The sequence below is a fragment of the Burkholderia sp. BCC0097 genome, from assembly GCF_902832985.1.
In the GTDB taxonomy this organism is placed as follows: Bacteria; Pseudomonadota; Gammaproteobacteria; order Burkholderiales; family Burkholderiaceae; genus Burkholderia; species Burkholderia orbicola.
On sequence record NZ_CADFDM010000011.1, the window covers coordinates 1 to 57,671 of the forward strand.

At 65.3% G+C, this 57,671-nt stretch carries 47 protein-coding genes and 3 tRNA genes (1 of these 50 running past the window's edge); 28 read left to right on the forward strand and 22 right to left on the reverse strand.

Translation table 11 applies throughout. The features are described from left to right. Positions 1-159: 159 nt before the first annotated feature. The 4 genes from HWX07_RS30360 to HWX07_RS30375 form a co-directional block, all read right to left on the reverse strand. Positions 160-1,719, reverse strand: a complete 1,560-nt coding sequence (locus tag HWX07_RS30360) for a DHA2 family efflux MFS transporter permease subunit (RefSeq protein ID WP_175878805.1) — start codon at positions 1,717-1,719, stop codon at positions 160-162. 28 nt (positions 1,720-1,747) lie between these two features. Next, positions 1,748-2,962, reverse strand: a complete 1,215-nt coding sequence (locus HWX07_RS30365) for an HlyD family secretion protein (RefSeq protein WP_175878806.1) — start codon at positions 2,960-2,962, stop codon at positions 1,748-1,750. A gap of 52 nt (positions 2,963-3,014) precedes the next feature. Then, positions 3,015-4,511 carry an efflux transporter outer membrane subunit gene (locus HWX07_RS30370; protein WP_069621372.1) on the reverse strand — a complete coding sequence of 499 codons (1,497 nt, stop codon included), beginning with the start codon at positions 4,509-4,511 and terminating at the stop codon, positions 3,015-3,017. A gap of 87 nt (positions 4,512-4,598) precedes the next feature. Next, positions 4,599-5,090, reverse strand: coding sequence for a MarR family transcriptional regulator (locus tag HWX07_RS30375; RefSeq protein WP_175806743.1), 492 nt, complete (start codon positions 5,088-5,090; stop codon positions 4,599-4,601). A gap of 331 nt (positions 5,091-5,421) precedes the next feature. Here HWX07_RS30375 and typA point away from each other — a divergent pair, with 331 nt between their 5' ends. The 6 genes from typA (at position 5,422) to HWX07_RS30405 (ending at position 15,114) form a co-directional block, all read left to right on the forward strand. After that, complete coding sequence (typA, locus tag HWX07_RS30380; protein WP_006476159.1) at positions 5,422-7,248, forward strand: translational GTPase TypA; 1,827 nt, start codon at positions 5,422-5,424, stop codon at positions 7,246-7,248. 316 nt (positions 7,249-7,564) lie between these two features. Continuing rightward, positions 7,565-10,429 carry a 2-oxoglutarate dehydrogenase E1 component gene (locus tag HWX07_RS30385; protein WP_077217801.1) on the forward strand — a complete coding sequence of 955 codons (2,865 nt, stop codon included), beginning with the start codon at positions 7,565-7,567 and terminating at the stop codon, positions 10,427-10,429. A 135-nt stretch (positions 10,430-10,564) separates the two neighbouring features. Then, positions 10,565-11,845 (forward strand): 2-oxoglutarate dehydrogenase complex dihydrolipoyllysine-residue succinyltransferase, encoded by a 1,281-nt coding sequence (gene odhB / locus HWX07_RS30390; protein ID WP_011545266.1) that lies wholly within the window; start codon positions 10,565-10,567, stop codon positions 11,843-11,845. Between the two features lie 81 nt (positions 11,846-11,926). Continuing rightward, positions 11,927-13,357 carry a dihydrolipoyl dehydrogenase gene (gene lpdA, locus HWX07_RS30395; protein WP_006476156.1) on the forward strand — a complete coding sequence of 477 codons (1,431 nt, stop codon included), beginning with the start codon at positions 11,927-11,929 and terminating at the stop codon, positions 13,355-13,357. A 100-nt stretch (positions 13,358-13,457) separates the two neighbouring features. Further along, positions 13,458-14,555 carry a cell division protein ZapE gene (zapE, locus tag HWX07_RS30400; RefSeq protein WP_006476155.1) on the forward strand — a complete coding sequence of 366 codons (1,098 nt, stop codon included), beginning with the start codon at positions 13,458-13,460 and terminating at the stop codon, positions 14,553-14,555. Between the two features lie 115 nt (positions 14,556-14,670). Next, positions 14,671-15,114, forward strand: a complete 444-nt coding sequence (locus tag HWX07_RS30405; protein ID WP_157062171.1) for a transposase — start codon at positions 14,671-14,673, stop codon at positions 15,112-15,114. 99 nt (positions 15,115-15,213) lie between these two features. Here the strand turns inward: HWX07_RS30405 and HWX07_RS30410 are convergent, their stop codons facing one another. From HWX07_RS30410 to HWX07_RS30425, 4 genes are all read right to left on the reverse strand, one after another. Beyond that, on the reverse strand, positions 15,214-15,675 hold the full coding sequence (locus HWX07_RS30410; RefSeq protein WP_011545269.1) for a DUF2147 domain-containing protein: 462 nt from the start codon (positions 15,673-15,675) through the stop codon (positions 15,214-15,216). 174 nt (positions 15,676-15,849) lie between these two features. Next, on the reverse strand, positions 15,850-17,535 hold the full coding sequence (locus HWX07_RS30415) for a ShlB/FhaC/HecB family hemolysin secretion/activation protein (protein WP_175878807.1): 1,686 nt from the start codon (positions 17,533-17,535) through the stop codon (positions 15,850-15,852). A gap of 144 nt (positions 17,536-17,679) precedes the next feature. Continuing rightward, positions 17,680-19,104: a collagen-like triple helix repeat-containing protein gene (locus HWX07_RS30420; protein ID WP_175878808.1), complete on the reverse strand. Its 1,425-nt coding sequence runs from the start codon at positions 19,102-19,104 to the stop codon at positions 17,680-17,682. 40 nt (positions 19,105-19,144) lie between these two features. Continuing rightward, positions 19,145-20,758 carry a collagen-like triple helix repeat-containing protein gene (locus HWX07_RS30425; RefSeq protein WP_175878809.1) on the reverse strand — a complete coding sequence of 538 codons (1,614 nt, stop codon included), beginning with the start codon at positions 20,756-20,758 and terminating at the stop codon, positions 19,145-19,147. A gap of 677 nt (positions 20,759-21,435) precedes the next feature. Between HWX07_RS30425 and HWX07_RS30430 the strand changes: the two genes are divergently transcribed. The 14 genes from HWX07_RS30430 to HWX07_RS30495 all read left to right on the forward strand — a co-directional run bounded on the left by HWX07_RS30430 (position 21,436) and on the right by HWX07_RS30495 (position 35,068). Continuing rightward, positions 21,436-21,606, forward strand: a complete 171-nt coding sequence (locus HWX07_RS30430; RefSeq protein ID WP_175878810.1) for a Flp family type IVb pilin — start codon at positions 21,436-21,438, stop codon at positions 21,604-21,606. A gap of 82 nt (positions 21,607-21,688) precedes the next feature. Continuing rightward, positions 21,689-22,189, forward strand: coding sequence for a prepilin peptidase (locus tag HWX07_RS30435; protein ID WP_175878811.1), 501 nt, complete (start codon positions 21,689-21,691; stop codon positions 22,187-22,189). Beyond that, a complete protein-coding gene (locus HWX07_RS30440) occupies positions 22,186-22,656 on the forward strand; it encodes a TadE/TadG family type IV pilus assembly protein (protein WP_175878812.1) in 471 nt (156 codons plus the stop codon). The genes HWX07_RS30435 and HWX07_RS30440 overlap by 4 nt, the downstream gene beginning before the upstream one ends. Positions 22,657-22,750: 94 nt before the next feature. Continuing rightward, positions 22,751-23,653 (forward strand): Flp pilus assembly protein CpaB, encoded by a 903-nt coding sequence (gene cpaB / locus HWX07_RS30445; protein ID WP_175878813.1) that lies wholly within the window; start codon positions 22,751-22,753, stop codon positions 23,651-23,653. 109 nt (positions 23,654-23,762) lie between these two features. Further along, complete coding sequence (locus HWX07_RS30450; protein WP_244130059.1) at positions 23,763-25,055, forward strand: type II and III secretion system protein family protein; 1,293 nt, start codon at positions 23,763-23,765, stop codon at positions 25,053-25,055. Between the two features lie 45 nt (positions 25,056-25,100). Further along, positions 25,101-26,381: a fimbrial protein gene (locus HWX07_RS30455; protein ID WP_175878815.1), complete on the forward strand. Its 1,281-nt coding sequence runs from the start codon at positions 25,101-25,103 to the stop codon at positions 26,379-26,381. A 3-nt stretch (positions 26,382-26,384) separates the two neighbouring features. Then, positions 26,385-27,746: a CpaF family protein gene (locus HWX07_RS30460; protein ID WP_175878816.1), complete on the forward strand. Its 1,362-nt coding sequence runs from the start codon at positions 26,385-26,387 to the stop codon at positions 27,744-27,746. Continuing rightward, positions 27,739-28,734 (forward strand): type II secretion system F family protein, encoded by a 996-nt coding sequence (locus HWX07_RS30465; RefSeq protein ID WP_175878817.1) that lies wholly within the window; start codon positions 27,739-27,741, stop codon positions 28,732-28,734. Before HWX07_RS30460 ends, HWX07_RS30465 begins: the two co-directional genes overlap by 8 nt. A gap of 4 nt (positions 28,735-28,738) precedes the next feature. After that, positions 28,739-29,749, forward strand: coding sequence for a type II secretion system F family protein (locus tag HWX07_RS30470; protein ID WP_175878818.1), 1,011 nt, complete (start codon positions 28,739-28,741; stop codon positions 29,747-29,749). Positions 29,750-29,767: 18 nt separating this feature from the next. Then, a complete protein-coding gene (locus HWX07_RS30475; RefSeq protein ID WP_175878819.1) occupies positions 29,768-30,655 on the forward strand; it encodes a pilus assembly protein in 888 nt (295 codons plus the stop codon). 24 nt (positions 30,656-30,679) lie between these two features. After that, entirely contained in the window at positions 30,680-31,009 is a 330-nt protein-coding gene (locus tag HWX07_RS30480) for a DUF3613 domain-containing protein (RefSeq protein WP_175878820.1), read from the forward strand. Positions 31,010-31,020: 11 nt separating this feature from the next. Next, positions 31,021-32,895 carry a TadG family pilus assembly protein gene (locus HWX07_RS30485; protein WP_279612797.1) on the forward strand — a complete coding sequence of 625 codons (1,875 nt, stop codon included), beginning with the start codon at positions 31,021-31,023 and terminating at the stop codon, positions 32,893-32,895. 16 nt (positions 32,896-32,911) lie between these two features. Beyond that, complete coding sequence (locus HWX07_RS30490; RefSeq protein ID WP_175878822.1) at positions 32,912-34,303, forward strand: sigma-54 dependent transcriptional regulator; 1,392 nt, start codon at positions 32,912-32,914, stop codon at positions 34,301-34,303. Between the two features lie 54 nt (positions 34,304-34,357). Further along, positions 34,358-35,068, forward strand: coding sequence for a DUF2968 domain-containing protein (locus HWX07_RS30495; protein ID WP_011545285.1), 711 nt, complete (start codon positions 34,358-34,360; stop codon positions 35,066-35,068). An 81-nt stretch (positions 35,069-35,149) separates the two neighbouring features. On the opposite strand, the gene hfq is transcribed toward HWX07_RS30495, so the two are convergent. Further along, positions 35,150-35,719: an RNA chaperone Hfq gene (gene hfq / locus HWX07_RS30500; RefSeq protein ID WP_006495323.1), complete on the reverse strand. Its 570-nt coding sequence runs from the start codon at positions 35,717-35,719 to the stop codon at positions 35,150-35,152. Between the two features lie 295 nt (positions 35,720-36,014). Here hfq and HWX07_RS30505 point away from each other — a divergent pair, with 295 nt between their 5' ends. Next, positions 36,015-36,296, forward strand: a complete 282-nt coding sequence (locus HWX07_RS30505; protein WP_124701968.1) for a hypothetical protein — start codon at positions 36,015-36,017, stop codon at positions 36,294-36,296. Positions 36,297-36,323: 27 nt separating this feature from the next. Here HWX07_RS30505 and HWX07_RS30510 read toward each other — a convergent pair whose 3' ends face one another. The 4 genes from HWX07_RS30510 to HWX07_RS30525 all read right to left on the reverse strand — a co-directional run bounded on the left by HWX07_RS30510 (position 36,324) and on the right by HWX07_RS30525 (position 41,440). Continuing rightward, entirely contained in the window at positions 36,324-37,241 is a 918-nt protein-coding gene (locus tag HWX07_RS30510; protein WP_175878823.1) for a DUF1571 domain-containing protein, read from the reverse strand. A 29-nt stretch (positions 37,242-37,270) separates the two neighbouring features. Then, on the reverse strand, positions 37,271-39,025 hold the full coding sequence (locus HWX07_RS30515; RefSeq protein ID WP_175878824.1) for an AMP-binding protein: 1,755 nt from the start codon (positions 39,023-39,025) through the stop codon (positions 37,271-37,273). A 157-nt stretch (positions 39,026-39,182) separates the two neighbouring features. Next, positions 39,183-40,004, reverse strand: coding sequence for a TetR/AcrR family transcriptional regulator (locus HWX07_RS30520; RefSeq protein WP_006476131.1), 822 nt, complete (start codon positions 40,002-40,004; stop codon positions 39,183-39,185). 215 nt (positions 40,005-40,219) lie between these two features. Further along, complete coding sequence (locus HWX07_RS30525) at positions 40,220-41,440, reverse strand: MFS transporter (protein WP_175878825.1); 1,221 nt, start codon at positions 41,438-41,440, stop codon at positions 40,220-40,222. 280 nt (positions 41,441-41,720) lie between these two features. Here HWX07_RS30525 and HWX07_RS30530 point away from each other — a divergent pair, with 280 nt between their 5' ends. The 3 genes from HWX07_RS30530 to HWX07_RS30540 all read left to right on the forward strand — a co-directional run bounded on the left by HWX07_RS30530 (position 41,721) and on the right by HWX07_RS30540 (position 44,767). Further along, a complete protein-coding gene (locus HWX07_RS30530) occupies positions 41,721-42,263 on the forward strand; it encodes a GNAT family N-acetyltransferase (protein ID WP_034174154.1) in 543 nt (180 codons plus the stop codon). A gap of 123 nt (positions 42,264-42,386) precedes the next feature. After that, a complete protein-coding gene (locus tag HWX07_RS30535; protein ID WP_027810354.1) occupies positions 42,387-43,013 on the forward strand; it encodes a ParB-like protein in 627 nt (208 codons plus the stop codon). Positions 43,014-43,036: 23 nt separating this feature from the next. Continuing rightward, positions 43,037-44,767 (forward strand): SulP family inorganic anion transporter, encoded by a 1,731-nt coding sequence (locus tag HWX07_RS30540; RefSeq protein WP_175878826.1) that lies wholly within the window; start codon positions 43,037-43,039, stop codon positions 44,765-44,767. A gap of 17 nt (positions 44,768-44,784) precedes the next feature. Here the strand turns inward: HWX07_RS30540 and HWX07_RS30545 are convergent, their stop codons facing one another. The 9 genes from HWX07_RS30545 to HWX07_RS30585 all read right to left on the reverse strand — a co-directional run bounded on the left by HWX07_RS30545 (position 44,785) and on the right by HWX07_RS30585 (position 52,858). Continuing rightward, positions 44,785-45,720 carry a carbohydrate kinase gene (locus tag HWX07_RS30545; RefSeq protein WP_175878827.1) on the reverse strand — a complete coding sequence of 312 codons (936 nt, stop codon included), beginning with the start codon at positions 45,718-45,720 and terminating at the stop codon, positions 44,785-44,787. Positions 45,721-45,853: 133 nt separating this feature from the next. Further along, entirely contained in the window at positions 45,854-46,798 is a 945-nt protein-coding gene (locus HWX07_RS30550) for an ABC transporter substrate-binding protein (protein WP_175878828.1), read from the reverse strand. Positions 46,799-46,884: 86 nt separating this feature from the next. Beyond that, positions 46,885-47,922, reverse strand: coding sequence for a ribose ABC transporter permease (locus HWX07_RS30555; RefSeq protein ID WP_053526137.1), 1,038 nt, complete (start codon positions 47,920-47,922; stop codon positions 46,885-46,887). Positions 47,923-47,965: 43 nt separating this feature from the next. Continuing rightward, positions 47,966-49,519, reverse strand: coding sequence for a sugar ABC transporter ATP-binding protein (locus HWX07_RS30560; RefSeq protein ID WP_053526136.1), 1,554 nt, complete (start codon positions 49,517-49,519; stop codon positions 47,966-47,968). After that, on the reverse strand, positions 49,506-50,753 hold the full coding sequence (locus tag HWX07_RS30565) for an ROK family protein (RefSeq protein WP_175878829.1): 1,248 nt from the start codon (positions 50,751-50,753) through the stop codon (positions 49,506-49,508). The genes HWX07_RS30560 and HWX07_RS30565 overlap by 14 nt, the downstream gene beginning before the upstream one ends. Before the next feature lie 293 nt (positions 50,754-51,046). Next, positions 51,047-51,133 (reverse strand) — tRNA-Leu (locus HWX07_RS30570). 263 nt (positions 51,134-51,396) lie between these two features. Beyond that, positions 51,397-51,483: transfer RNA gene (locus tag HWX07_RS30575), tRNA-Leu, on the reverse strand. 111 nt (positions 51,484-51,594) lie between these two features. Then, the gene (locus HWX07_RS30580) at positions 51,595-52,584 is read right to left on the reverse strand and encodes an aliphatic sulfonate ABC transporter substrate-binding protein (protein WP_175878830.1); all 990 of its coding nucleotides are present in this window, start codon (positions 52,582-52,584) and stop codon (positions 51,595-51,597) included. Between the two features lie 187 nt (positions 52,585-52,771). Beyond that, positions 52,772-52,858, reverse strand: a tRNA-Leu gene (locus tag HWX07_RS30585). Positions 52,859-53,107: 249 nt separating this feature from the next. On the opposite strand from HWX07_RS30585, the gene rnr reads away from it, so the two are divergent. The 4 genes from rnr to rpiA form a co-directional block, all read left to right on the forward strand. Beyond that, positions 53,108-55,591, forward strand: a complete 2,484-nt coding sequence (gene rnr / locus HWX07_RS30590) for a ribonuclease R (protein ID WP_175878831.1) — start codon at positions 53,108-53,110, stop codon at positions 55,589-55,591. A gap of 148 nt (positions 55,592-55,739) precedes the next feature. Beyond that, on the forward strand, positions 55,740-56,483 hold the full coding sequence (rlmB, locus tag HWX07_RS30595) for a 23S rRNA (guanosine(2251)-2'-O)-methyltransferase RlmB (RefSeq protein ID WP_023474772.1): 744 nt from the start codon (positions 55,740-55,742) through the stop codon (positions 56,481-56,483). Positions 56,484-56,616: 133 nt separating this feature from the next. Next, positions 56,617-57,489, forward strand: coding sequence for an N-acetylmuramoyl-L-alanine amidase (locus HWX07_RS30600; RefSeq protein ID WP_175878832.1), 873 nt, complete (start codon positions 56,617-56,619; stop codon positions 57,487-57,489). A gap of 91 nt (positions 57,490-57,580) precedes the next feature. After that, positions 57,581-57,671 carry the 5' end (the start) of a ribose-5-phosphate isomerase RpiA gene (gene rpiA / locus HWX07_RS30605; RefSeq protein WP_175878833.1) on the forward strand. The gene runs 605 nt beyond the window's last position, so only the first 91 of its 696 coding nucleotides appear in the window; its start codon is at positions 57,581-57,583; its stop codon lies beyond the right edge, outside the window.

A 57,671-nucleotide genomic window follows, 5' to 3' on the forward strand; every position in this document is an offset into this window, starting at 1 on the left:
TAATCCCGCTGCGTCCGCTTGATCCCTTGCTCCACTTGCCACCTCTTCGTCTCGGCGAAAAAGTGTCAACCTATTTCAGGATGGGTCAGCAGAATGAAAAAAGCCCGGTCGATTTTCGACCGGGCTTTTTGTTTGGCGTGTCGCGTTGAACGTGCCCGCTCAGTGCGCTGCCGAGGCCGCCGCACCGGCATCGCCGCCGCCCGCGCGTTCGGGCTTGGTGATCCAGATCAGTGCGATCAGCAGCACGAAGATCACCGCCGAGATGTAGAACAGATCGTTCACGCCGAGTTGCGCGGCCTGTTGCGTGGCCATGTTGTTGATGAGCCCGTGTGCCTGACTCTGCGACAGCCCGAGGTTGCCCATCTGCGTGACGGCCTGGTTGAACGTCGGGTTGTACGGGTTCGCCTGCTCGACCAGTTGCGCGTGATGGAAGTTGTTGCGGTGGTCCCACGCGGTCTGGAAGATCGACGTGCCGATGCCGCCGCACATGATCCGCACGAAGTTCGACAGGCCGGACGCCGCGGGAATGCGGTGGCCGGGCAGGCCGGACAGCGTGATCGACACGAGCGGGATGAAGAAGCCCGCCATCGCGATGCCTTGCACGAGCGTCGGCAGTGTCAGCGACCATTCGTCGACCCCCGTCGTGTAGCGCGAACGCATCCAGAAGCACAGCGCAAACGTCAGGAATGACGCCGTCGAGATGAAGCGCGGATCGGTGCGCGGCAGATACTTCCCGGTGAGTGGCGACAGCAGGATGGCGAACAGCCCGACCGGCGCCATCACGAGGCCGGCGTCGGTCGCGGTGTAGCCGATCTGCGTCTGCAGCCACAGCGGCAACAGCACGAGGTTGCCGAAGTACAGGCCGTACCCGATCGACAGCGCGACCGTGCCACCGGTGAAGTTCCGGATGCGGAACAGCGACAGGTCGACAACCGGGTGCTCGGCGGTCAGCTCCCAGATCACGAAGAACGCGAACGCAATGATGGCGGTCAGCGCGAGCACGACGATGGTCGTCGACGCGAACCAGTCGAGATCCTTGCCCTTGTCGAGCATGATCTGCAGCGAGCCGACCCAGACCACCAGCAGCGCGAGGCCCACGCCGTCGATCGGCGCGCGGCGCACGGCCGACTCCCGATTGCGGTAGATCATCCACGTCGCGGCGGCAGCGGCGATGCCGACCGGGATGTTGACGTAGAAGATCCACGGCCACGAGTAGTTGTCCGAGATCCACCCGCCGAGAATCGGGCCCGCGACCGGCGCGATCAGCGTCGTCATCGCCCATAGCGCGAGCGCCATCGGTGCTTTCGCGCGCGGATAGCTCGACAGCAGGAGCGCTTGCGACAGCGGAATCATCGGGCCGGCAACCGCGCCCTGCAGCACGCGCGAGCCGAGCAGGAACGGCAGGTTCGGCGACAACCCGCACATCCACGACGAGATGACGAACAGGATGATCGACGCGAGGAACAGGCGCACCTGCCCGAAACGGTCGGTCAGCCAGCCGGTCAGCGGCACCGAGATGGCGTTCGCGACCGCGAACGACGTGATGACCCACGTGCCCTGGTCGGACGACACGCCGAGGTCGCCCGAGATGGTCGGGATCGCGACGTTCGCGATGGACGTGTCGAGCACGTTCATGAACACCGCGAGCGACACCGCGATCGTCCCGAGTACGAGTTGCCCGCCCTGCAAGGGCGGGTAGGAGGCAGGAGCCTGTGCCATGTCGGTTGTCTTTCCGGAGTCGGAACGGTTACATCATTTTCGCGGCGGTGTTTTGCTTCGCCGCGACCGGCGTCGACGCATTGCCGCCCGCGTTCTCGGCGATGATGCGCGCGATTTCGGCGTCGGCTTCGTCGCCGTATTTCGCGAACACGTTGGTCTCGTAGACGGTGTTCGGCGCGTTGACGAGCTGGTCGCCGCGTTCGTCCTTGATGTCCACGTCGACCTGCATCGACAGGCCGATACGCAGCGGATGCTTGTCGAGATCCTTCGGATCGAGCTCGATCCGCACCGGCAGGCGCTGCACGACCTTGATCCAGTTGCCGGTCGCGTTCTGCGCCGGCAGCAGCGAGAACGCCGAGCCCGTGCCGGCCGAGAAACCGACGACCTTGCCGTGGTACGTGACCGACGAACCGTAGATGTCGGCCGTCATCTCGACCGGCTGGCCGATGCGCATGTGCTTCAGCTGAACTTCCTTGAAGTTCGCGTCGACCCACACGGCATTGAGCGGTACCACCGACATCAGCGGGTTGCCGGGCGACACGCGCTGGCCGACCTGCACCGAGCGCTTCGCGACGTAGCCGGTGACCGGCGCCGGCAGCACGTTACGTGCATTCGCGAGGTACGCGTCGCGCACCTTCGCGGCGGCGGCCATCACGTTCGGGTGCGATGCGATCGTCGTGTTCGCGGTCAATGCGCGATTCGATGCGAGCTGTTGCTGCGCGGCGTCGACCGATGCCTGCGCGGCTTTCACCGCGTCGCGGGCGTGCGAGATTTCTTCTTGCGACACGGCGCCCGTCTGCGCGACGGCCAGGCGGCGACGCAGATCGTCCTGCGCCTTCGACAGGTCGGACTGGCGCAGTGCGACTTGCGCGCGATACTGATCGTCGTTGACGAACAGGCCGCGCACCTGGCGCACGGTTTGCGCGAGGTTCGCTTCCGCCTGCTGCAGCGCGACCTGCGAATCGGCCGGATCGAGCACGACGAGCGGATCGCCGGCCTTGACCGTTTGCGTGTCGTCCGCCTTCACGGCGATCACGGTGCCGGTGACCTGCGGCGTGATCTGCACGACGTTGCCGTTCACGTACGCATCGTCGGTGTCTTCATGGAAGCGGGCGACGAGGAAGTAGTACAGGCCGTATGCGATGGCCGCGATCACGATGACCGCGACGAGCAGCGTCATCATTCGTTTGCGCTTGCCGTTGTTCTGCGGCTGCGCGCTGGCGGCGTTTTGTTGGTCGCTCATGGCGATTTTCTCCGTCCGTTATTTCGAGTGTCTGCGTAGTGGTGGCGCCGGCTCAGTTGGCGGCCTGTTTGGTCGGCGTGGCGGCATCGGGCGCGGCGAGCGGCGTGCCGGTCGCGTCGAACCCACCGCCGAGCGCCTTGATCAGCGCGAGCTGCATGTCGCGGCGACGCATCTTCAGATTGGTCACCGTCTGCTCCGATGCGAGGCGGTTGCTGTCCGCCGTCAGCACCTGCAGTTGCGGCGACAGGCCGGCCTTGTAGCGGATGACCGCGAGATCGTACGCGCGCGTCGACGCGTCGAGCGCACGTTGGGCGTCGCCCATCTGCCGATCGATCGCGCGGATCGACGCGACCTGCGTCGCGACGTCGTTCAGCGCGCTGATCAGCGTCTGGTTGTAGTTCGCGACGGACAGGTCGAAGTCGGCGTAGCGGCCCTTGAGCTGGGCACGCAGCGCGCCGGCATCGAAGATCGGCAGGTGGATTGCCGGGCCGAACTGCGCCTGGCGGCTCGCGAAGTTCAGGAATTTGCCCCAGCCGAACGCATCGAAGCCGAAGCCGGCCGCGAGGTTCACGTCGGGGTAGAACTCGGCCTTCGCTTCCTTCACGTCGTGCATCGCGGCTTCGACCTGCCAGCGCGCGGCAACGATGTCGGGGCGGCGCGACACGAGGTCGGCCGGCAGGTTGCCGGGCAGCGTGACGTCGCCGCTCGGGTTCATCACGGGCGCCGCGATCTGCAGTCCGCGATCCGGGCCCTTGCCGAGCAGCGCGGCGAGCTGGTAGCGCACCGTCGTGATCTGGCCGTCTAGATCCGACAGCGAAGCCTGGGTCGTCGCGATGTTGCCGCGGGCCGTCTGGCGCTCGACGTTGGTGTCGAGGCCGGCCGATACGCGGCCGTCGGTGATCTTGCCGACCGTCTCGCGGTTGGTGATCTCGCGTTGCGCGATGTCGCGCAACGCGTAGAGCTGCGCGAGCGAGTTGTAGGTGCGCGCGACCGACGACGCGAGCGTGATGCGCGCCTGTTGCATGTCGGCTTCGGCGGCTTTTTCCTGCGATACGGCCGTGTGCAGGCGTTCGCGGTTCTTGCCCCACAGGTCCAGTTCCCACGAGGCGCTCGCGAGCGCGTTGTTCTCGCTGTACCACTGGCCGCCGTACGGGGGCGGGAACAGTGCGTTCGACGAATACAGCTCGCGTGTCCACGAATAGCTGGCTTCGGCCTTCGGCATCAGGTTCGAGCGGGACGATTCGATGTACGACGAGGCTTTCGCGATGCGCGCCTGGGCCTGAGCGATCGACGGGTTGCCCTGCAGCGCTTCGTCGATCAGCTTCGGCAGTTGCGGATCGCCGAACTGGCTGGCCCAGTCGAGCGCCGGCCATTGGCCGCCCTGGGCCGGCAGGCTCTGGGCGGATTCGAATTGCGATGCGGGGGCGATCTGCTTGTCGCTCTTGATGCCGATGTAATTCGCGCAGCCCGCCAGCGCCAGCGCGGCAACCGCGGCGGCGACGGCGGCACGGCACGACCCGGCGCGCACGGATAACGGGGAGGTTTTCATCGCGCTAACCCCTGACTCGGAATGAATGATGGACACTGCAAGGATTTCCTTACATTAATCTGTCAAAAGTAATTGTTATGGCAACTATTACGTGATGCTACCGCCCGCTGTCTCGCAATAGTTGCTGAGAATGCGGCGCAGCATGCTCTTCAGGAACCCGACTTCTTCCGGCGTAAACCCGTCCAGCACCTGGTCGAGCACGCTGCGGAAAATAGGCGGCAGCCGTTCGGCCAGCGCGCGGCCTTCGTCGGTGAGCTCGAGCCGCACGACGCGCCGGTCCTCGACGCTGCGCACGCGCGACAGCAGGCCGCGTTTCTCGACCCGGTCGAGCAGGCGCGTGACGGCGCTTGCGTCGATGCCGTATTCGCGTGCGAGTTCGGCGGCCGTCGAGCACTTGCCGACCGCGATCATGAACAGCATGCTCGCCTGCGTGCCCGTGATGCCGAGCTCTTCCTGCGTGCGCTGCGTGACGAGATTGGTCATCACCGACTTCACGCGCGACATCAGATAACCGACGCTGTCGTTCATCTGATACGTAGACAGCGGCGAAACGGGCGGTGGGGTAGGAGAATCCGACATAAAACCCTGAAGCTGCAATAGTTGACTAGGCAGCAGTATAGGCACAATTGCTTGCCGCGGCAAATGTTAATCGAACGGCGAAACGCGCGCTCCGTCCGGCGAGAATCCCTTGTCCCGATAAGGTTTTTTTGCGCGCCGGTCGTGGAGCAGAAGAGGCTCGGCCGGTTCGGGAGAGGAGCGCGAGGCGGCCCGTTTTGTTGCGTTGCAACGCGTAGGCCAGCTCTCGCCACTCGCACGTGCTATAATTTGTGGCTTACCAAGCTGCAACGGCGCGCGCCCGTGAAAACACGAGCGCGCGCGTTTGCGCGTTCAAACGGATTTCCAGGTTTCTATGACCCGCGCCCTTCGCAATATCGCCATCATCGCCCACGTCGACCACGGCAAGACCACGCTCGTCGACCAACTGCTCCGCCAGTCCGGCACCTTCCGCGACAACCAGCAGATTGCGGAGCGGGTGATGGATTCGAACGACATCGAAAAAGAGCGCGGGATCACGATTCTCGCGAAGAACTGCGCGGTCGAATACGAAGGCACGCACGTCAACATCGTGGACACCCCGGGGCACGCGGACTTCGGCGGCGAAGTCGAGCGCGTGCTGTCGATGGTCGACTCGGTGCTGCTGCTCGTCGACGCGGTCGAAGGCCCGATGCCGCAGACGCGCTTCGTCACGAAGAAGGCGCTCGCGCTCGGCCTGAAGCCGATCGTCGTCGTCAACAAGATCGACCGCCCGGGCGCGCGGATCGACTGGGTGATCAACCAGACCTTCGATCTGTTCGACAAGCTCGGCGCGACCGAAGAGCAGCTCGACTTCCCGATCGTCTATGCGTCGGGCCTGAATGGCTACGCGTCGCTCGACCCGGCCGCACGCGAAGGCGACATGCGCCCGCTGTTCGAGGCGATCCTCGAGCACGTGCCGGTTCGCCCGGCCGATCCGGAAGCGCCGCTGCAGCTCCAGATCACGTCGCTCGACTATTCGACGTACGTCGGCCGGATCGGCGTCGGCCGCATCACGCGCGGCCGAATCAAGCCGGGCCAGCCGGTCGTGATGCGCTTCGGCCCGGAAGGCGACGTGCTGAACCGCAAGATCAACCAGGTGCTGTCGTTCAAGGGTCTGGAGCGCGTGCAGGTCGAATCGGCCGAAGCGGGCGACATCGTGCTGATCAACGGTATTGAAGACGTCGGCATCGGCGCGACGATCTGCGCGGTCGATACGCCGGAAGCGCTGCCGATGATCACCGTCGACGAACCGACGCTGACGATGAACTTCCTCGTCAACTCGTCGCCGCTCGCCGGCCGCGAAGGCAAGTTCGTGACGAGCCGCCAGATCCGCGACCGTCTGATGAAGGAACTGAACCACAACGTCGCGCTGCGCGTGAAGGATACCGGCGACGAAACTGTGTTCGAAGTGTCGGGCCGCGGCGAACTGCACCTGACGATTCTCGTCGAGAACATGCGCCGCGAAGGCTACGAGCTGGCCGTGTCGCGTCCGCGCGTGGTGATGCAGGAAATCGACGGCGTGCGTCACGAGCCGTACGAGCTGCTGACGGTCGACGTCGAGGACGAACACCAGGGCGGCGTGATGGAAGAGCTCGGCCGCCGCAAGGGCGAAATGCTCGACATGGCGTCGGACGGCCGCGGCCGCACGCGCCTGGAATACAAGATCTCGGCACGTGGCCTGATCGGCTTCCAGAGCGAATTCCTGACGCTCACGCGCGGCACGGGCCTGATGAGCCACATCTTCGACTCGTACGCGCCGGTCAAGGACGGCTCGGTCTTCGAGCGCCGCAACGGCGTGCTGATTTCGCAGGACGACGGCGCGGCGGTTGCCTACGCACTGTGGAAGCTGCAGGATCGCGGCCGCATGTTCGTGAAGCCGGGCGACGCGCTGTATGAGGGCATGATCATCGGCATCCACAGCCGCGACAACGACCTCGTCGTGAACCCGATCAAGGGCAAGCAGCTGACCAACGTGCGCGCGTCGGGTACCGACGAAGCCGTGCGTCTCGTGCCGCCGGTCCAGATGTCGCTGGAATACGCAGTGGAATTCATCGACGACGACGAACTCGTCGAAGTGACGCCGCAGTCGATCCGTCTGCGCAAGCGCTTCCTGAAGGAGCACGAGCGTCGCCGTGCGAGCCGCGAAGGCGCGGTCGACTAAGCATCGACCGTTCCCGAGCACGACGAAAAGGCTGCCTTCGGGCAGCCTTTTTTGCATCTGCGTGTCGTGCAACCGGATTGCCTGCAAAACACTGTTCCCGCGGGTCGCCGCAATCCGGCAAAACCCCGCCGCGCGGTGCTTTCAGGCACATTTCGCCGTGAACTCCGGTATCGGTTCTGTGATATGCTGCGCGCACGCAAGTTTTAGGTCCTTCCAAGCAAGACTTGATTCGCAATCCGCTAAACGGTCAGGCCGTGTCGCGGAAGGTTGAGTAACCCGCTATTTCTCGAGAAGCTCGAAGAAAGGTGAGCGTAAAATGTCAGATGTAATGAAGCAGTTTCAGCTGAACTCCTATCTGTTCGGCGGCAATGCTTCGTACGTTGAAGAACTGTACGATGCATACCTCAACAATCCGGCATCGGTGCCGGAGAACTGGCGCGAGTATTTCGACGCGTTGCAGAACGTGCCTGCAACCGACGGCTCGAATGCCAATGACGTCGCTCACTTCCCGATCGTCGAATCGTTCGCCGAGCGTGCGAAGGCCAATGCCTTCATCCCCCGCGAAAGCACCAGCAACCTCGCGACCGCACGCAAGCAGGTGCACGTCCAGTCGCTGATCAGCGCCTACCGCTTCCTCGGCTCGCAATGGGCCAACCTCGATCCGCTGAAGCGTCGCGAACGTCCCGCCATTCCTGAACTCGAACCGGCTTTCTACGACTTCTCCGAAGGCGACCTCGACCAGACGTACAGCGCAAGCAACCTGTACTTCGGTTTCGACCAGGCTTCGCTGCGTGACATCGTCAAGGGTCTGCGCGACACGTACTGCGGCACGATCGGCGCCGAGTACATGTACATCAGCGATCCGGAACAGAAGCGCTGGTGGCAGGAGCGCCTGGAATCGACCCGCGCGACGCCGGCTTTCTCGGTCGAGAAGAAGAAGCACATCCTGAACCGCCTGACGGCCGCCGAAGGCCTCGAGCGCTACCTGCACACCAAGTACGTCGGCCAGAAGCGCTTCTCGCTCGAAGGCGGCGAAAGCTTCATCGCGGCGATGGACGAAGTCGTCCAGCACGCGGGCAAGAGCGGCGTGCAGGAAATCATCATCGGCATGGCTCACCGCGGCCGTCTGAACGTGCTGGTCAACACGCTGGGCAAGATGCCGGCCGACCTGTTCGCCGAATTCGAAGGCAAGCACGTCGACGACCTGCCGGCCGGCGACGTGAAATACCACAAGGGCTTCTCGTCGGACGTGTCGACGGAAGGCGGCCCGGTCCACCTGTCGCTCGCGTTCAACCCGTCGCACCTCGAAATCGTGAACCCGGTGGTCGAAGGTTCCGCGAAGGCGCGGATGGACCGTCGCGGCGACGAAGACGGCCTGCAAGTGCTGCCGGTGCAGATCCACGGCGACGCGGCCTTCGCCGGCCAGGGCGTCGTGATGGAAACGCTGAACCTCGCGCAGACGCGCGGTTACGGCACGCACGGCACGCTGCACATCGTCATCAACAACCAGATCGGCTTCACGACGTCCGACCCGCGCGACGCGCGCTCGACGCTGTACTGTACCGACGTCGTCAAGATGATCGAGGCGCCGGTGCTGCACGTGAACGGCGACGATCCGGAAGCCGTCGTGCTCGCGATCCAGATCGCGATCGACTACCGGATGCAGTTCCACAAGGATGTCGTGATCGACATCGTCTGCTTCCGCAAGCTGGGTCACAACGAGCAGGACACGCCGGCGGTCACGCAGCCGCTGATGTACAAGAAGATCGCGCAGCACCCGGGCACCCGTGCGCTGTACGCCGAGAAGCTCGTGCAGCAGGGCGTGATCACCGCGGAAGACGCCGACAACTACGTGAAGGCGTACCGCAAGGCGATGGACGACGGCCACCACACCGTCGATCCGGTCCTGTCCAACTACAAGAGCAAGTACGCGGTCGACTGGGTGCCGTTTCTGAACCGCAAGTGGACGGACGCAGCCGATACGGCCGTGCCGCTCGCCGAACTGAAGCGCCTGGGCGAACGCATCACGACGGTCCCGGAAAACTTCAAGGTTCACCCGCTCGTCGAGCGCGTGATCAACGACCGCCGCAACATGGCGCGCGGCGATCAGCCGCTCGACTGGGGCATGGGCGAACACCTCGCATTCGCGTCGCTCGTCGCATCGGGCTACTCGGTGCGCCTGACGGGTCAGGACTCGGGCCGCGGCACGTTCACGCACCGTCACGCGGTGCTGCACGACCAGAACCGCGAGCGCTGGAACGACGGCACGTACGTGCCGCTGCAGAACATCGCCGACGGTCAGGCGAAGTTCACGGTGATCGACTCGGTGCTGTCGGAAGAAGCGGTGCTGGGCTTCGAATACGGTTATTCGACCGCCGAGCCGAACACGCTCGTGTTGTGGGAAGCGCAGTTCGGCGACTTCGTCAACGGCGCGCAGGTCGTGATCGACCAGTTCATCTCGTCGGGCGAAGTGAAGTGGGGCCGCGTGTCGGGTCTCACGATGCTGCTGCCGCACGGCTACGAAGGGCAAGGTCCGGAGCACTCGTCCACGCGTATCGAGCGTTTCCTGCAACTGTGTGCCGACCACAACATGCAGGTCGTCCAGCCGACGACGCCGGCGCAGATCTTCCACCTGCTGCGTCGCCAGATGATCCGCCTGTTCCGCAAGCCGCTGATCGTCGCCACGCCGAAGTCGCTGCTGCGCCACAAGGAAGCGGTGTCGGACCTGTCGGAACTCGCGAAGGGTTCGTTCCAGCCGGTGCTGGGCGAAACCGACGGCGGCATCGACGCGAAGAAGGTCAAGCGCGTGCTGGTGTGCTCGGGCCGCGTGTACTACGACCTCGTCGCGCACCGCCGTGAAGCGAAGGCGAACGACGTCGCGATCATCCGTATCGAGCAGCTGTATCCGTTCGCGCACAAGCAGTTCGAAGCCGAAATCAAGAAGTACGAGAACGCGACTGAAGTGGTCTGGGTGCAGGACGAGCCGCAGAACCAGGGCCCCTGGTTCTACGTCGAGCACCACCTGAAGGAAGGCATGAAGGAAGGGCAGAAGCTGGCATACAGCGGCCGTCCGGCTTCGGCCTCGCCGGCGGTTGGCTACTACGCGAAGCACTACGAGCAGCAGAAGGCCCTGATCGAAGGGGCATTCGGCCGCCTGAAGAGCGCATCGATCGCGAAATAACCGACGTCAAGCGAAACGGGAAGGCGCGCGGCGCTTTCCCGTCCCTTTCGGCCCCCGCGCGCGTCGCGCGCCGCACCGGCCGAAGGAATCGCACGAACCTCGTCATACCCCAGATTAAGCATCCAGGAAAATCACATGGCTATCGTAGAAGTCAAAGTCCCCCAGCTGTCGGAGTCGGTGTCGGAAGCCACCATGCTGCAGTGGAAGAAGAAGCCGGGCGAAGCAGTCGCGCAGGACGAAATCCTGATCGAACTCGAGACCGACAAGGTCGTCCTCGAAGTGCCGGCGCCGGCAGCGGGCGTGCTCGCGCAAGTGCTGCAGAACGACGGTGACACGGTCGTGGCCGACCAGATCATCGCGACGATCGATACCGAAGCGAAGGCAGGTGCTGCAGAAGCCGCGGCAGGCGCCGCCGAAGTCAAGCCGGCAGCCGCGCCTGCAGCAGCCGCCGCACCGGCCGCTCAGCCGGCAGCCGCAACGGCATCGAGCTCGGCCGCCGCATCGCCGGCCGCAGCGAAGCTGCTGGCCGAGAAGGGCCTGTCGACGGGCGACGTCGCAGGTTCGGGCCGCGACGGCCGCGTCACGAAGGGCGACGCGCTGGCCGCAGGCAGCGCACCGAAGGCTGCTCCGGCCGCCGCACCCGCGAAGACCGCCGCCGCGAAGCCGGCGCTGCCGGAAGTGAAGGTGCCGGCGTCGGCAGCGACCTGGCTGAACGACCGTCCGGAACAGCGCGTGCCGATGTCGCGCCTGCGTGCGCGTATCGCCGAGCGTCTGCTCGAATCGCAGCAGACCAACGCGATCCTGACGACGTTCAACGAAGTGAACATGGCTCCGGTCATGGAGCTGCGCAACAAGTACAAGGACAAGTTCGAGAAGGAACACGGCGTGAAGCTCGGCTTCATGTCGTTCTTCGTGAAGGCGGCCGTCCATGCGCTGAAGAAGTTCCCGCTCGTGAACGCGTCGATCGACGGTAACGACATCGTCTACCACGGCTACTTCGACATCGGTATCGCGGTCGGTTCGCCGCGCGGCCTGGTCGTGCCGATCCTGCGCAACGCGGATCAACTGAGCCTCGCCGAGATCGAGAAGAAGATCGCCGAATTCGGCCAGAAGGCGAAGGACGGCAAGCTGTCGATCGAGGAAATGACGGGTGGTACGTTCTCGATCTCGAACGGCGGCGTGTTCGGCTCGATGCTGTCGACCCCGATCATCAACCCGCCGCAGTCGGCCATCCTCGGCGTGCACGCGACGAAGGAGCGCCCGGTCGTCGAAAACGGCCAGATCGTGATCCGCCCGATCAACTACCTCGCGCTGTCGTACGACCACCGCATCATCGACGGCCGCGAAGCCGTGCTCTCGCTCGTCGCGATGAAGGATGCGCTGGAAGATCCGGCACGCCTGCTGCTCGACCTGTAAGCCGAGTCTCACCGCATCGACCCGTTCCGCAGGTTCGCGCCCACGTGCGAACCTGCGGGCGTACAAGTAGAAAGGATTGTCATGTCCAAGGAATTTGACGTCGTCGTGATCGGCGCCGGCCCCGGCGGCTACATCGCCGCGATTCGCGCCGCGCAGCTCGGCAAGACCGTTGCCTGTATCGAGAAGTGGAAGAACCCGGCCGGCGCGCTGAAGCTCGGCGGCACCTGCCTGAACGTCGGTTGCATCCCGTCGAAGGCGCTGCTCGCATCGTCGGAAGAGTTCGAGAACACGTCGCACCACCTGGCCGACCACGGCATCACGGTCGACGGCGTGAAGATCGACGTCGCGAAGATGCTCGGCCGCAAGGATGCGATCGTCGAGAAGATGACGAGCGGGATCGAGTTTCTGTTCAAGAAGAACAAGATCACCTGGCTGAAGGGCCATGGCAAGTTCACCGGCAAGACCGACGCCGGCGTGCAGATCGAGGTGAGCGGCGAGGGTGAAGCCGAAGTCGTCACCGCGAAGAACGTGATCATCGCGACGGGCTCGAAGGCGCGTCACCTGCCGAACATCCCGGTCGACAACAAGATCGTGTCGGACAACGAAGGCGCGCTGACATTCGACTCGGTGCCGAAGAAGCTCGCCGTGATCGGCGCGGGCGTGATCGGCCTCGAGCTCGGCTCGGTGTGGCGCCGCCTCGGTGCCGACGTGACGGTGCTCGAAGCGCTGCCGGCGTTCCTCGGCGCAGCCGACGAAGCGCTCGCGAAGGAAGCGGCCAAGCTGTTCAAGAAGCAGGGCCTCGACATCCATCTCGGCGTGAAGATCGGCGACGTGAAGACGACCGCCGACGGCGTGTCGATCGCTTACACGGACAAGGACGGCAACGCGCAGACGCTCGACGCCGACCGCCTGATCGTGTCGGTCGGCCGCGTGCCGAACACCGACAACCTCGGCCTCGAGGCGATCGGCCTGAAGGCGAACGAGCGCGGCTTCATCGACGTGGACGACCATTGCCGCACGGCGGTGCCGAACGTGTACGCGATCGGCGACGTGGTGCGCGGCCCGATGCTCGCGCACAAGGCGGAAGACGAAGGCGTGCTGGTCGCGGAAGTGATCGACGGCCAGAAGCCGCACATCGACTACAACTGCATTCCGTGGGTGATCTACACGTACCCGGAAATCGCATGGGTCGGCAAGACGGAGCAGCAGCTGAAGGCGGAAGGCCGCGAGATCAAGACGGGCAAGTTCCCGTTCTCGATCAACGGCCGCGCGCTCGGCATGAACGCGCCGGACGGTTTCGTGAAGATGATCGCGGATGCGAAGACCGACGAGCTGCTCGGCGTGCACGTGATCGCCGCGAACGCGTCGGACCTGATCGCGGAAGCCGTGGTGGCGATGGAGTTCAAGGCGGCGTCGGAAGACATCGCCCGCATCTGCCATCCGCACCCGTCGATGTCGGAAGTGATGCGCGAAGCGGCGCTCGCGGTCGACAAGCGCTCGCTGAACAGCTGAGCGCGGTATAGCGCCGGCCGGCCATCGGCTGGCGCAACCGTCTCATGACGAAGGCGGGCGGGTTTTTCCCGCTCGCCTTTGTTTTTTCCGGTTTGCCCCGATGAACGTCACCGAATACTACACGCGCGAACTGACCACGCGCGGCTATCAGTCCGATCCCGCCCAGCGCGCGGCCGTCGATCGCTTGCAGCGCTGCTTCGACGAATGGGTCGACTACAAGGCGCGCCGCTCGAACGCGTTCAAGAAGCTCATCAATCATCCGGATCTTCCGCGCGGCGTCTACATGTGGGGTGGCGTCGGTCGCGGCAAGAGCTTCCTGATGGACAGCTTCTACGCGGTGGTGCCCGTGCAGCGCAAGACGCGCCTGCATTTCCACGAATTCATGCGCGAAGTGCACCGCGAGCTCGAGGAGCTGAAAGGGCAGGCCGATCCGCTCGACGAACTCGCGCGACGCATCGCGAAGCGTTACCGGCTGATCTGCTTCGACGAGTTTCACGTGTCGGACATCGCCGACGCGATGATTCTGTACCGTCTGCTCGACCGCCTGTTCAACAACGGCGTGCAGTTCGTGATGACGTCCAATTACGATCCCGACGACCTGTACCCGGACGGCCTGCATCGCGACCGCATGCTGCCGGCGATCGCGCTGATCAAGGACAAGCTCGACGTGCTCAACGTCGACGCAGGGGTCGATTATCGCCAGCGCACGCTCGCGCAGGTGAAGATGTATCACACGCCGCTCGGCGCGGATGCCGATCGCGAACTGCGCCATGCATTCGGCAAGCTCGCGGCCGTGCCCGACGAAAGCCCGATCCTGCATATCGAGAAGCGCGAACTGAAGGCGCTGCGCAAGGCGGACGGCGTCGTGTGGTTCGATTTCGCGACGCTGTGCGGCGGCCCGCGTTCGCAGAACGACTACCTCGAACTGGCGAGCCGCTTCCATGCGATCGTGCTGTCCGAGGTGCCGCAGATGTCGCCGCGGATGGCATCCGAAGCGCGCCGCTTCACGTGGCTCATCGACGTGCTGTACGACCACAAGGTCAAGCTGCTGATGTCCGCGGCGGTGCCGGCCGAGGAACTGTACGTCGAAGGCCCGATGGCCAACGAATTCGCGCGTACGGTCTCGCGCATCGTCGAGATGCAGTCGAAGGAGTATCTCGAAACGCCGCGCCGCATCGTCGATACGTCGTTGACCTGAGTTGATGTGAGCTCGGGTAATTGGCGAGATTTAAACGTCAATTTCGGTTAAATTCAGTCGATCTACGGGTATTTTCGGATTTGTCTTATATTCATCGTTGAGGTGAGCCGATATTGTGGTGTCATGGTTATTAAGGCTGGAGATGTCCATGACACCGTATCGCGATTTGACCGACCACGAATGGCGCTGCGTCGCGCCGCTTCTGCCCGAAATGCAGCCGCGCACCGAGTTGCGCGGCCGGCCGTTAGCCAATACGCGGGCCGTGCTGAACGGGGTGCTCTGGGTGATCTACAGCGGCGCAACCTGGTCGGCCATGCCGCGCCGTTACCCGTCGTATCAAACATGCCATCGCCGCTTCAAGGTGTGGCACGAAACGGGCACGCTGATGAATGTGATGCGTGAGCTTTATGGCGACGCCGGCATGAATCTGTGCAATGAACTGTCCGCGCGGATGCGCAAGCACACGCAATCGAAGGCGGCAGAGGCGCGTAGCAACGCGGCACCCGCGTATCGTGCTCCGGGCAGCTATGCATCGGGTGCGATGAAGCACGCGGCGTGATTCCATCGGTTTTCGTTGTGCGCGCACCAAAAGAAATCGGCCTGACGACGTTGTCGCAGGCCGATTTTTATTGAGCCGCGCGTTTTGGCGCGTGCTGCGTTATTGCTGGCGAACCCAGGTCTGCGAGCGACCGAGCAGCGACACGCCGATGTAGCCGCGCACCACGAGCTTCTGGCCGCCGTCTTCAAGCGTCATCTTGCACTTGTAGACCTTGCCGTTCTCCGGGTCGAGAATGTTGCCGCCGTCCCAGTGGTCGCCGTCCTTCTTCATCGCCTTGATGATCGTCATGCCCTTGATGAGCTGATCCTTGCGCTCGTCCGTGCACGCGGTGCAGCGGCGATCGGGCGTATCGTTCGCGCCGAGGCCCTTGACGACCTTGCCCGTCAGCGCGCCGTCGCCGTCCTCGGCGATCTGCACGAGTGCCTTCGGTTGATGGGTGTTGTCGTCGATCGTTTGCCACATGCCGATGGGGCTGTCGGCTTGCGCGAAGGTAGGCGCTGCGCACGCGAGCAGGGCGCCGGCAATGGCGATTGCACGCAACGGGCGGGTCAGTTGAATCATTGTCATCCTCCTTGTTTTGCATGTCTGTTCGATTCGCCCGCACGCCCGTCTGCATGGGGCGGGCATGTTGCGAGCTTCGCCAGAATACGTGAAACCACGCGCCACGTTTGATAGAGGGGACTCTAATCGAAACAGCCCGCGTGATGCGGGCTGTTTCGAGGCTTTGGTGACCGATCAGTTGAGCTGATAGGAGAACGCGGCGTTGATGCGCGGGCTGCGTGACGCGCTTTCGACCGGTGCATCGCCCACCGGTTTGGCGACGTTCAGGTCGAGACTGTAGTAGCGGCTGTCCGTGAGCCGCACGCCGATGCCGACCGACGACATGCGGTTCGGTGACGGCGTGCCTGAGTGCAGATACACGCGCGCCATGTCGTATGCGATGTATGGCGTGATCGATTTCAGATACGTCCAGCCCGGCGTGAAGCCGCGGTTAACTTCCAGAGACATCCCCCAGCCCGAGTCGCCCGATGTTTCGCCCGGCTGGTAGCCGAGCGCGTAACGGGTCGAGCCGAACGAGATCTGTTCGGACGTCGGCAGCGAGTCGGGACTGTATTGCCCGGTCAGCGAAACCGACGTGCCGATCCGGAACGGCCATTCGTTCGTCTGCGTGAAAGTCGCGCCGGTGCGAACGAAGGTCAGCGAGATCGGGCTGTCCACCGAGGTTGTCGTCGTACCGACGGTAATGTCCTGCGCTTTCGACGCACCGAGGATATTGAAACCCTTGGCGACGTTGACGCTCAGCTTCTGTACCTGTTTCGGCTGGACGCTCGTGTAGTCGAGCTGCATCTGGAGCACGCGAACCTGCGAGCGCGTATCGAGGCTCGCACCGTTGATCTGGTTCTGGTAGCGATCCTCGTTGTGCGACGCATAACCTGACACGGTGCCGAGCAGGCTGCGCTGATTGTTCAACAGTATCGGATAGGAGGCCGAAAGACCGAGTTTTTCGTTCTTGACCGTCCGCTCGACGTACGACGGCAACCCCGGGTTGTCGGTCGGCTTGCCGCGATACGTGCTGGCATCGAGTCGCGTGATCAGGCCGCTGCTGCCGACGGGCAGGGCGCCGCTGAACGCGAAGTAGGTTTGCTTGTCGCGTCCCGGCGGTGCGAGCGCCGAGATGCTCAGTTGCTCGCCGAATCGCGTCAGGCCGTTTTCGGTCGCGGTGATGAGACCCTGGACGCCCGGGTGATTGAAGTCGATCCCCGTGCTGACGTTGAACGGCTTGCGATCGACCGCGAGCTCGAGCGTCGTCGCGCCGTCGGTGGTTTGCGGCGGCGGGACATTCGCCTTCACCGTGAGGCCGGGCAGCAGGCCGAACGTGTTCACGTAGCGCTCGAACGTCGCCCGGCGCAGCGGCCGGTCGGCCGTGATGTGCGCGGCAATCGCGCGAATTTTCGGTTCCATCGCGCCGGGTTTGCCGGTGACCTTGACGTCCGACACATAGCCTTCGACCACCGTGATGCGCACGACGCCGTCCTCGAACGTCTGCGCGGGAACGAACGCGAACGACAGCGCGTAGCCACGCTCCTGGTACAGCTTCGTCACGCCGTTGGCGGTTTCGATCAGCTCGCCGATCGTGATGTCCTTGCCGACGAGCGGCGTGAAACGGCGCGTGATTTCCTCGAACGGTACCGACTTCACACCTTCTACCTGGAACGTCTTCGGTGTCAGGTGCCGCGACAGCAGCTCTTGCAATTGCGGCGCCTGCGGCGCGACCTGAACGGTGACGTTCGGGCCCGTCTTCGGTGCGTTGATCTGGGGAAGGGAGTCGAGCGGGTTACCGCCGACGCGCGTTTGTGCCTGTGCCGTGCCTGCCGCCGCGATGGCGAGCATCATCATCCATCTGTCGAGTCTGGATTTCATTGTTCTTCCTCGTAGGCCTTGCTTTTCGTCTTCTTTGTAATGCCGGCGCGCGACACCTGGATGTCGCGCGCCGCGTGCCGCCATGCCGGTTGTGTTTGTACGGCCGCGCCATTCGCTCCGGCTGCGATGACGCGACCGTCCTCCTTACTTGCCAACGCTACCCAGCGTACCCAGCAACCCCGTGACCGGTGCCAGCAGGCCCGTCGAACCGCTGCCCGACGATGCGGTACCCGACACGCTGCCGACCAGCGACGTGACCGGCGCGAGCGGGCTCGAACCCCCGGACCCCGCTGCACTGCCAACAGCTCCGGTGACAGTATTCAGCAAACCGGTGACGGGCGCGAGAGGGTTTGCACTGCCTGCGCCACCTGTTGCGCCGCCGAGCGTGCCCGTGACCGTCGACACGAGATTCGTGACGGGTGCCAGCGGGCCGCTGCTGCCGCCTGCCGCGCCACCCAGTGCGCCGGTCACCGTGGAGACGAGGCCGGTTACCGGCGCGAGCGGGCCGCTGCCTGAGCCGCCCGTTGCGCCGCCGAGGGCGCCCGTGAGCGAGCCGAGCGGTGTCGAGCCGAGACCCGACAGCAGGCCGCCGAGCGGGTTCGTCGAACCGGAACCCGACGACGAGCCGTTCTGGACGGTTGCCGTCGAGCCGCCGACGAGGCTCGTGATCAGGCCGGGGATCGGCGCCGCGCCATTCGGGCCGTTCGGGTTGACGAGCCCGCCCGCGTTGGTCACGGTGTTGCCGACCGCGGTCACGAGCTGGCCGACGTCACCGACGAGCGGCTGGCTCGACGTGCCGCCGACCTGCTTGCCGGCCGAGCTGATGGCGCCGCCGATCTGGCCGAGCAGGCCCGAGACGGGTTGGCCGAGGCCGGTCGTCGTGCCGACCTGCTGCGTGACCTGGCCGGCGGTGATCACGAGCGGCGTGATCGCCGAGCTGATCGGCTGCGTGACCTGCTGCACGGCGCCCGACGACAGCGTCGAGCCGATCGTCGTGCCGGCGGCCGTCAGGCCGTTGGCGACCGTGTCGAGCACGGTGCCGACCGGCGTCGTGACCGGCGCGAGCGGTGCCAGCGGGCCCGTGCCCAGCGCCTTGACCGTCGAGCTCAGGCCGGACACCGTGTTGCTGGTTGCGCCGACGACGTTGCCGAGACCGGCAACCGTGGTGCCGACCGGGTCCTTCGTCGAGCCGATCTGTCCCAGCCCGTTGCTCACCGCATCGGCTGCCGCACCGACGATCGTGCCGGTGCTGGACAGCGTGCTGCCGACGCCCTTCGTCACGCCGTCGCCGAGGCCCGGCAGGCTGATGTTGCCGACCGTGCTGCCGAGGTCGGTGGCCGTCTGGCCGACCGTGCTGATGACACCCTTGGTGCCGGTCGACGAGCCGCTGGTACCGCTCGTGCCGGACGTGCCGCTCGTGCTCGGGTTGTTGTTGTCGTTGCTGCTGGTCGGCGGCGAGCTGACGCCGCCACCGCCGCAGGCGGCCAGCAGGCACGCCGCGGCGAAGGCGGTGAGGGGCGCGCGCCACTGGCGCAGGGCGACCGTCGGGATGGAACGTTGCTGGGACATGATGGACTCCTCGCTGTCTTTTCGATGAATGGATGTCGGATTACTTGCCGTGCGTGCCGCCGAGCAGGCCGCCGATCAGCGACGTGACGGGCGCAAGCGGATTGGACGACGCGCCCGAGTTCGTGACGGCACCCGTGCCGCCGCTCAGTGCCGGTACGCCGACCGTGCTCGTCACCGTGGAGACGGCGTTCGTCACCGGGGCGAGCGGGCTGCTGCCGCCTGCGCCACCCGTTGCGCCGCCGAGGGCGCCCGTGACTGCGCCGAGGAGACCCGTGACCGGGGCGAGCGGGCCGCCGCTGGTACCGCCCGTTGCGCCGCCGAGCGCACCGGTGACCGTCGAGACGAGACCCGTGACCGGAGCGAGCGGGCTGCTGCCGCCGCCTGCTACGCCGCCGAGCGCGCCGGTGACCGTCGAGACGAGGCCCGTGACCGGAGCGAGCGGGCCGCTGCCGCCGCCTGCTACGCCGCCGAGCGCGCCGGTGACCGTGGAGACGAGACCGGTGACCGGGGCGAGCGGGCCACTGCCGCCACCCGTCGCGCCACCGAGTGCACCGGTAACCGTGGAGACGAGGCCCGTGAGCGGGGCGAGCGGGTTGGTCACGCCGCCGGTGCCGCCCGTGAGCAGGCCGCCGACGGCCTTCACGGTGTTGCCCGTCGACGAGACGGTGTTGCCGAGACCCGTGGTGACCGGGTTGCCGCCCGTCGATGCGAGCAGGGCGCCGGCCTGGTTCAGCCCGTTGCCGATCGTGCCGAGCAGTGTGTTGACCGGTGCGCCGAGGCCGGTTGCCGTGCCGATCGTCTGGGTCGTCTGGCCGACCATCGTCGTGATCGGTGTGATGGCCGAGCTGACCGTTTGCGTGACCTGCTGGATCGGGCCGGTCGACAGCACATTGGTGAGCGTGGTGCCGCCGTTCGACACGGCGCCGCCGAGCGTCGTGACGAGGCCGCCGACGGCGCCGGTGACCGGCGCGAGCGGGGACAGCGGGCCGCTGCCGAGGCTCGTGACCAGGTTGCCCGTTTGCGTGACTGCGCCGCCGAGCTGATTGACCACGCCGCCGGTGCTGGCGACCGTGGTGCCGACCGGGTCCTTCGTCGCGCCGAGCTGGCCGAGCCCGTTGCCGAGGCCGTTGCCCAGTGCGGTAACCGCGCCGCCGACGCTTTGCACGATGCCGCCCGCGGCTTGCGTGGTGGCCGGATTGACGCCCGGCAGCGTCTGGCTGCCGATGACGGAGCCGAGACCGGAGACGGTGCTGCCGGCGTTCGTGATGATGTTGCTGCTGCTTGCGAGGACAGTTCCCACTGCGTTCGATGACACACCCGAGGTGCCGGACGTCCCGCTCGTGCCCGAGGTGCCGCTGGTGCCCGACGTGCCGCTCGTACCAGAGGTTCCGCTGGTGCCGGAAGTACCGGACGTGCCGCTCGTGCCCGAAGTCCCGCTGGTGCCGGAGGTACCGCTCGTACCCGAGGTGCCGCTCGAGCCGTTGCCGCCCGACGTGGAGATCGTATTGCCGCCGCCGGAGCTCGAACCGCCGCCGCCGAGACCCTGGCTGATGGAGCCGGAGCCGCCGCACGCGGAGAGGGAAAGCATGGCTGCAACGGTGGCCGCGATCAGAGTCGTCCGGAACACGCCATGAGGGATAACCTTAATGTCCATTTCTTCCTCGCATTAAAAATGTGTTGTGAACTGCGTTGTGTTGAGTGGTGCGAGGACTACTCTGCAACTGTCGTGCCATTTCGATGGCCGACGGTTCGACAACAGGTTTTAAACGAGGCAATTCCTTGTGGGAAAAGGAAGTTACGCGACTTGAAAGATTGTTGAATCTGTTTAAGTGCAGATGAATGAGAACGGTTTCGGTCGTTTCGTAACGTAACGTCACAACATTGGCGTTACGCGTGCGGCGTAACGTGGGGGGCCTGGAGGCTTGCTGGACGAGGCAATTGTTTTACTGATGGATTAGGTGTGCACATCTAACCTATCGTAAATCCTATGTGTAAGTCGTACCGAAACGCCGTACAAATACGTTGTGCTCCCGGTCATTTTTTTCCGCCAGAGTGGTTAAAAGAGGTTGGAATTTAAATAGGAACGGATATAGAATCGGGAGCAGATGTAAGCAAATGTACGGTTCGGTACACTACGTTCGAGGAGGAGCGCTATCGCGAATGTTAACTTGCATCAAATCGTGAGCAATGCCCTTCGGGGCGACCTATAAAGAAAGCGCACCCGGTTGTCGTTACAGCAGATGTGGCGAACGGTCGGGGCAAACGGCCAGATATGCGGGGACGTATACGTATAAAAGGCCAGAAAACGTAAATACAGGCACGAGGAATAAAATGAAAGCAATGATGATTCGCTTCCTTCGGGAAGAAGACGGGGTTACCGCGATCGAGTATGGTCTGATTGCGGGTCTGATTGCGGCCTTGATCATCGGTAGTGTGACGACTATCGGCACGAAGATCGCGGCTCTGTTCTCCACGATTGCCAATTCGCTGCCGGCGGGCTGACCCTTTGTAGTTTGGTGGGTGGCGAGCGGGCCGCAGTTGCGGCTCGCTCGCCGCTACGTCGAATTTCGCAGCCAGTCGCGATATGGCACATCTTCTCGCCATCAGCACTTTTTTTGCCTGGGCGACGCTCGTTGCCGTCGGTGATATTCGATTTCGGCTTGTCCGGAATTCGTTGATCATCGGCGGACTCCTTGCGGCGTTTGCCAGTGCATTGGCCAATGCAAATCCATTTGGCATCTCGGCCGGACAGGCATTGATCGGCATGCTGGTCGGCCTCATCGTTTTTTTTCCGCTTTTTGCAGTGCGTGTAATGGGAGCGGCGGACGTGAAAGTGTTCGCGGTACTCGGCGCGTGGTGCGGTTTATCGATATTGCCGTGGCTGTGGGTGGTCGCTAGCGTGGCGGCTGGTGTGCATGTTCTTGCGCTGCTGATGCGGACGCATACGCCGTTGGGCGCGCTGTGGTCGCGCGGCACGCCGACGATGGCACTGGGCGGGCGGCGAGCGACGGCGTACGCAGCTTGCCTCGTCATTCCGGCGGCGATATGGCTGGCTTATCTCGTCGTTACCGGAGGTGTGCAATGAGGCGGCAGTGGCAGCCACGGTCGCGACGGCGTCAGCGGGGCGCGACAGCGGTCGAGTTCGCACTCGTCTTTCCGCTGTTTTTCATGATCATGTACGCGATCGTTACGTACGGGCTGATCTTCGCGGTTCAGCAGAGTCTGACGCTCGCGGCGACCGAGGGCGCACGCACGGCGCTGAACTACGTTTACGAGGCTAACGGATCCAGTGCACAGGCGCTGGCGGACCGGGCGAAGGCGGCGCAGACGACGGCGACCGGCCTGACATCATGGCTGGCCAACGTCCAGATTCCGACACCGGTGTCGGGAGCATGCAGTTACGACGCGACGATGTATTGCGTGACCGTCACCGTGACGTATCCGTACAAGGCCAGTCCGCTGGTTCCGTCGCTGCCGTTGCTCGGCCTCGTGACGCCAGCGCAGTTGACGGGCACGGCAACTGTGCAGATCAATCCGGCGACTATTTTATGAAACGGACGTCGTGCGGGGGCGCGGTTGCAAGGTCCGATCGTAAAGCGACGTCTAAATTTCGAGATAACAACCTTTACGGCACTCAACATTCACCATGGGCAACAACTTGACGAAGATCATCGCCGGGCTGCTGATCGCGATCGCCGTGCTGCTCGGAATCTATGCGTGGATGCTCGGCCGCGCACCGGCACATCCGCCAGCCGTTGCGCCCGTCGTTGTGGCGGTGCAGACGGTACCGGTCGTCGTGGCGACGCGTCTGCTGCCGGCCGGTCAACCGATCCAGGCCGATGCGGTGAAACTTGCATCGGCGCCAATGATGCCGACCGGCGGGTTCAGCGATCCGACGCTGCTGATCGGTCGCGTCCCGGCGAACGACATTCTCGCCGCCGCGCCCGTCGTGGAAAGCGGCCTGACGTCGGGGCTGGCCAATCAAGTGGCGCCGGGGGAGCGGGCCGTGGCCATCAAGGTCGACGAAACGAATGCGGTCGGAAACCGGCTACGTCCTGGCAACTTCGTCGACGTGTTCGTGAATTTGCGTCGCGACGGCACGGGGATGGCGCAAGCTAGCTCGGAGATTCCCAATTCGCAGGCGCGCCTGCTGATGTCGAAACTGCGTGTGCTGTCGTTCGGCGATGCCACGTCCGATCGCGACGGCAACAGCGGGCCGAGCGGCGCGGTACGGACTGCCGTACTTGCCGTGCCGACGGCACAGATCGACGCGCTGACGCTCGCCGAGGCAAGCGGACGTCTGACGCTCGCGCTGCGTAATCCGCGCGACGAAGAGGTGGCGGTTCATACAGTCGCCATTCGGACGGCCGGCGATCTGACACCCTCAGGACAGGCTGCCGCCGGCGTGTCGCTCGACGAACTGTCGGGCGTGCGCGCGCGCAACGTGCCCCGAGTGCAGGCATCACCGCGTGCGCCGATTGTGGCTCGCGGCGCGGGAAGCAGCATCGAAGTGATTCGGGGTGGGCGGGCCGAGACGGTCTCCTATTAGCCAACCTAAACACGGTCATCGACAGCGGTAACGGAAGGGAGAAGGCCGTACGACGGTCTCCGACACAATGACAAAAAAACTGATTGCATACGCGATTGCCATTTGGGCCATGACCTTTGCCGTGTTGGCTGGCGCCGCCGGCGCCAACGCATCGATCGATCTTGCTGTCGGCTCGCAGCGGCAGATCGCTGCCGGCCGTACGCTGCAGCGGATCGCGGTCGGAGATCCATCGGTCGTCGACGTGCTCGTCATGAAGGGCGGGCGCGCCGGGACCGTGTTGATGGTGGCGAAAGCACCAGGTTCGACGAACGTGATGCTGTGGGAGCGTGGCCGCGATGAACCAGTGGTATGGAACGTCAATGTCGTCGACGCGGCAGCACACGCCGTGCTGGACGGCTCGGGGCCGGGCGTCAAGGCATATGGCGGTACCGCTGTCGTATCGGGTTCCGCGACGTCGCTCGAAACGCACGAACGGGCGGTTGCGATCGGCAAGCGGATGGGCGGCAAGGACGGTGCGGTAATCGATGCGTCGACGGTCGGCGACCGGAACGTCGTGCAGGTCGATGTACGGGTCGTCGAATTCAGCCGTTCGGTGCTGAAGGAAGCCGGACTGAATTTCTTCAAGCAGAGCAACGGGTTTGCATTCGGCGCTTTTTCGCCGAGCGGTCTTCAGTCGGTAACGGGAGGGGCGACCTCGGGATTCCAGGCGACGGCCGGCATTCCGATCGCATCCGCATTCAATCTCGTGGTGAATTCGGCCGGCCGCGGCATTTTCGGCAATATTTCGATTCTCGAGGCGAACAACCTGGCGCGTGTGCTGGCACAACCGACTCTGGTGGCTTTGTCCGGGCAAAGCGCGAGCTTTCTGGCCGGCGGAGAAATTCCCGTGCCTGTGCCGCAAGCACTCGGTTCGACAGCGATCGACTGGAAGCAGTACGGTGTCGGCCTTACCCTGACGCCGACCGTGCTGAGCCAGCGTCGTATCGCACTCAAGGTGGCGCCCGAATCGAGCCAGCTTGATTTCCAGCATGGCGTCACGATCAACAGCGTTTCGGTGCCGGCGATCACGACCCGCCGTGCGGATACGACGGTCGAGCTCGGCGACGGGGAAAGCTTCGTGATCGGCGGCCTGATCGACCGCGAAACGCTCTCGAATATCAACAAGGTGCCGGTGCTGGGCGATCTGCCGATCATCGGGGCTTTCTTCAAGTCGTTGAACTACCAGCAAAACGACAAGGAACTTGTGATTATCGTGACGCCGCATCTCGTCGCGCCGATTGCGAAGGGCGCACCGTTGCCGACCACGCCGGGCGAACTGTCCGAACAGCGCGATGGCCCGGTGTGGAGGTCGTATCTCGGCGGTATCGCATCACCCGATGCAGCGCCCGGATTTTCGAAATGAACGCGGCACGAGACGTCGCGCGATATGTAACCGGGGGTGTTCAACATGAACGCGAGAACCCTTTCGTTGGCTGAACCTGCCGTGACCGACTATTTCGTGTGCGCCTCGCAGCAGGACGAGCACGCCCGCTGGCTGAGCGATACGCTGTTGTCTGCCGGCACGGTGGAAGTGTTGTCGCTCGAGCCGGCCGCGCTGAATCAACGCATCGCAGGACTCAACCCGGCGATCGTCTTCATCGATTTTTCCGGTGCGCAAGCCGCGGCAAGCGCCGCCGCGGCCGCCGTGCGTCTCGCTCACCCGGGCCTTCCGGTCGTTGCGCTCGGCACGCTGCTGGAACCGGAAAGCGCGCTCGCCGCGTTGCGGGCCGGTGTACGCGATTTCATCGACGTATCGGGCAGTGCCGAAGACGCGTTGCGGATCACTCGCGGGTTGCTGGAGCATACCGGTACGGAGCCGCTCAATCGGCATGGCAAGGTCGTCGCGCTGCTCGGTGGGCGTGCGGGGATGGGGGTTAGCACGCTCGCCGCGAATCTGTCGGTATGGTTGCACAAACGCAGCGGTTTGAGCGATACGGAAACGGACACGCCTGCGTTTGGTGTCGCCGCGCCCCATGCGCGGCAGACGGCGTTGGTCGATCTCGGGCTTCCCGCTGGCGATAGCGCGCTATTCCTCAACACTCGGTGCGAATTTCATTTTGTCGAGGCCGTGCGCAATCTGCGGCGCATCGACCGGACGTTTGTTAATACCGCGCTGACGCGACACACGAGCGGCGTCGCCCTGACCACGTTGCCGCCCAATCTCGCGGATCTGCGCGACGTATCATATGCAGCGTGCGTCGGCCTGCTGAACCGGTTGCGCGCATTCTTCGATCATCAACTCGTCGATCTAGGTGGATTCACGAATCATGAATTCGTGGCCCAGATGACGGCTGTGGCCGACGAAGCTTGGCTCGTTTGCGATCAGGGCGTTGCATCGATCGTCTCGGCGGTCGGCCTGCTTGAAGGGCTGCGCGACGCAGGCGTCGAAATCGGCAAGATTCGTCTTGTCGTCAACCAGTACGACGCGATGCTCAACCTGACGCCGTCCCAGATCGCAGGCCGGCTTGGCATTTCGCTGCTGGCGACGCTGCCGGCGCGCCGCGTCGCGATTGGCCAGGCGGCCAATCAGGGGCGCCTGATCGTCGATACGGCCGAGCGCGATCCCTATGTGCGTGCGCTCGAGCCGCTGGCAGACCGACTGGCCGGCCCGGCCACCGTGACTCAACGCGGCGCGTTGGGCCTGTCCGCGCTCAAGCGTTTCATTCAACCTTCGTCCAGGCGATCGTAAGCGATGGCACACGACATCCAATTTGCCGACGGCGCAGCGCCGTTCTCCCAGTCGCAGCAGTTTCACGACATCAAGAATGCCGCGCACGAGCATTTGCTGACTCGCATCGAGGAACTCGGTGCCGAATTCGGTCGATGGTCGCGCGAGGCGATCAACCAGTTCGTTGACCTGGAAATCGACAGCTTCGTGCGGTTACGGCGTATTCCGCTCAATGAGAACGAAGTCAGGGCGATTGCCGAGGCGTTGACGAAAGAGCTTGCCGGGTTCGGGCCGATCGAGGATCTGCTTGCCGATCCGCACGTCGAGGACATTCTGATCAACGGCTACAACGACATCTACGTGTCGCGTCACGGCATTCTGGCGAAGCTGCCAATCCGCTTCACCGACAACGCTCATCTGTTACGGATCGTTCGGCGCATCCTTGCGCCGATCGGCCGCCGTCTCGACGAATCGAATCCGATGGTCGACGCACGGCTGCCGGACGGCGGGCGTGTCAACGTCGTGATTGAACCACTGTCGATCGACGGGCCGGTCGTATCCATCCGGAAATTCCGCAAGGATCCGCTGAAGCCAGCCGACTTGCTCGCCAATGGCACGTTCAATTCGGAAATCGGTACGTTGCTGGAAGCGGCGGTCGAGGCCCGCTGCAACATCCTCGTCTCGGGCGGGACGAGCTCCGGCAAGACCTCCCTGCTCAACGCGCTGGCGTTCCATATTCCGGAGCATGAGCGAGTCGTGACGATTGAGGATACGGCTGAGTTGTCGCTGAATCACCCCCATGTCGTCCGTCTGGAAAGCAGGCCGGGCGGCTTCGACGGCAACGGTGTCGTCACGATCCGCGATCTGCTGCGCAACACGTTGCGGATGCGGCCGGACCGCATCATCGTTGGCGAAGTGCGTGGCGGCGAAGTGCTCGAGATGCTGCAGGCGATGAACACGGGGCACGACGGCTCGATGGGCACCGTCCACGCGAGTTCGCCGCGCGAGTGTTTGTACCGTCTCGAGATGCTGGCCGGTTTCGCGGGTTTCCAGGGGACCGAATCAAGCTTGCGCCGGCAGATCGCGAATGCGATCGACTTCATCGTGCAGATCGGCCGTCTGTCGAATGGGCGGCGCCGGATTCTCTCGATTACCGAAGTGACCGGTTTGTCGGACAACATCATCGCGACGCAGGAGTTGTATCGCTACGAGGCCCGTGTGACACCCGAAGGCGAGGAGGTCGACAACTGGGAATCGCTCGGCATCCATCCGCATTCGCCGAAGCTCGCGCGCTTCCGTCAGTCATTGCAGAACAGCGGCTTCGGCGGCAACGGGGGTGGTTTCGGCGGTGGGTTCGGCCGGGGCGGCGGGGGGTTCAATGTATAGCCTGATGGCAGGCGTGCTGGCCGTGGCGCTGCTCTGCATTGCCGGCGCGTTGATACTGTGGCGACACGGCGAGATGAAGCGCGGTCGTGCCGATGTGCAGCGTTTCATCGACAGCCGAATCGAGCCGGCCGCAAGGGGGGCGGGCGCGGTGCAGCGAGAAGCGAAACCGTCAGCGACCGTCGCGTCGGCGCCCGGCGCCACCCGCGCGCCGTCCGCCATGCCTGCGTCGCGTTGGGCGCACTGGCGCGAGATCGGCGCAGAGTACCTCGCCAACGTGGCGAGTCGCGCCGGTATCGAGGACGCACGCGGCAAGGCGCTGCTTGCGTTGCTGGGGCTGATCACGGTCGGGCTTGTTGCCGGCAACCGGGGCGGTTGGCTTGGCTGCATCGCCGCGCTCGTGTGCGGTGCATCGCTGCTCGTATTCTGGCTGGTGTCCCGCATTCAGCGAAGGCGCCTGACTATTGTCCGCCAGTTGCCATCGTTTCTCGACGGCATCGTGCGTCTCGTGACGCTCGGCAACAGCGTGCCGGCGGCGTTCCAGGCCGCGTTGCTGACGACGGAAGCGCCGTTGCGCGGTTGCCTGGACCATGTATCACGGATGTTGCGGACGGGCGTGGAGATCGATCGTGCGATGGGGCACATCGCGAACGTCTATCACACCAAGGAATTCGAACTGGTCGGTTCGGTGTTGCGGCTTTCGGTCCGGTACGGCGGCCGCGCCGACGTGATGCTTGACCGGATGTCAACGTTCATGCGCGACCTTGAGCAAGCCGAACGGGAACTGGCGGCGATGTCGTCGGAAACGCGGTTGTCCGCATGGGTGCTGGTGATGCTTCCCATTGCGATCGGAAGCTTCGTCATCGCGACGAATCCACTCTACCTTCAGTCGATGTGGGACGACTACACGGGACGCCAGTTGCTGTTCATCGCGTTCATGCTGCAGGTCGCGGGCGGGATCTGGTTGTACCACATGGCCAAACTGAGGTGAAGGCATGACAGCCAATCAACTCGGCTCGCTCGCACTGGCACTCGGCGCACTTGGCATCGTGCTGTTGGCAGTGCTCGCCTTGCGTCGCGCGAGCGCACAGACGCGCAGCGATCGTACATTGGCCGGCGCGCTTGAGCGGCGCTCCGCGATGCTGGAGGCGGCGGGCGCACAGGCGGCACAGGAAGCTGGTGAATCCAGGCAGAACCTCGGCTTGCGGGATGCAAACACTGAGCCGTCGCGTCTTGTTCACATATTGGACCGTCTGTCGATGGTCGGTGTGCGCTTGCTCGACACACGCATCGGCCGCTATCTCGTTGCCGACGAGGACCGTCTGCTGCTGGAGCAATGCGGCTTCGTCGATACGCGTACCCGCGGACTGTTCCTGAGCGCCCGACTTGCCTGTTCGATCGTCATGCCGTTGTTTTTCATCGTGCTGATCGGGCCGCACGTGACCGGCGAGCAATGGCGGGCAGGGGCGGGTATCGCTCTCGTGGGCGGCTTCATGGTGCCGAAGCTCTACCTGCGACGTCGTGCGGCCCGGCGCCGGCAAGCCGTAGTCGACGAGTTGCCGCTGCTGGTCGACATGCTTCGTTTGCTGCAAGGCGTCGGACTGTCGCTCGACCAGAGCATCCAGGTCGTGACGAACGACTTCAAGGGAATGATGCCTGTGCTGTCGCATGAAATGGAAATTGCTCAGCGGCAATTCTCTGCCGGCCGGACGCGCGAGCAATCGCTGCAGCGGCTGTCTTCGGGTTTCGAGAACGAGGATCTGCGTGCGATCGTGCGGTTGTTGATCCAGGTCGACAAACACGGTGGCGCCGTTCAGGAACCGCTCAAGCAGTTCGGAGACCGGTTGCGCGAAGCGCGCCGTGCGATGTTGCGCGAACGGATCGGCAAGCTGACAGTGAAGATGACAGGCGTCATGATCGTGACGTTGTTGCCGGCATTGCTTATCGTGACAGCCGGACCGGGGATGATCTCGGTGCTGCGCGCGCTGAATCAGGCACAGCACTGAGGCAGGAAAGGAAGCAAGATGAAACGCATCGATGAAATCGCGAAAGTGGCCGGGGTGCTTGCGTTGGCCGGCATGCTGGGCGCATGTTCGGCGTTCAAGGAGAGCGGCTACGGCGTCGGTCCGCAGGCCGAGCGTGCGGCGCTGATGGATGCTGCGGCTCAGAAGGGGGCGGCGCCGGACACGCCGGGTATGTATCTCGGCCTGATAGAGCGGATGCAGTCGCAGGGACTATATTACGCGTCGCTGGCCCACATCGATGCGTACGAGAAACAGTACGGCGCGTCGCCGCAAACAATCCTGCTACGCGCCGATGCGTTGCGGATGACCGACCAGCCCGCTGCGAGCACGGCGGTCTACACGCAGTTGCTCAACACGACCCTTGCCGCGCGCGGTTATCGCGGCCTCGGGTTAATTGCCGGTGGCGCGGGAGATTTCCCGCGCGCCGCGCAGGCGTTGTCGCAGGCAACCGTACTGGCGCCGACCGACGCGTCGACGCTGTCGGATCTCGCCTATGCAAAACTGCGCTGCGGCGATGTCGATGGCGCGCGCATTCCGCTGATGAAGGCTGCGGAACTCGACCAGAGCAATCCAAAAATCATCAGCAACCTAGCGCTGTACTTGCTCGCATCCGGCCGGACGCACGATGCGCAGAAGCTGATGGCGCAACTGAAATTATCGGCCGACTTGCGTAACGACATCCGCAGCGATGCGCTGAAGATAACCGCGGCGGCACGCGTATGGCATCGCGCGTCGACAGCTCAGGCTTCGACTGCCATTGCGACGCCGACCGGTTCGGGAAGCGTGGTCGACGTCTCCGGCTCCGACGTCGCAAGACGCCCGTCGCCCGTGGCGAACATCCAGGGATTCGATCCTACTGCACCGCTGCTGCAGCGGTTCGCACAATGAAAAAGGCATTCGGGGGGAACTGACATGACGAACAATAGATATCCCGGTCGCGCTGCACGTGTGTGCCACGGTGTCGCGCTGCTCGTGCTGATGGGGGCCGCAACCGCGGCGTATTGCGAGCAACCGGCAGCGGACGCGTCGGAGATTGGTCATGCGACTACTGCGCTGCTCGCTCTTCAGCGGGACGGCCAAGTGGCCGGGCCTTCATTGCCGATGCTGGGCGACGCCGCGTCGCTCACGTACAAACGGTATATTGAGTCGTTCACGCACAAGATTCCTGAGTCGATGGGGTCGCCGGTCAACGCGAACGGTGGCGGGTCGTCCGGTGGGCAGGGTTCATCGCAATCGAATTGAGCGAGGCAGCGATGGGCACGGCTCGGCGTGAATCGAATTGGACGGCGGGACACGGTCGCGCCTCACCGCGGAGGCAGCGGGGCTCGGCCGTTGTCATGGCGGCGGTATGGATACTGCTGTCGATGGTGATTCTCGGTTCGATCGATATCGGCAACGTCTTTTTCACGCGCCGTGATATGCAGCGCGTCGCCGATCTTGCTGCGCTCGCCGCGGTTCAGAAACTCGACGATACGTGTGTGAACGTGAATTCGGTGGCTACAAGCAACGCGTCGACGAACGGCTTCGCGCTGGACGGCAGCGGTACCACGTCGTTGACGGCCGATTGCGGCTACTGGGCTCCGTCTTCGACCGGGACATCGAGCACCTTCTATTCGTCGAAGTCGACGGTGCCGCTGGCGACGCAACTGAACGCGGTGCGCGTAACGATCTCCAAGACGGTTCCGTATTTCTTTTTCGGGCCCACCCGCACCGTGACCGCCACGTCGACCGCGAAGGCAACCAACATCGATACATTTTCGATCGGCGCGACGCTGGCTGCAGTGGGCGGAGTCGGCTGCTCAGGTGTGCCGAGCGGAAACCCTGGCCTGGTGAACGCACTGTTGGGTTCGTTGCTGCAGGGGGCAGGCGGCACGCCGCTCAACCTCAATCTCGCGTCCTACCAGGGGCTCGCGTGCGCGAACGTCAAGCTCGGCGATATCGCCGTCGCGCTGCAGTCGCTGTCGGTCGGCAACGGGACGATCGGCGGGCTGGTCAATGCCAATGCTTCGGTCGGCACGCTGCTCAACGCGATGGTGGCGGCCGTCGGAAAGACGAGCGGCCTGAGCACGACACTGCAGACCAGCGCGACTGGCGCACTGACCAATCTCCTTGGCTTGAACTTGCTCAGCAACACGCTGATCAAAGTGGCGAGCCTGACCGGACAGGGCGCCACGTCGCTGTTGACGCTGGGCCTTGCGAACACGCAGGCGGCGGCTGACGCGACCGTGAATGTGCTTGATCTCGTGATGGCGATGGCGCAGATTTCGCAAGCCGGCAAGCCAGGTGTGGTGATTGGCGCCAATGTGCCGCTGACGCTGCCAAACGGCAATTCGGTCTCAATTGTCCAATTGCAGGCGCAGGTCATCAGTCCGCCGACCATTGCTGTCGGCGAAGGCGGCAAGGACGCAAACGGCGCGTGGCGCACGGTCGCGACGAATGCGCAGATCGGCCTGTACCTGGTCGTGAACCTTGGCGTGAATCCGCTGCCGGTCGTGGTGTCCGCGAACGTGTACTTGCCGCTGTACGTGCAACTGGGTGCCGGCAGTGCAACGCTGCTGTCGACCAACTGTCTGACGTCGCCGAATTCCGCGACGATCACTGCGCAGCCAAGCGTCGCCAATCTCTGTATCGGCCAACCGCCGCTCACATCCGGCAACCTGCTGAACCTGCCGGCGAACTATAGCTGTACGTCGCCGGCCAAGGTGCTGGACGTACTGGTGCTTGCCGGTGCCGTCGAGGTGTCTGCGACCGTTTCCAACGTCTCCGTGAATCTGGCCGGTAGCGCGGCGACCAACACGTTCTATGGGCGTGGCGGAAGCGACCCATCGTATTACTGGACTACCAACACGAATGCACTGGGTTCGGCCGTCGGCAACGCGCTGGCGGGCCTGAAAAACGCCCAGATCACGCCGACCGTGAGTCTGCTGTTTGGGATCATCTCGGTCACGCTCACGCCGGATTTCATTTCGTCGCTGCTGTCGGTCCTGACCACCGTCTTGAGCCCGCTTTTGACCGCGCTCGACGGTATTATCGATCCGTTGCTGGATCTGCTCGGTGTCCAGCTCGGCGCCGCCACGGTGCATCAGATGTCGCTGACATGCGGCGTCGCGCAAACTGTCAGCAATTAGAGAAGCAAGACATCAGATGAGAAATACGCCCGCAATCGAAGAGCTCGACCTGTACGTCTGGGAAGGCAAGGCGGACATCGTCGACCGCGTCGCCCGGTGCATGGCGAGCTTCGACGTCGAAGTGATCCGCGCCGACAACGCGGAGGTCTCGCCCGAGCGCGCCGCGTTGCGGCGGTCGCTGGCGATCATCAGCGTGACGATGATCGAGGGCGGCGCGGCATTCCTGCGCGACTGGCAGGCCAACATCGGCATGCCGGTGGTCTGGGTCGGCGCGGCGCGCGACCACGACGCGTCGCAGTATCCGCCCGAGTATTCGCACATCCTGCCGCTCGACTTCACCTGTGCCGAACTGCGCGGCATGATCGGCAAGCTCGTCACGCAACTGCGGGCGCACGCGGCCGAAACGTTGCAGCCGTCGGAACTCGTCGCGCACTCCGAATCGATGCAGGCGCTGCTGCACGAGGTCGATACGTTCGCCGACTGCGACACCAACGTGCTGCTGCACGGCGAAACCGGCGTCGGCAAGGAGCGCATCGCGCAACTGCTGCACGAAAAGCATTCGCGCTATCGGCACGGCGAGTTCGTGCCGGTGAACTGCGGTGCGATTCCGGACGGCTTGTTCGAATCGCTGTTCTTCGGTCATGCGAAAGGGTCGTTCACGGGCGCGGTTGTTGCGCATAAAGGCTATTTCGAACAGGCGGCCGGCGGCACGCTGTTCCTCGACGAGGTCGGCGATCTGCCGCTGTACCAGCAGGTCAAGCTGCTGCGCGTGCTCGAGGACGGCGCGGTGTTGCGGGTCGGTGCGACCGCGCCGGTCAAGGTCGATTTCCGTCTGGTCGCGGCGAGCAACAAGAAGCTGCCGCAGCTCGTGAAGGAGGGGTTGTTCCGCGCGGATCTCTATTACCGGCTCGCGGTGATCGAGCTGAGCATTCCGTCGCTCGAAGAGCGCGGTGCGGTGGACAAGATCGCGCTGTTCAAGTCGTTCGTCGCCCAGGTCGTGGGCGAGGAGCGGCTCGCCCAGTTGTCCGATCTGCCGTACTGGCTCACGGATTCGGTCGCGGACAGTTATTTCCCCGGCAACGTGCGCGAACTGCGCAACCTCGCCGAGCGGGTCGGCGTGACGGTGCGGCAGACGGGCGGCTGGGATGCCGCGCGGCTGCAGCGGCTGATCGCGCATGCGCGCAGCGCGGCGCAGCCGGTGCCGGCGGAGAGCGCGGCCGAGGTGTTCGTCGATCGCAGCAAGTGGGACATGAACGAGCGCAACCGCGTGATCTCGGCGCTCGACGCAAACGGTTGGCGGCGTCAGGACACGGCCCAGCAGCTCGGCATCAGCCGCAAGGTATTGTGGGAAAAAATGCGCAAATATCAGATCTTCGACGAAGAGCCCGAGACCCGCGAAAGTGAGTAATTAATGAGATAAAATCGCGGTGAATTACAACGACTCGGGCGGGAATAAAACTTCATGAGCCATATGACGGGGTTGGGGCGGGTGAGCGTATTGCTGCTCGCCATGGTGGGAGGCATGCAAGGCGCGTTCGCGCAGGGGCTGGCGGGCGGCGATCCGTCGGCGGTGCAGCAGGCGTCGGCGCCGGTGGCCGCGATTCCGGTGATCGATTCGCAGGCACAGACGTCGGTGCAGCCGCAGGCCGGCGAGACGACGGGGCCGAGCACGGTCGACGACTTGCAGCGCCAGATCCAGGCGCACTCGCTGACGGAAATGCGCACGAGCTACAACGGCAGTTACGGCGCCAGCCTGCTGTTCAACGTCAAGGACGGTGCGTATTTCGTCGCGTTGTTCCAGCAGAAGGCGTTCTGGCGCGTGATCAAGACCTACGACGAAACGCGTGCGGAAGCGATCTATCGCGATTTCTCGCACCAGGCGGAGCGGCTGGCCGTCAACGAGTTGCGGGCGGCGAAGCTGGAATCGCAGAAGGCGCAAATGGACAAGCAGATCGAGGTCACGCAGGACCGCGCGCGGCGCCTGCAGGCGGACATCTCGATCGCCCGCCAGCAGCAGGCGGCGGTGGCGGATCGCCAGAAGAGCGTGCGGAGCGAAACGGCGGCGTTGCAGGCGCAGCAGGCTCAACTCCAGTCGCAGCTGCGGGCGTTGCAGCAGCAGGTGCGTTCGCTGCAGCGCGAGGCCGACGCGGGCCTGCCGACGACGGCACGCTGAACCCGGTAACGACGGTGCGGCGACGTGCCGCGCCAGCCGTACAAGTGAAAAGGGCAAGCCGGTTGGCTTGCCCTTTTTGTTTTACTGGCCGTCCGGCACGATTCGCCGGCGGCGCGTCACGATGACCGGCCCGTTGCCGCCGCGGGAATCCGACGGCGCGGCGTTGCCGGATGCGTCGCCGGTGTCGCGTGGCGCGCCGTAACTTTCGCGCGGTTCACGCGGGGCGCCGTAGCCTTCGCGCGGCTCACGTGAGCCGTACCCCTCGCGCGGTTCACGCGAACCGTAGCCTTCACGCGGCTCGCGGGAACCGTAGCCGCCGTCGCCGCGCGATTCGCGCGGGCCGCCGTGCGAGCCGTACGGGCTGTGACCGCCGCCTTCACGGCCGCCGGGGCGACCGCCGGTGCGCGGGCCGCGGGGGCCGCCGCCGCCGGGGCGCGAGCCGCCCGTGTCGAGCTGGATCGTGGAAATCGCACGCTTGTAGATGCCTTGCAGACCCACGGGGGTGCGCAGCATCACCAGATACTGGTCGAACGACTCGATACACCCCGTCAGACGAATGCCGTTGACGAGATAGATTTCAACACGCTTACGTTCCTTGCGCGCCGAATTGATGAAGTCGTTTTGCGGATGGGATTCTGCGGGATTGGCCATTGAGGTGCGGCAGGAGCCTGCGTCAGAGAATATGTTGTGCGTGTGTGTGGCGTGTTCGTCCACAAGCCGTTTGGCGGAATTCTACCCTGTTCGATAAGGGAGCGCGCAGTCGTGATTGTGTCGAACCGTAACCCACTATAGACGTTCCGGCGCATTTTCGCGATTAGGCCGAACGGCCAAAGTCGTTTCGTTACGCCGCGTTACGACTCTCGCAGCCCCGTATCACCTCGGTGCGCGCGCCGCGCTTACATTGATGGCGCGAGCCGGGCGGGCCGGCTTATCAGGGATCCGGAGCATGAACAAGAGGCAAGTAGCAGGGGTGATCGGCAGCATGGCGTTGCTCGTGTCGGGTAGTGCAATGGCGGGGCACGTGGACCTGTCGGTCGGCATCGGTGTCCCGGTCGCACCGGTCTATGTCGAGCCGGCCCCGGTCTATGTGGCGCCGCAGCCCGCCGTCGTCGCCTATCCGGGCTATGGGTACGGCTACTACGGCGATGACGACGACGATCGCTACCGCAAGTGGCGCAAGCACTATTACAAGCACTGGCACCGTCACCACGACGACGATGACGATTGAGCCTGCGGCGAGCCCCGCCGACGCGCGTCAAAACGCGTAGTCGGGGTTTTTCGGGTCGAATGCGGTGTCGTCGAGGGTCGCCGGCGCGATTTTCTCGATGACGATCCGCTCGAAGATCTTGCCGTCGTTGTCATAGGACTCGACGGTCCGGAAATAGGGTGCATGCAGGTCGAGGCCCAGCACTTCCTTTTTCGCATAGAACTGCGGCCGGCCGGTCGGCGTTTCGTAGGTGAGCGCGACGACGCGTACGCCGCCGATCGTTTTGGCCTCCACGTCGGTCGGCCGCTGCACGCCGGCTTCCAGGTATTTCTTCCCTTCGGTCAGGTACAGGTTCGCGATGAACTCGGTGCCGAGATCCTTCACCTGGTGATTCGACTGCGCGCGCGCCAGCGCGCCGTCGATCGCCGTCCACAGCGGAATCTTGCCGAGCAGGCCGCCGAGATGGCCGTACATCTCGTCCTTGCGCTGCGTCGTGTCGTAGATGGTCTCCTGTCCGGCATGCGCGCCGCCCGGCAGCCATTTCGCATACACGCGCAGCGGCTCGCGGGTCGTCTTCACGAGCATGCGGTCGGGCGTGTCGGACCATTTTCCGCTGATGCGTTCCTGGCGCACCATCGTGAACTGGTAGGACGGATAGCCGTTCGGGCCATTGCGGATATAGAGCGGCACGGCGAGCGGATCGAGCGCCTTGAAGAGCGCGGTGAGCGTCGCGTCGTCGAGTTGCGCGAGCGTGCCGCGCTGGGCCGCCGTGCGCAGCCAGCGCGCCTGTTGCGCGAGCGGCTCGTGCGTGACCTTCGCGAGGTCCGCCGGCAGCGCGGCCGCCTGTGCCGCGCTCGCGGTGCCGGCCGTTTCCTGTGCATGCAGCCTGGCTTGCGCGAGCGACAGCGCGCATGCGGCGGCCACGGCGGCGGCATGCCGCGCGTGGCGTTTCATTCCTTCGTTCATCGACAGCGTCTCCGGGAGCGATGGATCGTTCAGCCTTGCTTCGCGGCCTTGAGTTTCGCGAGTTCCTCGTCGCGCAGCGCGCGGCGCAGGATCTTGCCGACGTTCGTCTGCGGCAGCGCGTCGCGGAACTCGACGAATTTCGGCATCTTGTAGCCGGTCAGGTTCTTGCGGCAGTGTGCGAGCACGTCCTCGGCCGTCAGCGACGGGTCGCGGCGCACGACGAATACCTTGATCCGTTCGCCCTGTACCTCGTCCGGAATGCCGATCGCCGCGGCTTCGCTGATGCCGGGATGCATCACCAGCACTTCCTCGATCTCGTTCGGATACACGTTGAAGCCCGACACGAGGATCATGTCCTTCTTGCGGTCGATGAGGCGGATGAAGCCGCGCTCGTCCATCACGCCGATGTCGCCGGTCGCGAGCCAGCCGTCGGCGTCGATCACCTTGGCCGTCTCGTCGGGGCGCTGCCAGTAGCCGCGCATCACCTGCGGGCCGTGCACGCACAGCTCACCCGGCTCGCCGATGGCGGCCCAGGTGCCGTCCTCGCGGCGAAAGCGCACGACGGTCGACGGCGCGGGCAGCCCGATCGACCCGCTGAACGCGGCCATGTCGTTCAGGTCCACGGGATTCATCGTGACGATCGGCGAACACTCGGTGAGGCCGTAGCCTTCGACCACCGGCCGGCCCGTCACCTGCTGGAAGCGCTCGGCGACCGCGCGCTGCATCGCCATCCCGCCCGCCATCGCGAGCTTGAGTTTCGAGAAGTCGCGCTTGCGGAATTCCTCGTTGTCGAGGAACGCGTTGTACAGCGTGTTGATGCCGGTGATGCCCGTGAACGTCTCGTGACGGATGATCTTCATCACCATCTTCATGTCGCGCGGGTTCGCGATCAGGATGTTGCGCCCGCCGAGCCCCATGAAGATGAACGCGTTCACCGTCAGCGAATAGATGTGATAAAGCGGCAGCGGCGTGAGCACGGTTTCGACGTCGCCCGACACCTGGTCGGCGATCCAGGCCTTCGCCTGCAGCAGGTTCGCGATCAGGTTGCCGTGCGTGAGCATCGCGCCTTTCGCGACGCCGGTCGTGCCGCCCGTGTACTGCAGGAACGCGAGATCGTCGCGCGTGGTCTGCACCGGTTGCGGCTTGCCGCGTGCACCGAGCGCGAGGGCGGAGCGCAGCCGGATGGCCTGCGGCAGATGGTAGGCCGGCACGAGCTTCTTCACGTGCTTCAGCACGAAATTGATCAGGCGTCCTTTCGCGTTGAAGCCGTCGGCGAGCAGGTCGCCGAGCGCGGTGACGACGATGTGCTTCACCTGAGTTTCCGGCAGCGCGTCCTGCAGCGTGCGCGCGAAGTTCTCGAACACGACGATCGTCTGCGCGCCGCTGTCCTTCAACTGGTGCGCGAGTTCGCGCACGGTGTAGAGCGGATTCACGTTGACGACGATCGCGCCGGCCTTCAGCGTGCCGAACAGCGCGACCGGGTACTGGAACGTGTTCGGCAGCATGATCGCGACGCGGTCGCCGGGCTTCACGCCGAGGCTTTGCAGATACGACGCGAATGCGTCGACCTTCTGCGCGAGCGTGCGGTAGGTCATCGACGCGCCGGCGCTCACGTAGGCGACGCGGTCGGCGAAGCGGGTCGTGCATTCGTCGAAGAACTGCACGAGCGACGCGTATTGCGTGACGTCGATCTCGTGCGGAACGCCGGGCGGGTACGACGCGTACCAGATGGCGTCGGTGTTCGGCGCAATCCGGGCCGAGGTGGTTGCTGCGGAAGATGACATGACGTGTCTCCGGTCTTGGCTCTCGGCGAGGGTCGGCGCTGCAGCGCCGGCCCATGCCCCGTGCTTCGCGGCCGGCCGGCGCGGGCGTCTCGACGCCGTGCCCGACCGCGCGTATCAATCAAATTGTGAACGGGAAGCCGCGCGTGGCCTCGCGCGCTCAGTTCGTGGAATGCAGCGTGGCCGTCTCGGCGGTCGTCGCGCCCGACTGCGGCAGCCCGAACGCTTCGCTCGCGCCCGCGTCGTCGAGCACAGCCGCGAAGATCGACAGTTGCGCCGTGTCGGGCATCGGCGCCTTCAGCGCGGCGACGATCAGCGACGACAGCCGCGCGATCATCTGCACGTCGTTCATCGTGCGGCCTTGCGAGAATTCGTCGATCAGGCTTTCCGTTTCGGCGCCGGCGAGCGCGCCGGACAGCGCGCCGATCGCGAAATGCAGCCGCCAGCCGAGCTCGGTGCGCGGCAGGTGCGGCAGCGCGCGCTGGAAGGCATCGAAGAAGCGGCCTGCGACGCTCGCGTAGTGCGCGGTCAGGAAGTTGCGCACGAACGGCGAGGGGTCGGTGTACGCACGGCCGATCAGCCGCAGGAAGCCGGGCCCGCCGCGTTCGGGATCGCGCGAGGCCTTCAGCGCCGGAATGAACATCGCGCCGAGCACGTGCTCGCAGGTGATGTGCGTGCCGAGCTGCGCATCGAAGCGGTCGAGGATGCCGAGGCGTTCCTGGTTCAACTGGTCGAGCCGGCGCGACAGCATCGCGTGGATCAGCGCTTCCTTGCTGCCGAAGTGGTAATTGACCGCGGCGAGATTGACCGTCGCGCGCGACGTGATCTGCCGCATCGACATCGCTTCGAAGCCATGCTCGATGAACAGATCCTCGGCCGCATCGAGAATGCGCGCCTTCGTCCCCCCGGTCTGCCGCGTGCCCGATGACCGCGCCCCGGACGGCCGTCCCGCAGATGGCCGCCCCTCCTGACTTACTGCCATGTTCCGCCTCCCATGCCGGTTTCCCGGCCGCGAACAGGTGATTTGATTATCTGATTCAAACAGTCGTTTTTATTAAGATAAAAAATCGTGGCCGGACCGGGCAAGCGCGGAATCTGGATCAATTCCTCTAGTTCGATGTGCGGATGCGGAAAGCGCGGCACCCGCTCACGGCGGGGCGGGGCGCGCGCGATGATGCGGTGCCGCAACGCGCGGGTTCACCCAACGGTGCTACGCGTATTGACCGATTGCGTCATGTCGATGCCGCGCCGTTCGCGGCTGAACAGGATCAGCACGGCGATCGCGACGGCCACGATACCGGCCACGAGCGCGAGCGCGAAGCCGTAATTGTCGTGGTTCGACACGGCGAGCGACGCCTGCATCGTCGCGTTGCCCGATGCGAGCAGGTTGCCGAGCTGGTAGACGACGCCGGGGAAGGTCGCGCGGATCTCGTCGGGCGAGATCTCGTTCAGGTGAACCGGTATCACGCCCCACGCGCCCTGTACCGAGATCTGCATCAGGAATGCGCCGGCGGCGAGTGCAACGGGGCCGCTCGAGAATGCCCACAGCGGCAGCACGGGCAGCGCGATCAGCGCGGCGATGAAGATCGCGCGGCGCCGGCCGATCCGCTCCGAGATCGTGCCGAACGACAGGCCGCCGACGATCGCGCCGATGTTCAGCACGATCGTGACCCACGACACGGTATGCGGATCGAAGTGATGCTGTTCGCGCAGGAAGGTCGGATAGAGGTCCTGCGTGCCGTGCGAGAAGAAGTTGAACGCGGTCATCAGCACGATCGCGTAGATCGTGAGCTTCCAGTTCTGCTTCAGCGTGGCGGCGAGGCTCGGGCGCGCTTGCTTCTCCATCTGTTTCCATGCCGGCGATTCGGGCACGTGTGCGCGCACGTACAGCACGAGCAGCGCCGGCAGCACGCCGACCATGAACATCCCGCGCCAGCCGATGTACTGGTAGAACAGGCCGAACACGACCGACGCGAGCAGATAGCCGCTCGGGTAGCCGGCCTGCAGCAGCCCGGACACGAAGCCGCGCGCGTGGGTCGGCACGGTTTCCATCGTCAGCGCGGAGCCGACGCCCCATTCGCCGCCCATCGCGATGCCGAACAGCGCGCGCAGCACGAGCAGCGCGGTCAGGCTCGGCGCGAAACCCGACGCCAGTTCGAGCAGCGAATAGCACGCGATGTTGACCATCAGCGTCGGGCGGCGGCCGAAGCGGTCGGCGAGCCGGCCGAAGATCAGCGCGCCGAGCGGGCGCATCGCGAGCGTCAGCGTGAGCGCGAACGCGACGGCGGGGATCGTCGACGCGAATTCCGCGGCGATGTCCTTCAGCACGAAAACCATCAGGAAAAAGTCGAACGCATCGAGCGTCCAGCCCAGGTAGGCGGCGATCGTGACGTTGCGTTGCTCGCGGGTCCAGCTCATGTGCGGGTCTCCTCGTTGGCTTGCGCGCTCGCGATTCTGCATGCGGATGGCGGCCCGGCTCGCGCGCGGCGCGGGGCACTGATCGAGTGTAGGCTTGCGCGCTGCGCGAGGTGGGGCGCGATAAGCGCGAATCAGGAATAATCCCTACGAAATGGACTGTTTCGGAAACTGAAACGGCGCTGCTACAGGCACGCGACAGGCATCTGTATCATGGTGGAAGGCTTTTTGTATCCATTCTGTAATGCGCTCGAAGCGCATCGTCACCGACTCAGGAGTCCGGATGAATGACCGTTCCGCCGACCCATTGCCCGTGCTCGAAACCGCGAGGCTGTGGCTGCGGCCGCGCGTGCTGGCCGATCTCGATGCGTGCATCGAGATGGATCGCGATCCCGAGGTCACGCGCCACATCGCGGGCCCGTGGAACGACCCCGTCGAGCATCGCCGCTTCGTCACGCACCGGATCACGTGCGACTATCCGCCGGGCCTCGGCTACTGGTCGATCTTCGAGAAGGCCGCGCCCGACGTGTTCATCGGCTGGATGCTGCTGATTCCCGACTACAAGGACGGGTCGCGCGACGTCGAGATCGGCTGGCGGCTCATGCGTGCGACATGGGGGCGCGGCATCGCGAGCGAAGCCGCGGCGGCCGTCGTGCGGCACGCGTTCGACACCGTGCGCCTGCCGCGCGTGATCGCCGATATCGCAGAGGCCAATAGCGGCTCGCTGAACGTGGCGCGCAAGCTCGGCATGCGGCGCGTGAGCATCGTGCACGACGGCATTCCTTACATTCGTCATCGTCTCGAACGCAACGATTTGCGCGCGTAGCGCGGCGTCGTGCAGACCAGGTGTCAGAGATCGTCAACTAGACGCGTATCGCGGTCGTGACGGATTAACGGCGCCCGCGATCAGGAGTATCGTTGCCGGAATTTCGCAACATGGGGTACGACCATGGCACTCGGCAACGACGTTCATCTCATTCCCGTCAGGCTCGACGCGCTGCGTCCGACCCAGATGACGGTGGGTTACCGCGAAGTCAAGGCGAAGCGCAAGCACTGGAAGGCGCTGAACAAGCGCGCCCGCAAGGCCGCGATCGAATCGCACTGGTTCCCGGCCGTGCTCGGCCCGGACGGGCTGCACTACATCACCGATCATCACCATCTCGGCCTCGCGCTGATCGAGGAGGGCGAGGCGCGCGTGAACGCGATGCTGCTGAAGGATTTGTCGTGGCTCGACGACACGATCTTCTGGCGGATGATGGAACACAACCAGTGGGTGCATCCGTTCGGCCCGGACGGCTCGCGGCGCGACTATGCGCATTTGCCGAAGGCGCTGACGGGCCTCGAGGATGACCCGTACCGCAGCCTCGCCGGCGAGCTGCGCACGGCGGGCGGCTACGCGAAGGACGCGACGCCGTTCAGCGAATTCCTGTGGGCAGACTATCTGCGCCAGCACGTGTCGCTCGACCAGATCCGCAAGAACTTCGCGAAGGCGCTCGATATCGCGCTGCATCGCGCGCACGAGCAGGATGCGCGCTATCTGCCCGGCTGGTCGGGCGTGATTGCCGTCAAACCCTGACCGGCTCACGGCTCCGCCGTCTCATGACGACCGCTCCGATTCGCCCCGACGCCGGCCCGCAGCATCCGGACCATTTCGTCGCGCTCGACACGCCGCCCGCGCCGCGCATGCGGCGCGTCGGTCTCGATGCGCTGGCCGGCCTGTCGATTGCCGGCCTGTTGATTCCCGAGGCGGTCGCGTATGCGGGGCTGGCCAACCTGCCGCCGCAGGCCGGCCTGATCGCGCTGCTGTCCGGGCTCGTCGTCTATGCGCTGACGGGCAGCAGCCGCTTCGCGATCGTGTCGTCGACGTCATCGTCGGCCGCGGTGCTCGCGGCGACCGTGCTCGCCGAATCGGGGATGGCGCTGGCCGCGCAGCTCGCGCTCGCGGCGGCGCTCGTCGCGATGACCGGCGTGCTGTTCATCCTGGCCGGCGCCGCGCGGCTCGGCGGCATGTCGGATTTCGTCGCGCGGCCGGTGCTGCGCGGCTTCACGTTCGGTCTTGCGCTGACGATCGTCATCAAGCAGCTGCCGAAGATTCTCGCGATCTCCGTGCAGCACAGCGATGCACCTCACGTCGTGCTCGACCTGCTCGCCGCCGCGCCGCATGCGAATCTCGCGAGCGTGGTGCTCGGCGCGACCGCACTTGCGCTGTTGTTCGTGCTCGGCCGCGGCGCGCGCGTGCCCGCGACGCTCGTCGTGATCGTGCTGTCGATCGCGGCGGGTTACGCGATCGACTGGCAGCGGTATGGAATCGCGATCGTCGGCCATATCGACTTCCGGCACCTCGAATTCGGCTTGCCGCATCTCGACCGCAACGCATGGATGCAGACGGTCGAGCTCGCATTTGCGCTGATGCTGATCCTGTATGCGGAGTCGTACGGATCGATCCGCAACTTCGCGCTGAAGCACGGCGATACCGTGTCGCCGAACCGCGACCTCGTCGCGCTCGGCTGCGCGAACCTCGTGTCGGGCCTGCTGCACGGGATGCCGGTCGGCGCCGGCTATTCGGCGACGTCGGCGAACGAGGCGGCCGGTGCGCAGTCGCGTTTGGCGGGGATGTGGGCGGCCGGCGTGGTCGCGCTGATCATCTGGCTGCTGCTGCCGCAACTCGCCCGCACGCCCGAGCCCGTGCTCGCGGCCATCGTGATCTTCGCGGTCAGCCATTCGCTGCATCCGTCCGTATTCCGGCCGTACTGGGCCTGGCATCGCGATCGGCTCGTCGTGATCGCGGCGCTGCTCGCGGTACTCGTGCTCGGCGTGCTGCACGGCCTGCTCGCGGCCATCGGCGTGAGCCTGCTGCTGACGCTGCGCAAGCTGTCGGAGCCGAACGTCAGCGTGCTCGGCCGGCTGCGCGACAGCCACGATTTCGTCGACGTCGCGAGCCACGCCGATGCGAAGCCGGTGCCGGGCGTGCTGATCGTGCGGCCCGAGGCGCAACTGTTCTTCGCGAATGCGGACCGGATGCTCAATCGCGTGCGGGCGCTGTTGAAGGCCGCGCCGGACACGCATACCGTGATGGTGAGTCTCGAGGAAACGCCGGACGTCGACGGCACGACGATCGAATCACTGCGCACGTTCGCGGCCGAATGCGCGGCGCGCGGGCTGCGGCTCGCGCTGGTCCGGCTCAAGGTGCACGCGCTGCATGCGCTGGGCCGCGCGGCGGACGATACGCTGCGCGACGACGCGATGTCGGAGCTCAGCGTCGACGAGAGCCTGCAACTGCTGCAGGCCGGCAAGCCGCCGGACGGCGGCGACGGCACGCGCCCTGCGTGACGGCGCGTCGGCGCCGCCTATTGCGACAGCGCGGCGTCGGCGGCGGTGCGACTGATCATGTCGGCCACTTCCGCGGCCGTCGGCGCATAGGCGCCTGCATGTTCACAAGCGACGGCCGCGCACGCGGCCGCGTAGCGCAGATGCTCGGCGACCGATGCCTCGGCGCGGGCGAGCTGGCTCGCGAGCCAGCCGCCGATGCTCGCATCGCCGCAGCCGACCGTGTCGGCCACCTCGGCCGGGAACGCCGGCTGGAACAGCACGGTATCGCGATGCAGCAGCTGCATGCCGGCTGCGCCGCGCGTGACGAGCATCGTCGCGTCGGGCGCCCATGCACGCAACTGCGCGAGCGCGGCCGCTTCGTCGAGTTCGGGAAACAGCCCGCGCAGATCCTCGTCGGATACCTTGATCCAGTCGGCGAGCGCGGCTAGCCGGCGCAGCGTGTCGCGATACGACGGCGCGGCCATCGGCGCACGGAAGTTCGGATCGAACGAGATCCGCTTGCCGGCCGCGCGCGCGGCTTGCGCGAGTTCGATCAGGCGCGATGCGAGCGGCTCGCGCACGACGCCCAGCGAGCCGACGTGCACGATGTCGGCCGCGTCGAACGCGCCGACCGGCAAGTCGGCCGGATCGAACGCGAGATCGGCGCTGTTTTCGCCGATGAAGAAATAGTGGGGCGGCTGCTTCGAGACGACCATCGCGAGCAGCGGTGCGCGGTCGACCTGCCGGATGAAACGCATGTCGAGCCCCGCGTCGGCGCTCTTGCGCATCAACTCGTCGCCGAAGGTGTCGCGGCTGACCGTACCGGCGAAGGCCGTCGGCACGCCGAGTCGCGCGCCGACGCGCGCGACGTTCCAGCACGAGCCGCCGGCGACGCTGTGCCAGTGCTGCGCGTCGTCGCGGATGAAATCGGTCAGCGCTTCGCCGAACACGATCAGGCGGGGAAACGTCGTCATGTGGAAACCTTGTGCCGCGGCATCGCGCGCGGCCGGACAGCGGTTGATCTGAATCTGAACAGCCGGGCGGTGCGGGGCGTCGCGCGCGGCGGCGCGGCCCGGCACCGCCGGGCCTCGCGGGCGATCGGCGCGATCAGCGCGGGGAGCTCCAGCCCTTGTAGGTCTTCACGTTGTCGCGCGTGATCAGCGTCGGCTCGATCAGGATCATCGGATTGGCCGGCTTCTGGCCGTTCATGATTCCGTAGCCGACGTTGACGGCTTGCTGCGCCATCGCCCACGGGTCCTGGCTCGACGACGCCTGCACGAGCGTGTTCGACTTGAGTGCGACCTCGATGTCGGGCGCGCCGTCGACCGACGTGATCACGATGTTCGGGCGGTTCAGCTGTTTCGCCGCGAGATCGCTGCCGATCGCCTGCGGGTCGTTGATCGTGAACACGCCGTCGAGCTTCGGAAAGCGCGTCAGGTAGCCCTGCATCGCGTTCATCCCGCCTTCGCGCGAGCCCTTGCCGTCCTGGTCGCTCGACAGCAGCTTGATGCCGGCGTTTTTCGCGAGCACGGCCTTGCACCCGTTCACGCGATCGATCACGGCCGACACCTGCGGGCCGTTCTCGATGATCACGTTGCCCTTGCCGTTCAGTTTCTTCGCGAGGTAGTCGCACGCGAGTTCGCCGGCCTTCACGTTGTTGGTCTGCACGGTCGCGTTCGCGCCGGCCGCCGCGACGTCCACCGCGACGACCGTGATGCCGGCCGCCTGCGCTTTCTTCACCGCCGGCTCGATCGCCTTCGGGTCGGTCGCGTTGAGCAGGATCATGTCGACGTGCGCGGAGATGAAGTTGTCGATCTGCGTGAACTGCTTGTTCAGGTCGTAGTCGGCCGAGACGGCCGTGACCTTCGCATTCGGGTTGAGCTGCTTCGCGCGCGCTTCGGCGCCTTTCACGATCGTGACGAAGTACGGGTTGCCGAGCGAGCCAACCGTGACGCCGATCGACTTCAGCGGCTTGTCGGCTGCATGGGCGGCGGCAGTGCCGAAGGCGAGTGCGCAGGCGACGGCGGTCAGGGCGGCGGTGTGCTTGAACATGTCGTTGTGTCTCCGTGAGGTCTGTTGGTGAACGCGCGCAGGAGGACCTGCCTGCGCGCCGATGGTTGAACGATGAGGGAAGGGAGTCAAGTACGGGCCGAGTCGCGCTGGCGATAGCGGTCGAGCGCGACCGCGCCGATGATCACCAGCCCCTTGATGATGTATTGCCAGATATCGGACACGCCGAGCAGCACGAGGCCGTTGGTCAGCACCGCGATGATCAGCGCGCCGATCAGCGTGCCGACGATCGAGCCGACGCCGCCGACGAAGCTCGTGCCGCCGAGGATCACCGCGGCGATCGCGTCGAGCTCGTACGACTGGCCGAGCTGCAGGCCGTTGGCCGCATACAGGCGCGCGGCCGACATCACCGCGCCGAGGCCGGCGAGCAGGCCCGACGCCGCATACACGAACATCTGGATCGCCCGCACGTTGATGCCCGACAGGCGCGCGGCTTCCGGGTTGCCGCCGACCGAATAGATCCGCATCCCGAGCACCGTGCGGCGCAGGATGAACCACGAGATCGCGATCACCGCGCATGCGATCACGACGAGCCACGGCACACCGAGGATCGAGCCGTTGCCGATGAACGCGAACGGCAGTTGCGGGTTGAACACGGTCGTGTCGTTGCCGATCAGGCGTGCGACGCCGCGCACGGCCGTCATTGCGCCGAGCGTGACGATGAACGGCGGCAGGCGCAGGAACGAGATCAGTCCGCCGTTGATCGCGCCGAACACGAGGCCGACGACGAGCGCGAACGGCACGCCGAGCCAGCCCCAGCCGGGAATGGTCGATGCGATGAGCGCCGCGACGGCCGCGGCGGCGAGCACCGAGCCGACCGACAGGTCGATGCCGCCCGTCAGGATCACGAACGTCATGCCGGCGGCGAGCACGATGTTGATCGACGCCTGCTGCGTGACGATCGACAGGTTCTGCAGCGTGAAGAAGCCGTCGGTGAGGAAGCCGAAGCCGATGCACAGGACCAGCAGCACCGGCAGCATGCCGGCCGTGCGGATCAGCGACTGCATGCGGGCGCGATGATCGGCGCCGCGCATCAGGGGTGTGCGGTTGGCGACCGGATGGGCGGTCGCGGAAGCGAGGTTCCGCTGCTTGGTCGGGTTGATCATTTCGGTAGCCTGAATGTGAGAGTGAAATGAAAAGAGGCGGCGCTCAGTGCGCGTCGGCCAGTTCGGCCTGCGAGCCGGTGGCGAGCGCGATGATCGCTTCCTGCGTGATCGGCGTATGCGTGTGTCCGCCGAGTTCGCCCGCGATCTCGCCTTCGCGCATCACGAGCACGCGGTCGGCGACGCCGATGATTTCCGGCAGTTCGCTCGAGATCACGATCACGCCCACGCCGGCACGGGCCAGTTCGTTGATGATCCGGTAGATCTCGGATTTCGCGCCGATGTCGACGCCGCGCGTCGGTTCGTCGAGGATCAGCACGCGCGGTTTCGTCTCGAGCAGGCGCGACAGCAGCACTTTCTGCTGGTTGCCGCCCGACAGCGCGCCGACGTTGACGTTCGCGTGGGGCACGCGAATCGACAGCGATGCGATGGCGTCGCGCGCCCGTTCGGCGCCGCGCGCGAGGTCGAGCGCGCCGAGCCGCGCATCGCGGTTGCACACTGAAATGTTGATGTTGTCGCGCACGCTCATGTCGAGGAACAGGCCCTGGCGCTTGCGGTCCTCGGTCAGGTAGACGAGGCCCGCGTCGATCGCGTCGCGCGGCGAGTGCGCGCCGAACGTGCGCTCGCCCAGCTTCACGTCGCCCCGCACGCGCGCCTCGGCCCCGAAGATCAGCCGCGCGAGCTCGGTGCGGCCTGCTCCGACGAGCCCCGCGATGCCGAGCACTTCGCCGGCGTGCAAATCGAGGCTGCAGCCGCGCACGCGCGCGCCGTCGGCGATGTCGCGGACCGACAGCAGCAGGTGGCCGGGGTCGTACGGCGCGTGTTCCTTCTTGTAGAAACCGGAGATGTCGCGGCCGACCATCATCGCGACGAGCCGCTCGGCCGACAGCGACGCGCGCTCCAGCGTGCCGACGTACGCGCCGTCGCGCAGCACCGACACGCGGTCGGACAACTCGTAGATCTCCGCCATCCGGTGGCTGATGTAGATGATCGCGAGGCCTTCCTCGCGCAACTGGCGGATCAGGCTGAACAGGTGTTCGGTTTCGCGCGACGACAGCGGCGTGGTCGGCTCGTCCATCACGAGGATGCGGGCGCGGGTGTGCACCGCGCGCGCGATTTCGACGAGTTGTTGTTCGGCGATCGACAGCGTGTCGACGAGCGTGTCGGGTCCGAACGGGGCACCCAGGCGCGCGAGCACCTCCTGGCAGCCGCGTGCCATCGCCGCGCGGTCGATCGTGCCCCAGCGCCGGTTGCCGCGGCGCAGTTCGCGGCCGACGTAGATGTTTTCCGCGACGGTCAGGTTCGGCGACAGGCACAGCTCCTGGTAGATCACCGCGACGCCGGCATCGCGCGCGGCGAGCGGGCCATCGATGTCGATGCGTTGGCCGTCGATCAGGATTTCGCCGCCGGCGTCGGCGCGGTATGCACCCGACAGGATCTTCATCAGCGTCGATTTGCCCGCGCCGTTCTCGCCCATCAGCGAATGGATTTCGCCCGGATAGACGGTCAGGCTGACGTTGTCGAGCGCGCGCACGGCCGGGAACGTCTTGCTGATCCCGCGCATCTCGAGCAGCGGGCGGGGCGACTCAGAACGCGACATGGTGGACCTCCTGCAAATCGGTGCGGGCGCCCTTGAGGATGCCGGCCCGCGGGGAGAAGTTGAAAAACATCGGCAGCGTGGCGGCGCCGATCGCGCCGGCGTCGGCGCCGAACGTGCCGCGCACGAGCACGGGCGTGCCGCGGGCCTCGGGCGCGGTGGCCACGAGCGCCGCGCGCAGGCGGGTCGTGACCGCGTCGAGCAGGCCCGCGTCGGTGTCGGCATCGAGCACGACCACCGGCGCGTCGATCACGCACAGCACCGCGCGCAGCGCCGGTGCAAGCGCGTCGACGCAGTCGTCGATCCATTCGTCGACGGCCGGCAGGCCGCGGGCGATGCAGGCTTCGAGATCGGCGCGGTTCTCGACCGTCTCGCCGTGATGGCGCAAGTGGCGCACGAGCGCGTGCAGCGAGGCGCGTGCGAGCAGGATGTCCCACGGGCCGCGCGGCGGCGGCGCGGAGGCCAGCCGGCTGGGCGGCACCGGAATCACCGCGATGTCGCCGGCATTGCCGGTCACGCCGCGCAGGCAGTCGCCGTCGATCGCGATGCCGCCGCCGATCGCCGGCCCGATGAACAGGTAGACGAAGTCGTCGCACTGCCGGCCGTATCCGTAGAACAGCTCGGCGATCGCGGCCGCGTTGCCGTCGTTCTCGCCGAATACGGGCAGCGACAGCGTGCGGCCGAGGTCGGCCGCGAAATCGATGTCTTCCCACGCGCGGAACGTGTCGGGCGCGAGGCCGAGCTCGCGCATCCACGCGCCGAGGTTGTACGGCTGCGCGACGCCGACGCCGGTCAGGCGCGCGCGTTCATGGTCGGGGAGCAGGGCCTGCATCGCGTCGATGTCGTGACGCACGATCTCGAGCACGTCGGCGGGCGGGGGAAGCAGCGTGTCGTGCGAGCGGCGGCCGAGCACGTCGCCCGCGAAGTTGACGAGCGCCGTCTCGATGCGCATCCGGTCGAGATGGACGCCGATGCCGAACGCGCCGCGCGGATCGACGCGGATCAGCGATGCGGGCTGGCCGCGCTGACCTTCGGTGCGACCCGCGAATTCGATCAGCTTCGCGTCGGCGAGCGACCCGATGATGCTGCCGACCGCCGTACCCGTCATGTTCGCGAGACGGGCGAGGTCGGCCTTCGATGCGCTGCCGGCGCGGCGCAGCGTCTTCAGCAGCAGGCGCTCGTTGTAACGGCGCACGTTGGCCGAATTGCTTCCCTGGCCGAAGTGCGGGCTTCTCATGGCGTCTCCTTCCATGGTGCGCCGTTTGGTGGCGCATTAAATAAATCACGTTGATTTATTTAACCGCGTGAGCGACGGCCTGTCAGCCTAGGGAAATCCCGGTTTTTCTACGAGCGGCGGTTCGTGCGGGAGGGGAGTGAAGTGACGGAATGCGGTTGCTGAGCCCAGGAAGGTCTGCGGGGCGGGGCGATGAGAGGGGGGAGATGTGCGATACGGAAATCCCGCAAGCATGTCCGATTCGGGGCCGGAAATGAAAAAAGGCCGGCTAGAAGCCGACCTTTTTATAAATCAAGTGGTGCCCAGGAGAGGACTCGAACCTCCACGATGTTGCCACCGCTAGGACCTGAACCTAGTGCGTCTACCAATTCCGCCACCTGGGCACGTTTCGCTTGATGCAGTGCGAAGACCGCTATTCTAGCGTGCCCGGAGAATCTGTCAATGGAATTTAAGGGGCGCACGAAAATATTATTGTGGGCGGCTTGATTGTCGAACTGGCGAATGCGTGAGCCGTGACAGCTCACGCGCCTCATCGATGTGCGGCGTGATGTCGGCGGCGTAAATGCGTCGACGTGAGTGCACTTATCGATTTGTGCGCTGGAAATGAAAAAAGGCCGGCTAGAAGCCGACCTTTTTAGAAAACAGATGGTGCCCAGGAGAGGACTCGAACCTCCACGATGTTGCCACCGCTAGGACCTGAACCTAGTGCGTCTACCAATTCCGCCACCTGGGCACGTTTCGCTTACTGCAGTGCGAAGACCGCTATTGTAGCGTGCTAGTGAAGTCTGTCAACACAATTTCATCCGGAGCAGCAAAAATATTGTGCGCCTTGCACCGCCGACCGTCACGCGCCGACCGGCTCCGCGCGCTTCGTCGTGAAATTCCAGCGCTGCGCCTGGCTCGTATCGACGCGGGCGGGCAGCAGTCCGGCCGCAAGGAACGTGTCGGCGATCTTCTGCTGTTCGCCGAAGTTTTGCGTGACCACCGCGCGAACGAGATAGCTGCGTCGCGCATTCGCACGTGCGATCGTCGCGGCATCGAGCCCCCAGATCGGCGCGAGCGTGTTCGCGGCCTCCTGTGGATGGTCGCGCAGCCACGCGCCGGCCTGCGACAGTTGGTCGAACAGGATCTGGATGACGTCGGGGCGCGCGGCGGCGAAGCTGCTCGACGCGAGATAGTAGCGTTGGTACGACGCGAGTCCGTCGCCGTCGGCCAGAATCCGCACGTCGGGATTTCGGTCGACCGACGCGACATATGGATCCCACGTGATCCATGCGTCGACGCTGCCGCGCTCGAACGCGGCGCGGCCGTCCGCGGGTGTCAGGTAATGGATCGCCACGTCGGCGGGGGCGAGCTTCGCGCGGGCGAGCGCGGCAAGCAGCAGGTAGTGGCTGCCGGCCGCCTTCGTGACCGCGATGCGTCGGCCGTTGAGATCGGCGAGCGTGCGCAGCGCGCTGTCCTGCTTGACGACGATCGCCTGCGCCTTCGGCGAAGGCGCCTCCTGCGCGACGTACACGAAACGCGCATGCGCGGCCTGCGCGAAGACCGGCACCGTATCGGCCACGTCCGCGCTGAAGTCGACGGCGCCGACGTTGAGCGCTTCGGTCAGCGGCAATCCGCTCGCGAATTCATGCCACGACATGCGCAGGCCGAGCGGCGTCAGCGCCTGCTCGAGCGTGCCGCGCGTCTTGAGCAGCGTGATCAGCGTCGACGACTTCTGGTAACCGATGCGCAGCGTGGCCGGCGCGTTCTCGGCGCGCGCGCGGACGCCGGCGGCAGCGAGGCCCGCGGCCAGCATCGCGCGCGCGAATGCGCGGCGGTTCATCGACGTCATGAAGGAAGCTCCTCGTTGGACGCGTTGAAAGCGAGGCGGCTAACGTAACAACGGGGAGGGCGATTGATAACCGATAAATTCTGCTATCGATCGGAGCGGCCGACATAAGGGCCGAGGAGGGGCACTCGCGATGCAAGCGCCGAAATGAAAAAAGGCCGGCTAGAAGCCGACCTTTTTAGAAAACAGATGGTGCCCAGGAGAGGACTCGAACCTCCACGATGTTGCCACCGCTAGGACCTGAACCTAGTGCGTCTACCAATTCCGCCACCTGGGCACGTTTTGCAGTAGCTGCTTGCTGCAAAGAAGCGAAATTATAGCGCCCCAATTATCCCTGTCAACACTTTTTTGCGATGCGCCGTAAACAGGCCGTCGCCGCGCGTGCTGGCGGCATTCCCGTCTTTTGGCGACACAGGCGGGTGATAGAATGACCCGCCGCCGTCAATATAGAACTGTCTGACGGACACCTCTATGTTGATGCCGTGCACCATCAGTCAACGCAACGAGAACAATCATCGACAAACCCTTGAGCAAATATCCGTACCCCATTCCGAGCCGTGAAGAGATTCTCGGCGTGCTGCGTACGAGCGACGCGCCGCTGGCCGCCAACGACATCGCCGAAGCCCTGTCGATCAAGCGTCAAGAGCGTGAGGGGTTCTTCCGGCGTGTCGCCGCGATGGAGCGCGACGGCCAGATCCGCCTCGACAAACGTGGCCACTACCAGTTGACCCATCCGTCGAATTTCGTCGCCGGGCGCGTGCAGGGGCATCGCGACGGCTACGGGTTCGTGATCCGCGACGACGGACAGGACGACCTGTTCTTGCCGAACGGCGAAATGCAGAAAGTGATGCACAACGACCGCGTGCTCGCGCGGATCGTCGGCTACGATCGCCGCGGCCGGCCGGAAGGGCACGTCGTCGAAGTCACGGAACGCGCGAACAAGCGCGTGATCGGCCGCCTGCTGAACGAGAACGGTGCGCTGATCGTCGCGCCGGAAGACAAGCGCATCGGCCACGACATCCTGATCACGCAGAACGTGAAGAAGGCGAAGGTCGGGCAGGTCGTCGTCGTCGAGCTGACCGATTTCCCGAGCCGCCATTCGCAGCCGCTCGGCCGTGTCGTCGAAGTGCTCGGCGATATCGACGATCCGGGCATGGAAATCGAAATCGCGGTGCGCAAGTACGGCGTGCCGCATGAATTCAGCCAGCCGGCGCTCGACGAAGCCGCGGCGCTGCCCGACAAGGTGCGCCCGGCCGACCTGCGTTTCCGCGTCGACCTGCGCGACGTGCCGCTCGTGACGATCGACGGCGAGGACGCCCGCGACTTCGACGATGCCGTGTACTGCGAGCCGGTCAAGGTTGGCCGCGGCGACGGCTTCCGGTTGATCGTCGCGATCGCCGATGTGTCGCACTATGTACAGCCGGGTAGCGGGCTCGACGCCGACGCGCTCGAGCGCAGCACGTCGGTCTACTTTCCGCGTCGCGTGATTCCGATGCTGCCGGAGAAGCTGTCGAACGGCCTCTGTTCGCTGAATCCGCAGGTCGATCGCTGCGTGCTCGCATGCGACATGGTGATCACCGCGCGCGGCGAGATCAAGGCCTACCAGTTCTACCCGGCCGTGATCCATTCGGCGGCGCGCCTCACGTACACCGAAGTCGCGGCCGTGCTGTCGAACACGAAGGGGCCGGAGGCCGCACGCCGCGCCGATCTGCTGCCGCACCTGCAGGATTTGTACGGCGTCTACAAGTCGCTGTTCGCTGCCCGTCAAAAGCGCGGTGCGATCGACTTCGACACGACCGAGACCTACATCGTCTGCAACTCGCAGGGCAAGATCGAGCAGATCGTGCCCCGCCAGCGCAACGACGCGCACAAGCTGATCGAGGAATGCATGCTGGCCGCGAACGTCTGCGCGGCCGATTTCCTGAAGCGCAACAAGCATCCGGGCCTGTACCGCGTGCACGCGGGGCCGACGCCGGAGAAGCTCGAGAACCTGCGCGCGTTCCTGCGCGGCATGGGCCTGTCGCTCGGCGGCGGCGACAAGCCGCATGCGAGCGACTACGCGGCGCTGATGGCGCAGATCCGCGACCGGCCGGACGCGCAGATGCTGCAGCCGATGCTGCTGCGCTCGATGCAGCAGGCCGTCTATAGCCCGGACAACATCGGTCACTTCGGCCTCGCGTACGAGGCGTACGCGCACTTCACGAGCCCGATCCGCCGCTATCCGGACCTGCTCACGCACCGTGCGATCTACGCGATCCTGTCGGGCAAGAAGTACACGCCGAAGGCGCCGGAAGGCTTCGAGCTGAATACCGCGCTGTCGCCGCGCGCCCGCGCGATGCAGCAGGCCGACGACGAAGCGCGCAACCGCTCGCGCTCGAACACGGCGATCTGGGAAGAGCTCGGCTTGCACTGCTCGGCGAACGAGCGCCGTGCGGATGAGGCGTCGCGCGACGTCGAAGCGTGGCTCAAGTGCTACTTCATGCGCGACAAGCTCGGCGAGGAGTACGGCGGGATGGTGAACGGCGTGACGTCGTTCGGCATCTTCGTGCAGCTCGACACGCTGTTCATCGAAGGGCTCGTGCACGTGACGGAACTCGGCTCGGACTACTTCCAGTACGACGAGATCAAGAACGAGCTGCGCGGCGAACGCACGGGCATCCGCTATCGCCTGTCGGATCGCGTGCGCGTGCAGGTGAGTCGCGTCGATCTCGATGCGCGCAAGATCGATTTCCGCCTCGTGCGCGATACGCCGGTGAAGGCGCCGCGTCCGTCGCCCGCGCCGGCTGCCGGCATCGATCGCAACGGCAATGGCAATGGCCCGCGCGTGCGTGCGTTGCCGCCGGTGGACGAAACCGTGCCGCGCCGCAAGAAGGCCGCGAGCGCGCCGAGCGTCGCGGTGCAGGAAGCGCGCGCCGCGCGTGGCGCCGCGAAGAAGAAGAGCGGCGGTGCTGGCGGTGGCGCACCCGCGAAGCCGACTGCGAAGAAGGCTCGCGCCCGCAAGAAGTATTGAGTGTTCTGGGCGGCGTACGCGCACGCCCTGCAGTATCGAGAGACGCCGCGTCACCGGTCATCGGCCGGCCACGCGGCGCTTTCCTTTTCCATGGATCGCGGCTGCGCATGTCGCGCGGCCGCACGTTTGATCGAAGGTTGTTCCAGTCATGTCACGTCTGAAGGTTCTTTACGGTTTTCATGCGGTGACCGCACGTTTGCGGCACGATGCATCGACGGTGGCGGAGGTGCTGTACGACCAGACGCGTCGCGACCGCCGCATGCAGGACTTCCTGCACGCCGCGAAGGAAGCGGGCGTGCGGCTGATCGCAGCCGACGAAACGCGTCTGTGGGGCCTCGCGCACACCGAGCGCCATCAGGGCGTCGTCGCGCGCGTCGAGGACATGCCGCTTGCGCAGAACCTGTCCGAGCTGCTCGACGGCATCAACGGGCCCGCGCTGCTGCTCGTGCTCGACGGCGTCACCGATCCGCACAACCTCGGCGCGTGCCTGCGGGTCGCCGATTCGGCCGGCGCGCATGCGGTGATCGCGCCGCGTGACCGCGCGGTCGGTCTGAACGCGACCGCGGCCAAGGTGGCGAGCGGCGCGGCCGATACGGTGCCGTACATCACGGTGACGAACCTCGCCCGCGCGCTGCGCGAGCTGAAGGAAGCGGGCGTATGGATCATCGGCACGTCGGACGAGGCGCCGGCGACGCTCTACGAAACGAAGCTCGACGGCCCGGTCGCGCTCGTGATGGGCGCGGAAGGCGAAGGCATGCGCCGGCTCACGCGCGACACCTGCGACGAAGTGATGAGCATCCCGATGGCCGGCAGCGTGGAAAGCCTGAACGTGTCGGTCGCCAGCGGCGTCTGCCTGTACGAAGCCGTGCGCCAGCGGCGCGTGAAGGGCTGAACCTTCGGGCTGAACCCCGGGGCTGGCCCGGGGCCGACCCGCCCGTCCCGCGCGCGATGCGCGGGCGTCGAATGACCCGAACGACGCGTGCCCCGATGCAAGGCGGCACGCGGCTCTCCGGAACCCGCGACCGATGACCCTGTTTCGTATTGGCGCCTGCAGCGCCGTGCTCGGCCTGTTGGCGGCCTGCACGTCGCCGTCGCTCGTCGAACGCGGCACCTACTACGCCGACACGAGCCTGCACGCGCGCGGCGCCGATTCGCGGATCCGCTTTCTCGTCATGCATTACACGGAAAGCGACGAGACGAAATCGCTGCGCACGTTGACGGGCGATTCGGTCAGCGTGCATTACGTCGTCCCGCCGCAGCCGCGCGCCGAACGCGGGATGCCCGTCGTCTACCAGCTCGTTCCGGAAGCGCGGCGCGCGTGGCACGCGGGCGTCAGCGAGTGGCAGGGCACGACCGAGCTGAACGCGGTGTCGATCGGCATCGAGAACGTGAACCGCGGCCCGCTCGATCCGCAGCACCGCACCTGGCAGCCGTATCCGCCCGAACAGGTCGACGCGCTGACCCGCCTGTCGAAGGACATCGTCGCGCGCTACGGGATTCCGCCGACGCGCGTGGTCGGGCACAGCGACATCGCCCCGCAACGCAAGATCGATCCCGGGCCGCTGTTCCCGTGGCATGCGCTCGCGCAAGCCGGCGTCGGCGCATGGCCGGACGATGCGACCGTCGCCGCTCGGCTCGCCGGCCGCGACCCGCACGCGCCGGTCGACGTGCGCGAATTGCAGCTCAAGCTCGCGCGCTACGGCTACGACGTGCCGACCGACGGCGTGCTCGACACGCGCACGCGGCGCGTGTTCGCAGCGTTTCAGATGCATTTCCGGCCGTCCGACTACGCGGGCAATCCGGACGCGGAAAGCGACGCGATCGCGCAGGCGCTGCTCGACAAGTACTTTCCCGGCACGCAAGCGGCGGACCCCGCACCGGCGGCCGACACGCCCTGAATACGCGGCGTATCGCACGCCGAAAAACGCGGGGCGCCCACCGACTCCGGTAAACTGGCGGTTTTCCGCAATCCAGCAGCATTACCACGCCATGACTCAAGACGAACTCAAACGCCTCGTCGGCCAGGCCGCCGCCGATTACGTGATCCAGAACGTGCCGGAAGGCGCCGTGATCGGTGTCG

Excerpts from the sequence above, each read along its gene's own strand:
- HWX07_RS30415 (WP_175878807.1), bottom strand. The coding sequence starts at position 17,535 with ATGAAATCCAGACTCGACAGATGGATGATGATGCTCGCCATCGCGGCG.
- HWX07_RS30485 (WP_279612797.1), top strand. The coding sequence starts at position 31,021 with ATGGGCACGGCTCGGCGTGAATCGAATTGGACGGCGGGACACGGTCGC.
- odhB (WP_011545266.1), top strand. The coding sequence starts at position 10,565 with ATGGCTATCGTAGAAGTCAAAGTCCCCCAGCTGTCGGAGTCGGTGTCG.
- typA (WP_006476159.1), top strand. The coding sequence starts at position 5,422 with ATGACCCGCGCCCTTCGCAATATCGCCATCATCGCCCACGTCGACCAC.
- HWX07_RS30600 (WP_175878832.1), top strand. The coding sequence starts at position 56,617 with ATGACCCTGTTTCGTATTGGCGCCTGCAGCGCCGTGCTCGGCCTGTTG.
- HWX07_RS30560 (WP_053526136.1), bottom strand. The coding sequence starts at position 49,519 with ATGTCGCGTTCTGAGTCGCCCCGCCCGCTGCTCGAGATGCGCGGGATC.
- HWX07_RS30455 (WP_175878815.1), top strand. The coding sequence starts at position 25,101 with ATGAACGCGAGAACCCTTTCGTTGGCTGAACCTGCCGTGACCGACTAT.
- HWX07_RS30525 (WP_175878825.1), bottom strand. The coding sequence starts at position 41,440 with ATGAGCTGGACCCGCGAGCAACGCAACGTCACGATCGCCGCCTACCTG.
- HWX07_RS30490 (WP_175878822.1), top strand. The coding sequence starts at position 32,912 with ATGAGAAATACGCCCGCAATCGAAGAGCTCGACCTGTACGTCTGGGAA.
- HWX07_RS30495 (WP_011545285.1), top strand. The coding sequence starts at position 34,358 with ATGAGCCATATGACGGGGTTGGGGCGGGTGAGCGTATTGCTGCTCGCC.
- HWX07_RS30565 (WP_175878829.1), bottom strand. The coding sequence starts at position 50,753 with ATGAGAAGCCCGCACTTCGGCCAGGGAAGCAATTCGGCCAACGTGCGC.
- HWX07_RS30385 (WP_077217801.1), top strand. The coding sequence starts at position 7,565 with ATGTCAGATGTAATGAAGCAGTTTCAGCTGAACTCCTATCTGTTCGGC.
- cpaB (WP_175878813.1), top strand. The coding sequence starts at position 22,751 with ATGGGCAACAACTTGACGAAGATCATCGCCGGGCTGCTGATCGCGATC.
- HWX07_RS30370 (WP_069621372.1), bottom strand. The coding sequence starts at position 4,511 with ATGAAAACCTCCCCGTTATCCGTGCGCGCCGGGTCGTGCCGTGCCGCC.
- HWX07_RS30530 (WP_034174154.1), top strand. The coding sequence starts at position 41,721 with ATGAATGACCGTTCCGCCGACCCATTGCCCGTGCTCGAAACCGCGAGG.
- HWX07_RS30540 (WP_175878826.1), top strand. The coding sequence starts at position 43,037 with ATGACGACCGCTCCGATTCGCCCCGACGCCGGCCCGCAGCATCCGGAC.
- lpdA (WP_006476156.1), top strand. The coding sequence starts at position 11,927 with ATGTCCAAGGAATTTGACGTCGTCGTGATCGGCGCCGGCCCCGGCGGC.
- HWX07_RS30545 (WP_175878827.1), bottom strand. The coding sequence starts at position 45,720 with ATGACGACGTTTCCCCGCCTGATCGTGTTCGGCGAAGCGCTGACCGAT.
- HWX07_RS30550 (WP_175878828.1), bottom strand. The coding sequence starts at position 46,798 with ATGTTCAAGCACACCGCCGCCCTGACCGCCGTCGCCTGCGCACTCGCC.
- HWX07_RS30430 (WP_175878810.1), top strand. The coding sequence starts at position 21,436 with ATGAAAGCAATGATGATTCGCTTCCTTCGGGAAGAAGACGGGGTTACC.
- HWX07_RS30515 (WP_175878824.1), bottom strand. The coding sequence starts at position 39,025 with ATGTCATCTTCCGCAGCAACCACCTCGGCCCGGATTGCGCCGAACACC.
- HWX07_RS30425 (WP_175878809.1), bottom strand. The coding sequence starts at position 20,758 with ATGGACATTAAGGTTATCCCTCATGGCGTGTTCCGGACGACTCTGATC.
- HWX07_RS30480 (WP_175878820.1), top strand. The coding sequence starts at position 30,680 with ATGACGAACAATAGATATCCCGGTCGCGCTGCACGTGTGTGCCACGGT.
- HWX07_RS30505 (WP_124701968.1), top strand. The coding sequence starts at position 36,015 with ATGAACAAGAGGCAAGTAGCAGGGGTGATCGGCAGCATGGCGTTGCTC.
- HWX07_RS30510 (WP_175878823.1), bottom strand. The coding sequence starts at position 37,241 with ATGAACGAAGGAATGAAACGCCACGCGCGGCATGCCGCCGCCGTGGCC.
- rlmB (WP_023474772.1), top strand. The coding sequence starts at position 55,740 with ATGTCACGTCTGAAGGTTCTTTACGGTTTTCATGCGGTGACCGCACGT.
- HWX07_RS30465 (WP_175878817.1), top strand. The coding sequence starts at position 27,739 with ATGTATAGCCTGATGGCAGGCGTGCTGGCCGTGGCGCTGCTCTGCATT.
- HWX07_RS30450 (WP_244130059.1), top strand. The coding sequence starts at position 23,763 with ATGACCTTTGCCGTGTTGGCTGGCGCCGCCGGCGCCAACGCATCGATC.
- HWX07_RS30520 (WP_006476131.1), bottom strand. The coding sequence starts at position 40,004 with ATGGCAGTAAGTCAGGAGGGGCGGCCATCTGCGGGACGGCCGTCCGGG.
- HWX07_RS30365 (WP_175878806.1), bottom strand. The coding sequence starts at position 2,962 with ATGAGCGACCAACAAAACGCCGCCAGCGCGCAGCCGCAGAACAACGGC.
- HWX07_RS30470 (WP_175878818.1), top strand. The coding sequence starts at position 28,739 with ATGACAGCCAATCAACTCGGCTCGCTCGCACTGGCACTCGGCGCACTT.
- HWX07_RS30420 (WP_175878808.1), bottom strand. The coding sequence starts at position 19,104 with ATGTCCCAGCAACGTTCCATCCCGACGGTCGCCCTGCGCCAGTGGCGC.
- hfq (WP_006495323.1), bottom strand. The coding sequence starts at position 35,719 with ATGGCCAATCCCGCAGAATCCCATCCGCAAAACGACTTCATCAATTCG.
- HWX07_RS30435 (WP_175878811.1), top strand. The coding sequence starts at position 21,689 with ATGGCACATCTTCTCGCCATCAGCACTTTTTTTGCCTGGGCGACGCTC.
- HWX07_RS30535 (WP_027810354.1), top strand. The coding sequence starts at position 42,387 with ATGGCACTCGGCAACGACGTTCATCTCATTCCCGTCAGGCTCGACGCG.
- HWX07_RS30475 (WP_175878819.1), top strand. The coding sequence starts at position 29,768 with ATGAAACGCATCGATGAAATCGCGAAAGTGGCCGGGGTGCTTGCGTTG.
- HWX07_RS30360 (WP_175878805.1), bottom strand. The coding sequence starts at position 1,719 with ATGGCACAGGCTCCTGCCTCCTACCCGCCCTTGCAGGGCGGGCAACTC.
- zapE (WP_006476155.1), top strand. The coding sequence starts at position 13,458 with ATGAACGTCACCGAATACTACACGCGCGAACTGACCACGCGCGGCTAT.
- HWX07_RS30580 (WP_175878830.1), bottom strand. The coding sequence starts at position 52,584 with ATGACGTCGATGAACCGCCGCGCATTCGCGCGCGCGATGCTGGCCGCG.
- HWX07_RS30460 (WP_175878816.1), top strand. The coding sequence starts at position 26,385 with ATGGCACACGACATCCAATTTGCCGACGGCGCAGCGCCGTTCTCCCAG.
- HWX07_RS30375 (WP_175806743.1), bottom strand. The coding sequence starts at position 5,090 with ATGTCGGATTCTCCTACCCCACCGCCCGTTTCGCCGCTGTCTACGTAT.
- HWX07_RS30440 (WP_175878812.1), top strand. The coding sequence starts at position 22,186 with ATGAGGCGGCAGTGGCAGCCACGGTCGCGACGGCGTCAGCGGGGCGCG.
- HWX07_RS30410 (WP_011545269.1), bottom strand. The coding sequence starts at position 15,675 with ATGATTCAACTGACCCGCCCGTTGCGTGCAATCGCCATTGCCGGCGCC.
- HWX07_RS30555 (WP_053526137.1), bottom strand. The coding sequence starts at position 47,922 with ATGATCAACCCGACCAAGCAGCGGAACCTCGCTTCCGCGACCGCCCAT.